This window comes from Amycolatopsis sp. NPDC047767, assembly GCF_040704195.1.
Taxonomy (GTDB): domain Bacteria; phylum Actinomycetota; class Actinomycetes; order Mycobacteriales; family Pseudonocardiaceae; genus Amycolatopsis.
Genome location: NZ_JBEYSJ010000022.1, coordinates 55589 through 112272, shown reverse-complemented (window position 1 = coordinate 112272; position 56684 = coordinate 55589). Strand labels below are relative to the sequence as shown.

Below are 56684 nucleotides of genomic sequence, written 5' to 3'. Positions count from 1 at the left end.
GGGGCCGGCGAACCAGCGTGGCGGGGGATTCCGCGGCGGCTTCGGCGGGACGACCGCGTCCACAGTGGATCTTGATCGACTTCTCCAGGCGACCACCACGAAGTGGGCTGCCGCGCAGACCGGCGCCATGCAGTCGGCCGGCCTCGCGCTCAGCAGCGGCAAGCCCGTGATGGCCATCGGCGGCTTCAGCGGCAGCGACCCGGCGCCGACGCTCGCGCAGTTCCAGCAGTACGTCGGCGCCGGCGAGGTGCACTACTTCGTGGCCGGCCGAGCCGGCGGTCGCGGCGGGTTCGGTGGCTTCGGCGGCAGCCGCGGCACGGCCGGGCAGATCACCACCTGGGTCGAGCAGAACTTCCCCGCGACGACCGTCGACGGCACGACCGTCTACGACCTCACGCGAAAGTAACGCTCGTGTTCGCTCCACAGAGGACGAAACAGGGCCGCGCGGCGGGCACGCGACCGGCGAGCCACGCCGCGAGCGGGACCGCCGCGGCCGGCTCCACGGCCAGGCGGAACTCGGCCCACAACCGGTCGCGCGCGGAGAGCAGCTCGGCGTCGCTGACCAGCACGGACGTGACGTTCGGGGCGTTCAGGATCCGGAAGGGCACTTCGCCCACGCGGGTCGCGCCGAGTGCCGACGCGGCCACGGAGTCGAGCGTGACGTCCACCGGCTGACCGGCTTCGAGCGCGGCGTGCAGCGCCTGGCAGCGCTCCGGCTCGACGGCGAACACGCGCCGCCGGTCGGCCGCCAGCGCCGTGCCCGCGGCGAGCCCGCCCCCGCCGACGGCGACCACCACGGCGTCGACGTCCGGGTCGTCCGCGACGATCTCGGCGGTCACCGTGCCCTGGCCGGCGACCACGTCGGGGTCGTCGTAGGCCGGCAGGTAACGCGTGCCGGGTTCATCGCCGACGGCCAGCGCGGCGGCCGCCGCCTCCGCGTACGTGGCGCCGTGGCGGATCAGCTTCGCGCCGGCGGCCTCGATCCCGGCGGCCTTCGCGGGCGGCACGGACTCGGGCACGTACACGACGGCAGGCAGGCCGAGCGCCTGCGCGGCCGTCGCGACACCGAGGCCGTGGTTGCCGCCCGAAGCCGTGACGACACGGCGTGGAGCGGGGCCGGCGAGCAGTGCGTTGACGGCGCCGCGCAGCTTGAACGAACCACTGCGCTGCAGGTGCTCCAGCTTGAACACCACGGGCCGACCGTCGATTTCGGTCCGTAGCTGCGGCGTCCTCCGAACGTGTGGCCGGATGCGGTTCGCGGCTGCGGCCACGTCGGCGGGCGTCGGTGTACGCGGTGGTGTGCTCATACCGTCCATCTTTGTCGTGGGACACGCGGTCTTGAAGCGTTGTCGGGATCTTGTGCCAGTCGCTAAGCTCTCGCGCGGAAGAGCCAGGGGCCGGCCACCCTTGTCCGTTACGGTACGGGTCTCACTGTGCGTGTCGGGTTCTCTGTATGGGTCCCCCTTCGTGGTGTCATCCGTTCGGTCTTGCTCCTTTGTGTACAGATGTCCGCCCGCGGTGCCGTGAGCGGAGGAACGGGAAGGTGACGCTGATGCGCCACGGCAGGACCCGGCCCCGGTGGGCCGGTGCGCGGGTGCTGTCGAGACTCGGCATCCGCGGCAAGCTCAACCTGTTGCTCCTGCCGCCGCTGGCCGCCGTGCTGCTGGTCTCCGTGCCCTTCGTGGTCAAGCAGACCGGCAGCGTCGCCTCGGCCGACGACACCGTCCGCGCCGCGTGGAACACCCAGGAGCTCAGCGGGCTCGTCTGGCAGGTGCAACGCGAGGGCGTGCTCGCCGCCGCGTTCGTGGCCTCGCCCTCGACGCCCGACTCCGACCTCGTGCACCAGCAGCAGACCGTCGACGCGACCGTCGGCCAGCTCCGCACCACGCTCGGCGCCGGGGCGCCGGCCGAGCTGAAGACGGCGCTGACGCGCGTCGCCTCCCTCGGTGACGAGCGGCAGAACACCTTGCACCGCAGCATTTCCGCCGAACGCATCGCCCGCACGTACGACACCGTGGTGAGCGCCCTGATCGACGGGCTGCAGCTCGTGCCGCGCACGGCCGCCGACGCCGAGGGCGCTCGTCAGCTCTCCGCGCTCGAAGCGCTCCTGCGCTCCGACGAAGAGGAGTCGCTGCGCGTCACCGCGCTGGTCGTGGCGGCCCAGTCGCAGTCGGCCGGACAGTCCCTCCTGGACGAAGCGACGCAGCGGGCGCAGGTGCACGCCGACCGCTTCACGCAGCTCGCCGGCCACGACCAGGCCGCGATCCTGGCGGACGTCGACTCCGGCGAGGCCGCCCACCGCGTCGACCAGCTTGCCACGCAGCTGCCCGAGCCGGACGCGGCGCCCGAGCCCTACGTCCACGACGTCGTGGCGGCCGGTCAGCAGCAGGCCGCCGAACGCCGCACCGCGCAGGACCGCGTGACGGCCGAGATCAACGCCGCGGCCGGCGACCGCGCGGCCGCCGCGACGCGGCTGGCCTGGCTGGTCGGCGGCGGCGCGGCCGTCCTCTTCGGACTCGTCGCGTTCCTCGCGATCGCCGTGAGCCGCTCGATCGCCGAGCCGCTGCGGCGCCTCACGTCGGCCGCCACCTCTGTCGCCGACCTGGCCGACGCCGAGCTCGTCCGCGTCGGCGACACCGAGACCGACGACGACCAGACACCCCGCCTGGCGACCATCGACGTCGCCTCCGACGACGAGCTGGGTGAGCTCGCCACGGCGTTCAACCGGGTCCAGACCACCGCCGCCGCCCTGGTCGAGCGGCAGACGCTGACGCGGCGCAACACGAGCCTGATGTTCGCGAACGTCGCGAAGCGCACGCAGAACCTCGTCGGCCGCCAGCTCGCGCTCGTCGACGAGCTCGAACGCCACGAGCAGGATTCGCGCGCGCTCGCGGGGCTGTTCCGGCTCGACCACCTGTCCGCGCGCCTACGCCGCACCGCCGACAACCTCCTCGTCATCTCCGGCACCCACGACGAGAACCCGATCGCCGGCCCGATCCAGCTGTCCACCGCCGTGCGCGCGGCGCTGGCCGAGATCGAGGACTTCCCCCGCGTGCGGCTGGGGGAGCTGCCCGACGTGCAGCTGACGTCCTCGCTCGGCGCCGACCTCGTCCGGCTTTTCGCGGAGCTGCTGGAGAACGCGACGTCGTTCTCCGCACCGACCACGAGCGTCGAGGTCGAGACGGAGTTCCTGGAGTCCGGCGACCTCGTCGTCGCGATCGTCGACCACGGCATCGGCATGGCCGCGGAATCGCTGGCGCAGGAGAACCGGCGTCTGCTGGAACGCGAACGCCTCGAGCTCGCGCCGACGAGCGTGCTCGGCCTGTTCGTGGCCGGCCGGCTCGCGCGGCGGCATTCGCTGGGAGTCGAACTCACCTCCACTCCGGACACGGGCGGGGTCACCGCGCGCGTCACCGTGCCGGCCGCGCAGTTCGACCGCATGGACGCGCCGGTCGAGGACAAGCCGGTGGAATCGGCGCCGGCGGCCGAAGCCGCGGGCCTGTTCGACGCGGGCCGCGCGCCCGAACCCCTGCCGGCGCCCGCGATCGCGGTCCTGGAAACGGCGTCGCTCGGCTTCACGTGGTTCCGCGACCCGGAACCCGAGCCCGAGCCGGAACCCGGGCCCGAGTGGCCCGACGCCGAACCCGACGAGCCGCCCGCGTCCGGCTTCATCCTCGACGGCGACGACCTCGCCACCTCGCTGTCCGCCGACCCGCCGGTGCCGGCCCAGCAGACGGTGGAGACCGCCGTCGCCCGCGCGAAGGAGCTGGCGGCGAAGCTGGAACGCACGAAGTCCGCCGTGCACGCCCTCACCACGCAGCGGTTCGCGCCGCTGGACCAGGAGCTGACCCGCCGCGTCCCCGGCGCTCAGCTGGCCCCGGGCCTCAAGGCGCAGCAGACCATCCGCACCCCGCTGCGCGCCGTCCGCCGCGGTTTGCGTGATCCGGCCGCGGAACGGGCAGTCTTCGATTCGTACTCCGACGGCGTGGCCAAGGCAGACGCGTCGCGAGCCACCGCCACCGCCAACGCAGGAGGAGAGACATGACGATCCCGGAAGTCAGCGCCGAAGCCCAGAACTTCAACTGGCTGGTCAACCGCTTCGCGCTCCACACCGCCGGCGCGATCGCCGCCCTCGCGGTGTCGTCCGACGGCCTGCTCATCGCCATGTCCCAGGAGCTCGAACGCGCCAACGCCGACCGTCTCGCCGCCATCTCGTCCGCGATGCTGGGCCTCGCCCAGGGCGTCGCCGACAGCCACCCGCTGGGCTCGCCGGACAAGGTGATCGTCGAGCTCGAGCGCGGTTACCTGCTGGTCTGCACCATCAGCGTCGGTTGTTCGCTCGGCGTGCTGGCCAACAAACAGGCCAGCCTGGGCACCATCGCGTACGAGATGGCGATGTTCGCCAACCGTGCCACCGAGGTCCTGACGCCGGCGCTCATCGAGGAGCTCAAACAAGCGGTCGGCAGCTAGGCGCCGGGTCGCCTCCGCTACACTGGACAACGGACCCCGCGCGGCGTCCACCCTGTGAACCTCCCCAGGGCCGGAAGGCAGCAAGGATAAGCAGGCTCTGACGGGTGCGCGGGGTCCCCTTTGTTTCCGGGGCTGTTTTCGGGGCCGGTTCAGAACAGCCCGAGCACGTCCTCCGGCGGCACCGGCGACGCGACCGGCTCGGCGTCTCGCACCGGCAGCGCCTTCCCGCGAAGCTTCCCCAGCTCGTCGCCGGACACGCAGCGCGCCGGGTACGCCGACGAAGCCGCCCTGCGCGTCAGGACGTCCACCGGCAGCTCGGCGCGCGAAGCCGCCACCACGACGTTGCCGAACCGCCGCCCGCGCAGCACCCCGGGCTCGGCCAGCAGCACGACGTGCGGGAACACCTCGCCGACCGTCGCCAGGAATCGGCGCACGAACGCCAGCCCGGGCCCGTCGGTGATGTTCGCCAGCATCACGCCGCCGCCGCGCAGCACGCGCGCCACATCGGTCACGAACTCCACCGTCGCCAGGCCGCCCGCGAACGACGCCCGCTCGAACGCGTCCACCACCACGAGGTCGGCCGACGCGTCGTAGCGGGACGCCACGCCCTCGCGCCCGCCCTCGATCCGCACCTTCAACCGCGGCACGCTGCGCAGGTCGAGCTGCTCGCGCACCAGCTCGATCAACGGCCCGTCGGCGTCGAACACCAGCTGGCGCGACCCCGCCCGCGTCGCCGCCACGTACCGGGCAAGGGTGCACCCGGCGCCGCCCACGTGCAGCACGTCGAGCGGCCCTTCGGGCAGGCAGTCGACGACATCGCCGAGCCGCCGCACGTAGTCGAACTCCAGGTTCGTCGGATCGTCGAGGTCGACGTACGACTGCGCCACCCCGTCGACCGAGATGAGCCACGCGCCTGCCCGATCGGCGTCGGCGAGCAGCTCGGCCGTGCCGAACCGCACCGGGTACTTCCCCGGCCGCGGCCCACCCTTGTCACGGCTGCGGGCAGAACGGCTCACGGGGTTCCTCTCTTCGGACGAGTCTGTCCGAGCGTACTTGTGACGGTTTCGGGTGAACCTGAAACGCCTTCGCGTCCCCGGCGATAAGGGCTCGGAAGATCCTTTACCGATGTGGGGGAAACCGTTGAACGGGACAAGACTGCTCGTCGCCGGCGCTGTGCTGGCGCTCGGGCTGGGGATCGCCACGCCGGCGAGCGCCGACGTGTTGAGCGACCGCGCGCAGGCCGTGGCGCTGTACGAGACCGGCGGCCCGACGATGACGAGCGAGGCCCGCAAGGCCCTGCTCGGCACCGCTGACGAGTTGCGTGAGTTCCTCGCCACCGGCCGGCAGAACGCGCAGGACAACGACGAGCGCCTGCTCGTCGACCAGGCGATGGCCGCGGGTGGGCCGATCGTGAAGCGGGACGCGCAGAAGGCGCTCGACGGCACGCCCGACGACATCCGGGCGTTCCTGGCCACCGGGCTGCAGGTTTCGCGTGAGATCGACGAGGACCTGCTGGTCAACCAGGCCATGTCCGCGGGCGGCCCCGGCGTGAAGCGGGCGGCGCAGATCGCGCTCGACGGCACCCCGGCCGACCGGCACGAGTTCCTGCAGACCGGCCTCGCCCAGGCCCAGGCCGACGACGACCGTGTGCGCGCCACGCAGGTCATGTCCGCCGGCGGGCCCGAGGTCCACGCGGCCGGCCAGCAGGCCCTGAACGGCACGATCGAGGACGTTCGCTACTTCCTGTCCCTGTGGAGCGGGGTCGCCGCGGCGGGCGACACCGAGATCGCGGCCGTGACGCACCAGCGCGACCTCGCGCGCAAGGCCGCGGACTTCCACTTCAAGGCCCAGGCGCAGGCGGCGGCCGACTCGGCGGCGAAGCTCGCGAGCGACGCCCGCAAGGCGAACGCCGACCGGCTGGCCAATCAGCTCGCCGCGGGGCAGGCGGCCGGGCAGAAGGCGGCGGCTGACGCCGCGAAGGCCGAGGCCGACGCCCAAGCGAAGGCCGACGAAGCGGCGAAGCTCGCGGCGGAGAAGGACCGGCAGCTCGCCGAGGCCGTCGCGCCGGGCACCGACCCGGCGCTCGCGCTGACCGACGGCCGCTCGGCCGCGCTGTACCTGCTGCGCAACGCCAGCACCGCCGTCCGCACCGCGGCCCGCGCGGCGCTGAGCGGCACGGACGAGAACCTCACCGCGTTCGTCCGCACCGGCCTCGACACCGCGCAGGAGGCCGACGACCGCGCGGCCGTCACGGCGATCGCCAACGGCGACGGGAAGCCCGCGCTGAAGCAGGCCGCGGCCGACGCGCTGGCCGGCACCTGGGCTCAGGTCAAGGAGTTCCTGCGCACCAAGAACTACCCGGGCAAGGACGTGGACGAACGCGTGGCCGTGGACCAGATCATGGCCGCCGGTGGTCCCGCGACGAAGGTACGGGCACAGGAAGCGCTCGACGGCACGCCGGCGGACATCACCGCGTTCCTCGAGAAGGGGCAGTACCAGGCGAAGGAGATCGACGCCCGCATCTTCGTCGGCCGGGCCATGTCCGCCCCCGGGGCCGACGAGGTCAACGCGGTCGCGCAGGGTGCGCTCGGCGGCCCGGACTCGGCGCTCGAGGCGTTCTTCGCCAACGAGGTGCCGCGCGCCCAGCAGCGTGACGCCACGACCGCCGCACACGTCGCCGCGGTGAACGCGCTGGTCGCGGACGCGGCGAAGGCGGCCGCCTCGGTGCGCTGACCTGGCCAGGCGAAGGTTGTCGGTCGGTGCCGGTACTCTCGCGGAGTGGCTCTCGCGCTGTACCGCAAGTACCGTCCGGCGACCTTCGCCGAGGTCGTCGGCCAGGAGCATGTGACCGAACCGCTGCGGACCGCTCTCGCGGCGGGCCGCATCAACCACGCGTACCTCTTCTCCGGGCCGCGCGGCTGCGGCAAGACGTCGAGCGCGCGCATCATGGCGCGCTCGCTCAACTGCGTCGAAGGACCGACGCCGGACCCGTGCGGCAAGTGCAACTCGTGCCGCGCGCTGGCGCCCGAGGGGCCCGGCAGCGTCGACGTCACGGAGCTCGACGCGGCCAGCCACGGTGGTGTCGACGACGCCCGCGAGCTGCGCGACAAGGCCTTCTACGCGCCCGCCGAGTCGCGCTACCGCGTGTTCATCATCGACGAGGCGCACATGGTCACCACGCAGGGCTTCAACGCCCTGCTGAAGATCGTGGAAGAGCCGCCCGAGCACCTGATCTTCATCTTCGCGACGACCGAGCCGGACAAGGTGCTCACCACCATCCGCTCGCGCACGCACCACTACCCGTTCCGCCTGATCCCGCCGAGTTCGATGCGCGCGCTGCTGGAGCGCAACGTCGCGGCCGAGGGCGCGCAGGTCGAGCCCGCCGTGTACCCGCTGGTGATCCGCGCGGGCGGCGGCTCGGCGCGTGACACGCAGTCGGTGCTCGACCAGCTGCTGGCCGGTGCGGGGCCCGAGGGCGTCACGTACTCGCGCGCGGTGTCGCTGCTGGGCGTCACCGACGTCGCGCTGATCGACGACATGGTCGACGCGCTGTCGGCCGAAGACGCGGCCACGGTGTTCAGCACGGTCGAGAAGCTCGCCGACGCCGGCCACGACCCGCGCCGCTTCGCGACCGACCTGCTCGACCGCCTGCGTGACCTCGTGCTGATGCGCTCGGTGCCCGAGGCCGGCGAGCGCGGTCTGGTGTCCGCGCCCGCCGAGGAGCTGGGCCGGATGAGCGCGCAGTCCGAACGCATCGGTCTCGGCACGCTGTCGCGCTACGCCGACATCGTCCACAATGGACTTCTCGAGATGCGCGGCGCGACTTCGCCGCGGCTCGTGCTCGAACTGCTGTGCGCGCGGATGCTGCTGCCTTCGGTCACGGAGTCAGAAAAGGCTTTGCTGGCAAGGATCGAGCGGCTCGAACGCCGTGCCGTCGTCGCCGGTGGTGGCGGTGAGGCGGGGGTCGAGCCGCAGCTGCGGTCGGCTCCCGCGCCGGAGCGAGAGTTCCAGCGCCCTTCGCAGCGCCCGGCTTCCGCGGCGCCTGCTGCTCCGGCCGCCGAGCCGCCGGTGCGGGCTCAAGCGCCCGCGGCGGCACCGTCGCGGCCTGCGGCTCAGCCGCCGGCTCCGGCGCGTCCGGCGGAAGAGCCCGTCGCATCCGCGGCCCCGGCCCCGTCCGACGACGGCTGGGGCACCCCGCGCCCGCCGGGCGGCACCGCGGCGCCCGCGCCCGCCGCCGCCCCCGAACCGGCTCCCGAACCGTCGGCCCCCGCCGCCGCGTCCGAAGGCGGCCTCGACGCCGCCGCGATCCGCAACGTCTGGCCGCAGCTGCTGGCCGCGCTGCGCAAGCTGGCCGGCGGCCGCAGCCTCGAAGCGATGCTCACGCAGGCGACTGTCGCCGACGTCGACGGCACGAGCGTCACCCTCACGCACAAGTCCGAGCCCCTCGCCCGGCGCCTGTCCGACCAGGACAACGCGCGCAAGATCGCCGGCGCGTTGTCCGACGTGCTGGGTGGCGAGTGGCAGGTTCGCTGCGTCCACGGCGCCGCCGCGGCCGCCGCTCCGTCCCGCGCCGCCGCGCCCCAGCGTCAGCAGGCCGCGCCCGCGCCGGAGCGCTCGTTCACGCGCCCATCAGCCGCTCCGTCCGCCCCCGCCGCCGCGGCCCCCGCGCCGCAGCAGCAACAGGCCGCACCCGAGCCCCCGCGCGCCCCGGAACCGCCGGCGCGCCCGAAGGTCACCACCGCCGAGCCGGACATCCCGCTCCCGCCCGAACCCTCGGACGAGGACGACGACATCTACTCGGAGGACTCGAGCCCCGTCCCGCCGCCGCCCCCGCCGGCTCCGGACGAGGACCCGGACGAGATCGCCCGCAAGCTCATCTCCGACCACCTGGGCGCGCGTCCGCTCGACTAGCCTCACCCGCGCGTCACGCGAGATAGGCCTCGATCGCTTCGGCGATGGTGGCCGCGTACTTCACGCGCCCCGCGGCCGACGACATCAGCGCCGCCTCCGCGGCGTTGCGCATGTTGCCGCACTCCACCAGCACTGTCGGGCGGGTCGAGAGGTTCAGCCCGCCGAGGTCGGAGCGCGCGGACAGGCCCGCGCTGCCGATGTAAGTGGACGTGGTGAACCCGTCGGCGCGCAGCCCGTCGCGCAGGGCGCGGGCCAGCCGCGTCGACGGGGCGCCCTGGGCCGCGTTCAGCGGCGGCGACGAGTACGCGACGTGGAACCCGTGCGCGCCGGCGGAGGTGGAGCCGTCGGCGTGGATGGAGACGACCGCGTCGGCCTCGGCTTCGTTGCCGATTTCCGCCCGGCGGTCGACGCACGGGCCCACGCCGGTGTCGTTCGTGCGGGTGTAGACGACCTTGATCCCCTTGGCCGCCAACGCGTTCCCGACTTCCTGCGCCACCGCGAAGTTGAACGCGTGCTCGGAGTACCCCGCGTTGGTGGCCGTGCCGGTCGTGTTGCACGGCTTCATCTCGCCGCGTCCGGCCGGGACGCTGCGGTTGATGTCCTTCGGGTGCGACGCGTTGCCGCCGTTGTGCCCGGGGTCGAGCACCACGACCTTGCCCGTCACCGCGGGCCCGGCGGGCTTGGCCGAGGACGTCGACGGCACCGGTGGGGGCGAAGTCGCCGAGGAGGAAGCCGCCGAAGACGTCGTGGTCACGGGCGCCGACGTACTCGGCGCCGGAGCCGCGGCCGGCGTCCCGCCGCCACCGGAACACGCCGTGAGCAGCACCAGGCCGGCCAGCAGCGGGAGAGGGTTCACGCGCACGGCGACCACCGTGCCACAGGCGTGCGCGTGGCGCTTGGGCAGGCAGCGCGGCGACGCGGCTACGCTGGGGAGGAACACCCAGTGGCGGAAGGATCGAGAGCGATCATGGTGCAACCCGGCGGCGGCTTCGACCTGTCGCAGATCATGCAGCAGGCGCAGCAGATGCAGCAGAAGCTGGTCGAGGCGCAGGAGGAGCTCGCGAACACCGAGGTCACGGGCACTGCGGGCGGCGGCCTGGTCACCGCGACGGTGTCCGGCGACAGCCAGCTCAAGAACCTCGTGATCGACCCCAAGGTGGTCGACCCGGACGACGTCGAGACCCTGGCCGACCTCGTGGTCGCCGCGGTGCGCGACGCGTCGGCGAACGCGCAGAAGCTCACCGAGCAGAAGCTCGGCCCCCTGGCCGGCGGCCTCGGCGGTGGCGGTGGGATGCCGGACCTCGGCGCCCTCGGGTTCGGCGGCTGACCCTTGTACGAGGGTGTGGTCCAGGACCTGATCGACGAGCTCGGGCGGCTGCCCGGGGTCGGGCCGAAGAGCGCCCAGCGCATCGCTTTCCACCTCCTGGCAACGGATCCCGCCGACATCGGGCGGTTGCAGGACGTGCTCGGCAAGGTCAAGGAAGGCGTGCAGTTCTGCGAGATCTGCGGCAACGTCTCCGAGCAGCAGACCTGCCGCATCTGCCGGGACGAGCGCCGCGACCTCACGGTGATCTGCGTGGTCGAGGAGCCGAAAGACGTCCTGGCCGTGGAGCGCACGCGCGAGTTCAAGGGCCGCTACCACGTCCTGGGCGGGGCGCTCGACCCGTTGTCGGGCATCGGGCCGGAGCAGCTGCGCATGCGTGAGCTGCTCAAGCGCATCGGTGAGGCGGACGTCAAGGAGATCATCATCGCGACGGACCCGAACACCGAGGGCGAGGCCACGGCCACCTACCTGGTCCGCATGCTGCGCGACTTCCCCGGCCTGTCCGTCACGCGGCTGGCCTCGGGCCTGCCCATGGGCGGCGACCTGGAGTTCGCCGACGAGCTGACCCTCGGCCGCGCGCTGTCCGGCCGGCGAGCGCTGTAGCCGACAAACGCTGTAGCGACAAAAACGGCCCCTTCACCGCGGTGAGGGGGCCGTTTCGCGTTGCCGTGGTTCAGCAGTAGCCGAGCTGCGCCAGCGTGTCGACGATGATGTCGGACGGGTGGTACTTGTCCATCCAGGACTCACCGCGGCGGTTCTGGTACGTGTCCAGGAAGTTCTGCAGCTTGTCGCCGCGCATCTCCGTCAGCACCACGGTTTCGCCCAGGTGCTGCGGGGTTTCCGTGCGCTCGCGGTGCACCGCGCAGGGCAGGCCGAGGTAGTAGCACTCGGCCGAGAGGCCGCCGGAGTCGGTGACGACGTACTCGGCCTTCGCGACCAGCGGCAGAAACTTCAGGTACCGCATCTTGGGCTGCGCGATGAACTTGTCGTCGAACAGGTTGTCCAGGCCCAGCGACCGGATCTTCTCCCGCTCCGGCGCGCCCGCCATGTACAGGATCGGCATCTTGCGGCTCTGCTCGCGCAGGATCTCCAGCGCCTCGCGGTACTTGTCCGCGCGCGAGACGAGCTCGAAGCGGTGCAGCGTGGCGAGGCCGAACTTCTCCGGCAGGTTCGGCACGTCCAGCGGTTGGTTGATCGCCAGGCGCATCGCGTCGATCGCGGTGTTCGCCTCGGTGTCGACGACGACGCCGCGCGCGTGGCGCAGGTTGTTGACCTCACGCGAAGTGGGCGCGAAGTGAATGTCGACGATCTTCGCGGCGATCTTGCGGTTCAGCTCCTCGGGCAGCGGCGACAGGATGCTGCCCGACCGCGCGCCCGCCTCGACGTGCCCGACGCGCGACTTCAGGATGCGCTTGCCGATCAGCGACCCGTACGGCGTGGTGAACGTGTCGCCGTGCACCAGCACCAGCGGCGGCCGCCCGTCCTCGACGAGCGCGGCGCGCAACTCGGCCCGCCGGCCCCACGCGGTGCGCAGCACCTGCGCCGCCCAGCCCGGCACCTGCGCCGGCGACTCCAGGTTGTGGGCCTTGTCCCGCGGCATGAGCCAGACGTCGGGCTCCGGCAGCTTCAGGTCGGACAGCGCGTCCGCGACCTCGTCCACGTGCTGCGCGGTGAACCAGATCTTCGGCCGCACCCCGCGCTCCGCGATCCCGTGGTAGACCGGCGCGATCTTGATCAGTTCCGCGGTGGTGCCGAGAATAAAGGAAATCACCGGAAGGCCCGTTTCTGGTCGGTATGCGGTGTCCGAAGGATACTGGGCACGTCCGGCCCCGGGGCACAGGGTAGCCTCGCCCCGTGAGTGCGAACCCGCTCCTCCCCTCGCTCAGCGTCGTGATTCCGGTCTACAACGAGCAGGACTGGATCGAACGCAGCGTCGGCGCACTGGTCGCGGCCGCGGAGGCCGCGGGCTGGCCGGCGGAGATCGTCGTGGTCGACGACGGCAGCACCGACGGAACGCCCGAGAAGCTGGCCGCACTCCAGCGGCGCCACGGCATCACCGTGCTGGCCCAGCCCAACAGCGGGCGCTTCGAGGCCCGTCGCGCGGGGCTCGCCAAGGCCTCCGGGCAGCAGGTCGTGCTGGTCGACAGCCGGGTGATCGTCGACGAGACCGCACTCGTGTTCCTGCGCGACCAGCTCGTGGCGCATCCCGAGCGCACGGTGTGGAACGGCCACATCAACGTCGACTCCGAGCGCAATCCCTACGCCGGCTTCCTCGCCGGCATGGTGAAGATTCCGTGGCGGCGCTACTGCGCGAATCCGCGACTGATGTCGTTCGGGATCGACGAATTCGACGTGTTCCCCAAGGGCACGGGATTCTTTTCCGCGCCGCGCGAAGTTCTGGAGAACGCGAGCGCCGCATTCGAATCGTTGTTCGACGATTCCCGCTTCGCGAGCGACGACACCGGCGTGCTGCGCTGGATCGCCGAGCGCCACCGCATCTTCCTCGCGCCGGACTTCTCCGCGACCTACCACGGGCGCGACTCCTTCAAGAAGTTCACGGCGCAGTCGTACTTCCGCGGCACCACGTTCGTGGACTCCTACCTCGCCTCGCCCGGCCCCGCGCGCAACGGCCTCTTCGCCGCTTTCGCCGTCGGCCTCGTCGGTGTCGGGTTGGCCGCGCGCCGCCCGAAGACGGCCGTGGCGCTCGCCGCCGCCGGTTCGGTCGCCGCGGGCGCCGCCGTGACGCGCTTCGGCGCCACGAAGTCCGAAGCACGCGCAGTCGCCCTGCTCGCACCGGTGTTCGGCGCCGGGTTCGGTGCCGGCGCCGTGCGCGGTCTGGTCATGGCACTGCGCTCCCGCCGCCGGTCCGCCCGATGAGCACACCGAGCACACCGGTGACCGACGAGGGACAGCGCGAGCTGGCCAAGGAAACCGGCAAGTCGGCGGGCAAGATCGGCGTCTCCCTGCTGGTCGCCATCGCCCTGGGCTACGTCTTCTCCTTCCTCACCCCGCGCCTGCTGGGTCCGGTCGACAACGCGGTGTTCGCCTCGTTCTGGGGCATCCTCATGGGACTCGGCAGCGCGCTTTCACCGCTGGAGCAGGAACTTTCCCGTCAGTCCGCGGTTGCGTCGATGGACGGCGGACGGGTCGGCAAGCCGGCGCTGCGCGCGCTCGCCGTCGGCGCCGCGGCGATCGCGGTGGTGGCCGCGGTGACGATCGCCGTTCCGGTGCTCAACCAGCGGCTGTACTCCGGGCACCTCGAGCTCGGGGTGATCGCGCTGTGCGGCGGCATCGCCTTCGCCTGCCAGTTCGCCATGCGCGGCCTGCTGGTCGGGCACAACCGCATCCGGCCCTATTCCTGGCTGGTCGTCGCCGAAGCGGCCGTGCGCGCGGTGCTGCTGGGTCTCGTCGTCGTCGCCGGGCTCACCGGTGTGGTGTCGTTCGCGATCGCGGCGGCGGTCGGGTCGTTCGCCTGGCTGCTGTTCGTGCGTTCGGCGCGCGGGATGATCGACACCAGTGTCGAAGGCGACGGCTGGCGGCCGATCACCTCTCGCATCCTCTTGCTGCTGCTCAGCGCGGGTCTCACGGCCAGCGTGATCACGGGTTACCCGGCGCTGGTCAACGTGCTCGCGCCCGGCGGCGACGCCACCCGGGTGGGCGTGCTGTTCGCAACGCTGCAGGTTTCGCGGGTCCCGCTGCTGCTGCTCTCGCCGTTGCAGGCGCTCGCGGTGCCGACGGTCGTGCGGCTCTCCGGCTCTGCCGACGGCATGCACCGCCTGCGGCGGCTGCTGGTGCTGGGCACGCTCGGCACGCTCGTGCTCGGCGTCGTCGGCGCCCTGGTCGGCCTGGTGATCGGGCCCTGGGTGGTGCAGCTGCTCTTCGGCTCGAACTACGCGCTGGCCCAGGGCTGGTGGGTCGCCGGCATGGTGTGGGGTGCAGTGCTGCTCACCGCGATGCAGTTGATGACCGCGGTCCTCGTCGCCAGGACGCAGGCGAACAAGGTGCTCGTCACCTGGGCCGTGGTCGCCGTTTCGACGGCGTTGGTGCTGTTGTTGCTGCCGGGTGACACGATCCTGCGGGCTGTGGTCGGGCTGGCCGTCGGGCCGACCGTGGGTCTCGTGGTCGCGGCGGCGTTCGTTTTGCGACGGCCGGGCAACGTGCAGGGCACCCCGGGCGTCTGAGTACTGTGCAGGCGAGCTCAGGCCGGCGACGAAGTCGGTGTGAAGAGCCGGTAAGGGTTGGACAGCGAATCCGATGAACGTAGTACTGATCTTGCTCGCCTTCTGGGTGCCTGGGCTGGTGTTCGGCACCGCCATCGGGCTGCGCGGGTGGACGCTCGCCGCGGCGGGGCCGCTGCTGACGTTCGGCATCGTCGCGCTCGGTGTGCCGGTGCTGGGTGACCTCGGCATCCGCTGGAACCTGCTCGACGTGGCACTGTGGACGGTGGTGCTGGCCCTCGTCGGCTTCGCGATCGGCTTCGGCGTCCGCCGCTTCACCGCGCGCCGCCACCCGGAGCGCGAGCCCGAGGAGAAGCCGGCGCGCTCGGTGCGCGACCACGTGCTGATCGGCCTGGGCGTGTTCGTCGGCATGGCCGTGGGCACGGTCACGTTCTTCCGCGGGACCAACGGCATCGACCGCGTGCAGCAGGGCTGGGACGCGCCGTTCCACGCGAACCTGGTGCGCTGGATCGCCGAGCACGGCGATGCGCGGCCGTCCACTGTGGGCACCATCGCCAACCTGCCCAACCAGACCGACTACTTCTACCCCGACACCTACCACGCGCTGCTCGCCCTCGTGTTCGACAAGGCCGGGCTCACGATGATGCCCACGCTGAACCTCGCGGTGCTCGCCGTGATCCTCAGCGTGCCGCTCGGCGTCGCCGCGATGTGCCGGGCCTGGAACATGCCGCCGCTGGGCATCGCGGCCGCCGCGGCCGTGACGACGTGGTTCACCGCTTTCCCGTACGACTCGCTGTGGCGTGGTCCGTTGTGGCCGTACGTGGCGGGCGTCGCGATGATCCCCGCGATGCTGGCCATCGCCAAGCTGCTGCTCAAGCCGATGGGCATCGCCGGTCCCGTGGCGATCGGTGTCGGTGTGGCCGGGCTCACGGGCCTGCACACGAGCATCGTGTTCGTGATCGCCGTCTACTTCATCCTCATCCTGCTCGCGGTGCTGTTCCGCTGGGAGAAGATCGACTGGCGCCGCTCCGGCCCGTCGCTCATCGCGACCGTGGTGCTCGCCGCCGTGCTGGGCGTGCCGCTCGTGCTGCCGTCGCTCTACAACGTCGGCGGCGTGACCAGCGCCACGTGGTCTTCGGAAGCCACGGTCAGCGGCGGCCTGGGCGAGACCATCACGTTCTCCCCGATGGCCGACTTCCCGCAGTGGTGGATCGGCATCCCGGCCCTCATCGGCATTTTCCTGATGGTGCGCCACCGCCGCATGATGTGGATGGTCGGCGCGTACATCGTGTTCGGTGGCCTGTTCGCGGCCACCGTCTCGCTCGAGACGCCGCTGATCCACACGATCACCGGCATCTTCTACAACGACCACTGGCGTATCGCGGCCCTCGTGCCGCTGGCGGGCAGCGTCGCTTTCGGCGAGTTCACCCACACGGTTTCGGGCTGGTTCGCGCGCAAGGTCGGCTCGCGCGTGAAGCTGCAGCCCGCCACGCTCGGCCTGATCGGGGCGGTCCTGATCGCCATCGTCGTGGGCGGGCTGAGCCGCGGTGGCTACATCGGACGCAACACCGCGCGCCTCGAGATCAACTACGGCGACGGCCCCACCGTCTCGAAGGCCGAGGAAGCCGCCTACCAGTGGCTGGGCCAGCACACCGCGCCCGGCGAGCGCGTGATGAACGACAAGGCCGACGGTTCCGTGTGGATGTACGCCCTGGCCGGGGTCACCCCGGTGGAGTGGACCTTCTACGGCGCCGACCCGGACACCGAGGCCGGCTACCTGTCCGTGTGGCTGGACGACATCGAGCAGTACCCGCAGGTGCGCAAGGACCTCACCGACCTGCACGTGCGCTACGTCATCGTGGGCAAGGGCAAGGCGACGCCCACGGCCGAGCAGTCCGTCGGAGTCGCGGACATCGTCGCTGGTCCGGACTTTCACGAGGTCTTCCACAACGACGGGGCCACGATCTACCAGATCGAAGGCCAGCAGGGCGTCGTCGCGGCGGGTGCCTCTCCCGGGTCCGCCGCTCCTCACGGTCAGTGAGAAGTTAGAGTGATCTCCGTGTCCACCACCTCCGTGAGCACCCGACGCGTTCTGATCGTGATGCCCGCCCTCAACGAGCAGGCCAGCGTCGGCTCCGTCATCAGCCAGGTCAAGACCTCCCTGCCGGGGATGGACATCCTCGTCGTCGACGACGGTTCGGTGGACGCAACGGCGCAGCTCGCGCGGGCCGCGGGTGCCGAAGTCGCCCGGCTCGCCGTGAACCTCGGCGTCGGCGGCGCGATGCGCACCGGCTTCCGGTACGCCGCCGCTCGCGGCTACGACGTCGTGGTGCAGGTGGACGCCGACGGTCAGCACGACCCCGAAGAGGTCGGTGCGCTCCTCGCGGCCCTCGACGAAGGTGCCGACATCGCGATCGGCTCGCGCTTCGCCGGCAAGGGCGCCTACCGCGCCGTCGGCCCGCGCAAGTACGCGATGGTGGCTCTCTCACTCGTCTTCTCGCGCCTGGCGAGGCGGAAGATCACCGACGTCACGTCGGGCTTCAAAGCCATGGGACCGCGGGCGATCCGCATGTTCGCGAACTACTACCCGGCCGAGTACCTCGGCGACACCGTGGAATCGCTCGTGATGGCGATCCGGGGCAAGCTCACGATCGCCGAGGTGCCGGTCGTGATGCGCGAGCGTGTCGCCGGCACGCCCAGCCACTCGCCGGTGAAATCGGCTGTGTACCTCTCCCGCGCCGGGCTCGCGCTGCTGCTGGCGCTGGTCCGCCGCCGTCCGTCCGTCGACTCGTCCGACGCAGCGTAAGGGGAATTCATGGCCGGCTGGCGCGTACTGAGCATCGTCGTCGCGTGCCTGGTGCTGTTCGTCGTCCTCGAGATGATGCGGCGCAGGAAGCTTCGGGAGAAGTACGCGGGCGTGTGGCTCGTGGTCGCCGTGGGTGTCGTGGTGCTCGCGGTGATCCCGCAGGCCGCGGAGTTCCTGGCGAAGATCACCGGGGTCCAGACCCCGTCGAACTTCGTGTTCCTCCTGGCCGGCGTCGTCCTCGCGCTCGTCGCGCTGCATCTGTCCACCGAGGTCGGGCACCTGGAGGAAGAGGTCCGGACCTCTGTCGAGGAGACGGCGCTGCTGCGCTGCGAGCTCGAGGACGCCAAGCGGGAGCTGCAGGCCCGCATCGAGGCGCTGGAGGCCAAGACGGCCACGCCCGACGACGTGAAGGGCCTGCCCGAAGTGAGTCCCGCACGCGTTCGCTGATCTCCGCACTGCTCGCCGCCCCGCCTCGGCTGGGCGGCGTTCGTGTGCTCGCGGTCGATGGGCCCAGCGGGGCCGGTAAGTCGACGCTCGCCGGAGCCGTGGTGGCCGAGCTGGGAGCACGGGCCGCATTGGTCAGTACCGATGCGTTCGCGACCTGGGACAACCCCGTGGCGTGGTGGCCGCAGCTCGAGCGTGGCGTGCTGGAACCGCTTTCAGCCGGGCGCGCCGGCGAGTACCGGCGGGTGGACTGGACCTCTGGGGAACCACGACCGGGTGAGCTCGTGACCGTTGAGGTGCCTGGGGTTCTGGTGCTGGAGGGCGTGTCGAGCGGCCGCCGTTCGATGCGGTCGCGGTTGTCGCACCTGTGCTGGATCCAGGGCGGCACGCAGGCCGAACGGCTGGAGCGAGCCGTGGCCCGGGACGGTGAGGCTTCGCGCGCGGATCTGCGTCGCTGGCAGTTGTTCGAACAAGGTTGGTTCGCCGTCGACGGCACACCCGAATCGGCACAAACCAGACTGCCTTGATCGTCACCCCGCGTCCGAAACGACCCGAAAACCTGCTTCGGTACTAGGCCATTAGAGTGGCCCTAGTGCCACTCTCCGTACCAATGCGACAAAATTCGTCACGTTGCGTACGCAATTCTCGACACATTGCGGTGACTTTGGCCCTTACGTAGCGCGATCGTAACCTCACGTGCTTAAGTGCAAGCCGAGTTCCCGCTAGTGTCGGCGAGCACACCGACCGTCCGAGAGTTCCTGACCGACCGGACGGTTCTTGACACCGAACATCTCCCAAGGGGTGCCAGATGCAGCAATTGCGCCTGACCCGAACACGTCGAGCGGCCCTGATCGGGCTTGCCGGGGTGCTCGCGGTCTCGCTCACCGCGTGCGCCGAGTCGAAGCGCGACGAGGCCGGAGGCGGTGGCACCGGAGGCACGATGGTCTTCGGCGACACCGGCAACCCGAAGATGTTCGACCCGGTGTTCAACGACGACGGCGAGACCTTCCGGATCACGCGGCAGATGCTCGACACGCTGATCCAGAACAAGCAGGGCACCGCGGAGCTGGAGCCCTCGCTCGCCACGAAGTGGGAGTCGAGCAACGACGGCAAGACCTGGACCTTCACCCTCAAGCAGGGCGTGAAGTTCAGTGACGGCACGGACTTCAACGCCGACGCGGTCTGCTACAACTTCAACCGCTGGTACAACATGAAGGGCGCCGCCGCCCAGAGCCAGATGATCTACTACGGCGACGTCTTCGAGGGCTTCGCCCACAACGAGGGCGACGCCGCCGGCGACCCCGTCTTCAAGAGCTGCGAGGCGAAGGACCCGTCGACCGCGGTCATCAACCTGAACAAGGCCAAGGGCGCGTTCCCCGCCGCCTTCACGCTGCCGTCGTTCGCGATGCAGAGCCCGACCGCGATGAAGCAGCACGACGCGGACAAGGTCACGCAGTCCGGTGACTCCTTCACCTACAGCGACTACGCGTACAAGTTCGTGACCGGCACCGGCCCGTTCAAGTTCGACAGTTGGGACCAGGGCAAGGGCGAGATCACGCTGGTGCGCAACGACTCCAGCTACGCGCCGGCGAAGCTCGACAAGCTCGTCTTCAAGGTCATCCCCGACGAGAACGCCCGCAAGCAGGCCCTGAAGGCCGGCGACATCCAGGGTTACGACTTCCCGGCGCCGGCCGACTACGGGCTGCTGCGCAACGAGGGTGAGCAGGTCCTCATCCGCCCGTCGTTCAACGTTCTGTACCTGGGCATCAACCAGTCGGGCAACCCGAAGCTCAAGGACGTGCGCGTCCGCCAGGCCCTGGCCTACGGCATCAACCGCGAGCAGTTCGTGAAGTCGAAGCTGGCCGAGGGTTCCGAGGTCGCCACCGAGTTCGTGCCGAAGGCCATCTCGGGTTACACCGACGACGTCACCAAGTACCCGTACGACCCGGCGAAGGCCAAGCAGCTGCTCGCCGAGGCCGGCGCCAGCAACCTGACGCTGAAGTTCTACTACCCGACCGAGGTCACCCGGCCCTACATGCCGAACCCGGCCGACACGTTCACCTCGATCTCCGAGGACCTGAAGAACATCGGCATCACGATCCAGCCGGTGGCCGAGCCGTGGAACGGCGGTTACAAGGACGACGTGCAGAAGTTCGGCAAGCAGGACCTGCACCTGCTCGGCTGGACCGGTGACTACAACGACGCCGGCAACTTCGTCGGCACGTTCTTCGGCCGCGAGAAGAAGGAGTTCGGGTTCAACAACCCCGAGCTGTTCAACGCGCTCGCCGCGGCGGACGCCTCGCCGGCCGGCGACGCGCACGCCCAGGCCTACCAGGGCGTGAACAAGCAGATCATGGACTACCTGCCCGCGATCCCGATCGCCTACCCGACGCCGGCGATCGTGGTCGGACCGAAGATCAAGGGTGTGGTGGCGAGCCCGCTCACCGACGAACGCTTCAACAACGTCACGATCGGCTGACGTGCTCCGCTGAGCAGCCGGGCTGGGGGGCAGGCGCTACCGCGCCTGCCCCCTTTGCCCACGTTCCCGGGCTGTACACAAAGGACTACAAGTGCTCCGTTTCCTAGTGCGTCGGGTGCTACAAGCGATTCCGACGCTCCTCATCCTGTCCATCCTGGTCTTCGCCTGGTTGCGCTCCCTGCCCGGCGGCCCCGCGGCCGCGCTCCTGGGTGACAAGGCGACGCCGGAGAAGATCGCCAGCCTCAACCACGTGCTCGGTCTGGACCAGCCGATCATCCTGCAGTACTTCAAGTTCCTCGGCCGCGCCGTCACCGGCGACTTCGGCAACTCGCTCGTTTCGGCCCAGCCGGTGATGGGCGAGATCGGCACGTTCCTCCCCGCCACCATCGAACTCGGGCTTTCCGCGATGCTCATCGCGATCGTCCTCGGGGTGCCCTTCGGCTACCTGGCCGCGCGCTACCGCGGCGGTATCCCGGACAACATCATCATCGTGCTGACGCTGGTCGGCGTCGCGGTGCCGGTGTTCTTCCTCGGCTACACGATGCAGGACCTGCTGGCCGCTCCGCTCGGCCTGCCGTCGCAGGGCCGCCAGGCCCCGGGCATCGACGCCACGAGCATCACCAACTTCGCCATCCTCGACGGCATCATGACGAGCGAGTGGGACGCCGTCTGGGACGCGATCAAGCACCTGATCCTGCCGGCGTTCGCGCTGGCGACCATCCCGCTCGCGGTGATCACCCGCATCACGCGCGCGTCGGTGCTCGACGTGTTCAACGAAGACTTCCTCCGCACGGCCAACTCCAAGGGCCTGACGCAGTCGGTGATCCGGCGCCGGCACGTGCTGCGCAACGCGTTGCTGCCGGTGGTCACCACCATCGGCCTGCAAACCGGCGCGCTGCTCGGCGGCGCGGTGCTGACCGAGCGGGTCTTCAACTTCCGCGGCCTCGGCTTCCTGCTGGCCGAAGGCATCGAACGGCGTGACTACCCCCGCCTGCAGGCGCTGCTGCTGTTCGGGGCTCTGGTGTACGTGCTGGTGAACATGCTGGTCGACATCTCGTACGGGATCATCGACCCGAGGGTGCGTGTGCGATGAACACTCTGCTTGCCAAGAAGAAAGAACCGATCGACAAGCTCGCCGCCGCGTCGGCGGGCGGGCGCAGCCTCGGGGCCGAAGCGTTCCGGCGCATGCTCCGCAGCCCGGTCGCCATCACGGGTGGCGTGATCACGCTGCTGTTCCTGCTGCTGGCCATCTTCGCGCCGCTGATCGCGCCGAAGGACCCGCAGATCCGCTACCTGCAGGACCAGGTCGAGCTAGGCAAGGGCATCATCCCCGGCCCGAGCCCGGGCTTCCCGCTCGGCGTCGACGACTTCGGGCGCGACTTCCTGTCGCGGCTCATCGTCGGTGCCCAGCAGACGCTGCTGGTCGGCGTGCTCGCGACCGTGATCGGGGTGCTGATCGGGGTCATCATCGGCGGCCTCGCCGGTGCGTTCGGCGGCTGGGTCGACACCGTCCTCATGCGACTGGTCGACGTGCTGCTGTCGTTCCCCTCGCTGCTGCTGGCGATCTCGATCGCGGCGCTGTTCGCGAAGCCGAGCCAGTGGACGGTGATCCTGGCCGTGTCGATCATCGGCGTGCCGATCTTCGCGCGGCTGCTGCGCGGTTCCATGCTGGCGCAACGGGAAGCCGACCACGTGCTGGCCGCGACGTCGCTCGGCGTCAAACGCGGCACGATCGTCTTCCGCCACATGCTGCCCAACTCGCTGGGCCCCGTGATCGTGCAGGCGACGCTCACGCTGGCCACCGCGATCCTGGAGGCCGCGGCGCTGTCGTTCCTCGGCCTGGGCGACCCGGACCCGACGCGTGCGGAGTGGGGGCTGATGCTGGGCAACGCCTCGCGCCAGTTCCTCGACATCCGCCCGGAGCTCGCGTACTACCCGGCCATCGCGATCATCGTGGTGGCGCTCGGGTTCACGCTGCTCGGCGAGTCCCTGCGTGAAGCCCTCGACCCGAAGAACCGGCGGTAACCCATGGCACTCCTCGAAGTCCGCGACCTCACGGTCGTGTTCCAGCGCCGCGGTGAGAAGCCGTTCACCGCGGTCGACGGCGTCAGCTTCGACGTCGAACCCGGCCAGACGGTGGGGCTCGTGGGCGAGTCCGGCTGCGGCAAGTCCGTGACGTCGCTGGCGATCATGCGGCTGCTGGCCAAGCGTGGCAACAAGGTCAGCGGTTCGGTGTCGTTCGAGGGCACCGACCTGCTGAAGATCTCCGACCGCGACATGCGTGACCGGCGCGGGCGCGATCTGGGCATGGTGTTCCAGGACCCGCTGTCCTCGCTCAATCCCGTGATCCCGATCGGGCTGCAGATCACCGAGGTGCTGGAACGCCACCGCGGGATGTCGCGCAGCAAAGCCAAAGTCGAGGCCGCGGACCTGCTCGACAAGGTCGGCATCCCCGACCCGACGCGGCGGCTTTCCGAGTACCCGCACCAGCTTTCGGGCGGGATGCGCCAGCGCGCGCTCATCGCGATCGCGCTCGCGTGCCGGCCGCGGCTGCTCATCGCCGACGAGCCGACGACCGCGCTCGACGTGACCATCCAGGCGCAGATCCTCGCGCTGCTGCGGGAACTGGTGCAGGACACCGGCACCGCGCTGATCATGATCACGCACGACCTCGGTGTCGTCGCCGGTCTGTGCGACGAGGTCAACGTGCTCTACGGCGGCAAGATCGTGGAGCGCGCCGAGCGCCACGCGCTGTTCGCCGAGCCGAGGCACCCGTACACCCACGGGCTGCTGGCCTCGATCCCGCGCCTCGACGTGGGCCGGGGCGAGAAGCTCGTGCCGATCCCCGGCTCCGTGTCCGACAACATCCCGTGGGACGGCGGGTGCGCCTTCGCGCCGCGCTGCCCCAACGCGCTGGACGTCTGCCAGGAGCGTTCGCCGCAGCTCGCGTCCGACCGCAACGGCCTGCTGCGCTGCCACAACCCGGTGAAGCCCGCCGTGGCCACCGCAGGAGGAACCCGATGACCGAGGTGATCAACGAGCCGCAGGACGAGGTCCTGCTGGAGGTCACCGACCTCAAGGTGCACTTCCCGATCAAGCGCGGTGTCGTGGTCGACCGCACCGTCGGCCACGTGTACGCGGTGGACGGCGTCGACCTGTCGATCCGCCGCGGCGAGACCTACGGCCTGGTCGGCGAGTCCGGCTGCGGCAAGTCCACGCTGGGCCGCGCGATCCTGCGGCTCAACGAGCCGACGGCCGGCAAGGTTGTGTTCGACGGCACGGACGTCGCCCAGCTCAAGGGCGAGAAGCTGCGCAAGGCCCGCCGCCGCATGCAGATGATCTTCCAGGACCCGATGTCCAGTTTGGACCCTCGGCAGCCGGTGGAGTCCATCCTGCTCGAAGGCATGCGCGCGCACGGCCTGGCCAAGGACAAGGCCGCCACGGACCAGCGGCTGCGTGAGCTGCTGGGCGCGGTCGGCCTGCCCGAGACGGCGCTGCGCAAGTACCCGCACGAGTTCTCGGGCGGGCAGCGCCAGCGCATCGGCATCGCGCGGGCGCTGGCCGTGGAGCCGGATCTGATCGTGGCCGACGAGCCGGTGTCCGCGCTCGACGTGTCGGTGCAGGCGCAGGTGGTGAACCTGCTGGAGGACCTGCAGAACGAGCTGGGCCTCACGTACGTGGTGATCGCCCACGACCTCGCCGTCGTCCGGCACATCTCCGACCGCATCGGCGTGATGTACCTGGGCGCGCTGGTGGAGGAGACGACGTCGGCCGAGCTGTACGAGAACCCGCTGCACCCGTACACCCGGGCGCTGCTCTCGGCGATTCCCGTGCCGGACCCGCTCGTGGAGGACACCCGGGAGCAGATCCTGCTCGCGGGCGACCTGCCTTCGCCGGCCAACCCGCCTTCGGGCTGCCGGTTCCACACCCGCTGCCCGTGGCGGCAGGCAAGCCTGTGCGACACCGACCGCCCCGAGCTGCGCGAGATCGGCGCCGGCCACCGCGTCGCCTGCCACTACGCCGAAGACATCCGCGACGGCCGCATCCAGCCGCACGACGTCGAGCCGGAACTGGTGGAGCTCACCGGCGTCCTGAACCCGGACGCGGCGCCGGACATCGGTTCGGTGACGGAGATCTTGTAACCGCTGGGCATGAAGGGCACCTCGATCTCCTCGAGGTGCCCTTCATCGCGTTTACGGCTGCAGGTCGATGGCGGCCCGGAACGAACCGTCCATGTGGAACGGCGTCGAGCTGTGCTCGTGCACGATCCGCCACGCACCGTCGACGCGGCGGAAGGCCAGCGTCGAGCGGAACCACAGCGTGAACGGTTCGCTCATTCCCACCGGCACGGCCGACATCTTCGCCAGCGCCGTGGTGAAGGCCAGGTCGCCGGACTCGGTCACCTCGACGTCGGTGTACTCGTAGGTCACCGGGCCGTCGAACGTGCCGAACCACTTCGTGAGGAACTCCTCCGACGCGCCGGTGGTGCGCAGGGGCGGCGCGAGGTCGAACTTCACCGCGCCTTCCGCGTAGCCCGCGACCAGGCGCCCGGGGTCCTTGGCGTACATCGCGGCGGTGCGCTCGGCCAGCAGGTCGCGGATCTCGTTTTCGGACATTCTGTGCTCTCCTTGCCTGGTCGGGTTTCACGGGGGACGTCGAAGCCGTCCGCGTGGCTTCGACATCCCGGGTGACGACGATTTCGAGGAGGCACCCGATGAAGTACCTGGTCCTGATCTACGGCAACCCGGCGTCCCGGTCGGCGTGGGCGGGGATGAGCGATGCGCAGAAGGCCGCGGGCCTGCGGGCGTACGTCGAGTTCAACGACGGCCTGGACGGCTCCGGCGAGCGCATCGTGTCCGAGCGGCTGGCCGCGCCGGAGCTCACGAAGCAGGTCATCGTGCGCGACGACCAGGTGAGCACCACCGACGGGCCCTTCGCGGAGATCAAGGAGCAGCTCGCCGGGTTCTACCTGCTGGATTGCGACTCCGAGGACCGCGCGCTGGAGATCGCGGCGCGGATCCCGGAGGCGCCATACGCGACGATCGAGGTCCGGCCCGTGATGGGCCTGACCGGCGACGTGGACTTCGACCTGGGCGACCTGTGATCGAGGGCCTCCTGCGCGAGCTGGCGCCGCAGGTCCTCACCGCGCTCGTGCGCCGCTACGGCGGGTTCGACACGTGTGAGGACGCCGTGCAGGAGGCCTTGCTCGCCGCGGCTGTGCAGTGGCCGCGCGACGGCGTGCCGGACAACCCCAAGGCGTGGCTCATCACCACGGCTTCGCGGCGGCGGATCGAGCTGTGGCGCAGCGACTCCGCCCGGCACCGGCGTGAGGAGACCGTGGCCGCGCTGGCGCCACCCGACCCGGACCCGGCGCCGGCCGTGGACGACACGCTCACCTTGCTCCTGCTCTGCTGCCACCCGGCGCTGACGCGGCCCTCGCAGGTCGCGCTGACGTTGCGCGCGGTCGGCGGCCTGACGACGGCCGAGATCGCGCGGGCGTTCCTCGTGCCGGAGCCGACGATCGGCCAGCGCATCAGCCGCGCGAAGCAGAAGGTGAAAGGCACGTCGTTCAGCCTGCCGCCGGAGCACGAACGGCCCGCTCGCGTCGCCGCGGTGCTGCAGGTGCTGTACCTGATCTTCACGGAGGGCCACACGGCCAGCGCCGGCTCGGCCGTCGACCGCGTGGAGCTCACCGCCGAGGCCATCCGGCTCACGCGGCAGCTGCACGCCGAGCTCCCCGACGATGGCGAGGTCACCGGCCTGCTGGCGTTGATGCTGCTCACCGGCGCACGCCGGGCCGCGCGGCTCGGCGAGAACGGCACGATGGTCCCCCTCGCGGAGCAGGACCGGTCGCGGTGGGACGCCGGCGCCATCGCCCAGGGCACTGCGCTGATCACCCACGCGCTCGCGACCGCGCCCGTCGGTCCGTACCAGCTGCAGGCCGCGATCGCCGCCGTCCACGACGAGGCGCCTTCGGCCGAGGACACCGACTGGCCGCAGATCCTGCTGCTCTACGACCTGCTGTGCCAGGTCGCGCCCGGACCGATGGTGACGCTCAACCGGCTCGTGGCGCTCGCGATGGTCGAGGGCCCGGCCGTCGCGCTGGCCGAGCTCGACGCGTCGGAGCCGCCGGATCACTACCGCGTCGACGTCGTCCGCGCGCACCTGCTGGAGCTCGCGGGTGATCTCGACGCCGCCCGGGAGTACTACGCCGCGGCGGCGCGGCGGACGTTGAGCTTGCCTGAGCGCCGGCACCTCGAAGCGCGCGCTTCGTCCGATATGTACGGAAAACCCTGACTCAAGTCGGACCCCACCCCCGACTGAAGGGTGACGCCCGCGCACGAGGGCCCCGGTAGTCTGCGAAGTGCAGGCACAAAACCGGCAAGCCGCAGGGGGTAGGGGCAGTGAACATCGACCACGTGCTGGAGGCGATCCCTCCGCTGTCGGTCTACCTCCTGGTGGGGCTCGTCGTGATGGTCGAGAGCCTCGGCATCCCGCTGCCCGGCGAGATCGTGCTCGTGAGTGCCGCGCTGCTCGCGTCTTCGCACAGCGGTCTCAACCCGCTGTGGATCGGCGTCCTGGCCAGCGCGGGCGCCATCATCGGCGACAGCATCGGGTACTTGATCGGCCGCAAGGGCGGGAAACGCCTCTTCGACTGGGCCGGCCGGAAGTTCCCCAAACACTTCGGTCCACAGCACATCGCGAACGCGGAACGGATGTTCCACAAACGCGGCATGTGGGCCGTGTTCTTCGGCCGCTTCGTCGCCGTGCTGCGCATCCTCGCCGGCCCGCTCGCGGGGTCGCTGAACATGCACTACCCGCGTTTCCTCATCGCCAACGCGCTCGGCGGCATCGTCTGGGCCGGCGGCACCACCGCGTTGATCTACTACCTCGGTGTGGTCGCGGACAAGTGGCTCAAGGGCTTCCAGTGGGCGGGCCTCGGCGCGGCGGTGGTGATCGGCGTGGTCGTGACGCTGGTTCTGAAGCGGCGCATGTCGCGTAACCACGAGGCCCAGGCGGAGCAGAAGGACGACGCGGTCGCCTAGTTCGCCGGCGGTGAGATCAGCGTCGCCGCGAGCCGCTTCGCCGTGTGGAACGGCCGGGAGGCCTGGGTGACCACGGACGTGACGGCGGCACCCTCCAGCAACAGCATCAGCTCGTCGGCCAGGGTTTCGGCGTGCTCCGCCCTGATGCGGTGGAGCTGCGTCAGCAGGTAGCCGTGCAGTGCCGTCTTGTGGTGACGGACGACTTCGCGCACCGGATCGGCCGGGTCGGGGAACTCCGAGGTGGCGTTGAGGAAGCCGCAGCCGCGGTAGCCGTCGCGGGAGAGCCAGGCTTCGTAGGCGTCGAACACCGCCGGCACCCGCTGCGCCGGATCCGTGTGCGCGGCCGTGATGCGGTCGATCTCCTCCTGCCACTGCCGGTCCCGTTCCCGCAGGTAGGCGACGACCAGCCGGCTCTTCGACCCGAAGTTGCCGTAGAGCGCGGCCTTCGTCACGCCGGCCTCGGCCGCCACGGTGTCGACGCCCACGGCGTGGATGCCGTCGCGGTAGAACAACGTCGACGCCGCCTTGAGCACTTTGGCTCCCGCGTCGCCGGGCCGGGTCCGGCTCACGTCTCCTCCAGACTGTTGGGTCTCTGCTTTGACCAGTCCAGACTCTAGCATCGGTTGACAACAGACAGACCTGTCTGTTTGGTTGCGCTGATGGTCAGTGAGCAGACAACCGCACGGTGGTGGTCCACCGCCGCGGTCGGCGCCGGCGTGATCGCGCTCTGCTACGGCTTCGCGCGTTATGCCTACGGGCTGTTCGTGCCCCGGTTCGGCGAGACGTTCGGGCTCACGACCGTCGGCGTCGGCGTGCTGGGCGGACTGTCCACCGCGGGTTACGGCGTCGGGCTCCTGTTGTCCCTGCGCACGGCCACGCGGTCCGCGCGCGGCACCGTGCTGCTGGCCGGGGCGTTGGCGGGGGTGGGGCTCGGACTGATGGCGGCTGCACCGAACGTGGCCGTGTTCGGCGCCGGGATCGTGCTCGCGGGCGGCAGCGCGGGTCTGGTCTCGCCCGGTGTCGCGCAGCTGATCGGGGAAACGGTCGGGGCGCGCCACCGGGTCCGGGCCCAGACCTGGGCCAACACCGGGACCGGGCTCGGGCTGGCCGCGTCGGCGTTCACGCCGTTGCTGGCCTTCGGCTGGCCCTCGATCTGGGCCGGCTTCGCCGTGCTCGCCGCGGCGATGACGGTGCTGGCCTGGCGGACGTTGCCGCGAACGCCCGCAGCCGCCGCCGAGATTCCCGTGCCGGTCCACGGCCTGGTCCCGCTCGTGGTCAACTCCGTCCTCATCGGGGTGACGAGCGCGCCGTACTGGACTTTCTCCAGCTCCCGCCTCACCGCGTCGGGATTGAGCCCGACCGCGGCGACCTGGTGCTGGTTCACCATCGGCGTGGCCGGGCTGCTCGGCGGACTGGCCGGGCGGGCCGCCGAGCGCGTCGGGCTGCGGGCCGCCAACCTGGTCACGTGGACGCTGGCGGCGGCCGGCCTCGCCCTCCTGGCCCTGCCTACGCCGGGTCTCGCCGGCGCACTCGTCTCCAGTGCGTTGTTCGGCAGCACCTACATGGCGCTGACCGGGCTGTGCATCCTGTGGGCCGCCCGGCTGTTCCCCACGCGCCCGGCACGGGGCGTGACCTGGTCGTTCGTCGGCCTCGGCGTCGGCCAGACCGCCGCGTCGCCGCTGGCCGGTGCGGCGGCGTCCGGGATCGGCCTGGCGGCGGTGTTCGGGCTGGCCGGGCTGGTGGCGCTCGTCGCGTGGAGCCAGCTCGACGCGCGCCTCGCCCCGCCGGGCTCAGGTCCCCGCGGGTAGCAGGTCTTCGTCGGGCAGCTCGACGGGTTTGCGCCGCAGGCTTCCCAGCAGCACCCCGCCGATCACCACGGCCGCGGCGACGATCTCGAGCACGGTGGGCACCTCGTCGAGCACGAAGTACGACGCGGTGAGCCCGACCACCGGCACGAGCAGCGAGAACGGCGCGACGACGCCGGCGGGATGGTGCTTCATCAGCGTCGTCCAGATGCCGGAGCCGACGACGGTGCCGAACGCGATCACGTACGCCATGCCCGCGACGCCGATCAGGCCGGTGGTGGTGCCGAGTGTCGTGAGGGAGTGCCAGCCGGCCGTCGGGCCCTCGAAGACGAACGACAGCGCCAGCATCGGCAGCGGCGGCACCACGGACATCCACAGCATGAGGTGCAGCGGGTTGTCGGGCGTCGCGCGGCGCACCGCGAGGTTGCCGAACGCCCAGCTCAGCGCGGCCAGCAGCGTCAGGATCACCGGCAGCAGCGCGGCGTGGGACGACTGCTGCCACGCGATCGCCGTCATGCCGGCGACGGCCAGCAGGATGCCGGTGAGCTGGCGCCCGGACACGCGTTCGCGCAGGAGCACGGCGCCGAGCAGCACGGTGAACGGCGCGGACGCCTGCAGCACCAGCGAAGCCAGGCCCGTCGGCATGCCGAGATCCATGGCGACGAACAGGAACGCGAACTGGCCCGTGCCGAACCCGAGGCCGTAGCCGAGCAGGTAGCGCAGCTTCACCTTGGGCCACGGCACGAACAGGATCGTCGGGATCGCGATCAGCGCGAACCGCAGCGCGCCGGCGAACATCGGCGGGAACTGGCCCAGGGCGGCGTGGATGGCGAGGAAGTTGCAGCCCCACAGCACGGCGACGAGCACGGCGAGGAGACGGTCACGTGCGGGCATGACCTCCACTGTGCAGCCGCGGACCGTGAAGGACCAGCGAGAAAAACTGCACTGACCCTGTAGCCGTGCTTCACATAAGCTGGACATCGTGGACCTCGGAAGACTCCGGACATTGCGGGAGTTCGCGGACCGCGGCAGCGTGACGGCCGCGGCGAGGGCGCTGCACTGCACCCCTTCGGCGGTGTCGCAGCAGCTGCGGGCGCTTCAGTCGGAGGTCGGCCTGCCGCTGACCGAGCCGGATGGCCGTGGCCTGCGGCTCACCGACGCCGGCCGGGCGCTCGTCGCACGCGCCGACGAGGTGCTCGCGGCGCTGGATCGCGCGGAATCCGAGCTCGACACGTACCGAAGTGCGCCGCGCGGGCGGGTGCGGATCGCGATCTTCCAGTCGGCGGGGCTGATGCTGCTGCCGGGGCTGCTCACGCGCGTCGCGGAGTTCGACGGTCTGGAGGTGGACGTGCGTGATGTCGACATGACGCCTTCGGATGTCCCGGCGCTGGTCGCGGACTACGACGTGGTCGTGACGCACCGGGACGAGCACGCCGGCGAGTTCACCTCCGACCGGCTCGAGGTGGTGCCGCTGCTGCGGGAGCCGTTGGACGTCGCGTTGCCGGCGGGGCACGCGCTGGCGCGGCGGCGCCGGGTGGACCTCGCGGACCTCGCCGACGAACGCTGGATCTCCGTGGACCACGGGTTCCCGGTCGACGACGTGCTGCGGTCGCTGACCGTGCGCACGGGGGTGCGGCCGCAGATCGTCCAGCGCATCAACGATTTCCGCATCACCGAACGGCTCGTCGCGGCGGGGCACGGCATCGCGTTGCTGCCGCGCTACACGATGGACACGCGGCGGGGCAGCGGTCTGGTCGGCCGTCCGCTGGCCGGGATCCGCGCCGCGCGGCTGGTCGAGGTGGTGTGCCGGCGGGGTGCGTTGTCGCGGCCCGCGGTGGCGACGGTGATCGCCCAGCTGCGCGCGGAAGTGGCGGCGTTGACGGGTTAGCTACGGGCGGAAGTGGCGGCGTTGACGGGTTAGCTACGGGCGGAAGTGGCGGCGTTGACCGGTTAGCTCCGCGCTCCGCGGCGGACGCCGAACGTGATCGCCACGCCCAGCAGCGTCGCGACGCCGAAGGAGAGCAGCATGCTGACCACCGGTTCGTCGATGAGCTCGCCGCCGGCGTAGCCGAGGAAGGCGACGTACGACGTCCACAGCGTGATGCCGATCGCCGAGGCGCTGAAGAACTCGCCCATGGGCCAGCGCAGCGAGCCGGCCAGCAGTGCGCCGACCGTGCCACCCGAGGGCAGCCAGCGGGCCAGCACCAGGATCGGGCGCGGGTGGCGCTGGAGTCGGCCGTCGAGCCACGCCAGGCCGGCGGCCATCTTGCGGCGCCGGCTGAGCCGTTCCAGCACGCGGGCGCCGCCGAAGCGGCCCAGCGCGTAGAGGGCCTGGTCGCCCACCAGGCACCCGGCGGTGGCGACGGCGATCACCACGGCCAGCGACGTCCCGCCTTGCGCGGCCGCGATGCCCATGCCGAGGATCGTCACCTCGGTGGGCAGCAGGGGCACCAGCGAGACGACGAACAGCACCACGAGCCCTGCCGTCGTTGCGTCCACACTCCCATTAACCGTCGTGCGCGGGCGGATGAGTCCCGTTCACCGAGTACTCACAGCAAGGCACAGGCGGCACACAGCTTGGGTTAACCATGACAGCGGGTGTCATGGTTAACCGCGACGGTGGTCCGCATGAACCTTTCGGGAAAGATCGCCCTCGTCGCGGGCGGCACGCGGGGTGCGAGCCGCGCGATCGCCGTTGAGCTGGGACGGGCGGGGGCCTTCGTTTACGTGACCGGCCGGACGTCGGGCTCCGCTCGGTCCGAAGTGGACCGTCCGGAGACGATCGAGGACACGGTGGCTCTGGTCGTGGCGGCGGGCGGCCAGGCCGAGGCCGTTCGCGTCGACCACCTGGTGCCCGCCGAGGTCGCGGCCCTGGCCTCTCGTCTGGACCACCTCGACATCCTCGTCAACGGCCTCTGGGGCGGCGACCGCCACCTGGAATGGGGCAAACCCGTCTGGGAACACTCCCTGGACGCGGGCCTGCGCATGATCCGCCTGGCGATCGACGCGCACCTCATCACCAGCCACCACCTGCTGCCGCTGATGATCGACCGCCCGGGCGGCCTGGTGGTGGAGCTGACGGACGGCACCGCGTCGTACAACGCGCGGTATCGGGAGGGGACGTCGCTGCCGTTCTACCTGGCGAAGTCCTCGGCCCACCCGCTGGCCATCGGCGAGGCGGCCGAGCTGGCCCCGTTCGGCTGCACGGCCGTTGCGTTCACCCCGGGCTGGCTCCGCTCGGAAGCGATGCTGGAGGCGTACGGCGTCACGGAGTCCAACTGGCACGACGCGGAGGCGAAGGTGCCGCACTTCGCCGTCTCCGAATCCCCGACGTTCTGCGGCCGCACCATCGCCGCGCTCGCCGCCGACCCGGACCGCGCTCGGTGGTCCGGCCAGACGGTGAGCAGCGGCCAGCTCGCCCAGGCCTACTCGATCGACGACGTGGACGGCAGCCGCCCGGACGCGTGGCGCTACCTGGTGGAAGTGGCGGACGCCGGCAAGCCCGCAGATGTGACTGGCTACCGCTGAGCGTTGAGGGCGGCGAGTTCGGTGCCGATGTCGGCCAGGGCCGCGCGGAGTTCAGGTGGGTCGAGGACTTCGATGCCGGGGCTCAACGCCACCAGTTGGCCGAGCGCGATTTCGCCGCCCTCCAGCGCGAGTTCCGCCAACGCCCAGCCGTCGGAGTCCGGGTCGGTCAGGGAGAGGACGGTATCGGCGAGGTGTTCGCCGCCGAAGACGCGGCGAAGTTCGCGGACGGCGAGGCGGTTCAGGCGGGCCCGTACGCGCACGGGGCGGGAGACCTGTTCGAAGGTTGCGGAGGAAGTGCGCCACCAGGTCGGGAGGTCGAAATCGGCTGGACGGTCGAAGGTCTCGGCGAGTTCCTCGGCGGTGAGGATCCGGGAGACGCGATACGTGCGGTAGGTGTTCTCGATCCGCGCCACCAGGTACCAGACGCCCGCCTTCAACACGAGCCCCAACGGCTCCAGCGCTCGCTCCGCCACGCCGTCGCGCCGCTGGTAGGAAATCGCGAGCCGGCGTTGGGTCCAGACCGCGCGCGAGACGGTCGCAAGACAAGCAGGCTGGTCAGCGCCGCCGAACCACCCCGGTGCGTCGAGGTGAAACCGCCCGGCCACCAACGCCGCGTGGTCGCGCAGTTCCGTCGGCATCCCCGCCGAGATCTTCGCCCGGGCGGCGCTGCCGGCGGTGTCCAGCCCCAGCCCCGCCAAGGCTTCCGGCGCTCCCAAAGCGAACAGCGCCACGGCTTCCCGCGCGGTCAGTCCGTCGAGTCCGGCCCGCCAGCCGTCGACGAGGCGGTAGCCGCCGTGCCGCCCCTGTTCTGTCCACAGTGGAACGCCGGAGTCGCGTAAAGCCGCCAGATCGCGGTGCATCGTCCGCTCGGACACGCCCAGTTCGGCGGCGAGCTCGGAGGCGGTCGCGCTGCGGCGGCGCTGCAGGGTGAACAGCAGCGCGACCAGCCTCTCAGCTTTCAAGACAACGTCAGCGGTTCGCCCGGTTGACCGCGCTCACCACCGCGCGCAGCGACGACGTCACGATCGACGGGTCGATGCCCACGCCCCAGAACACGCGGTCGGAGATCGCGCACTCGATGTACGACGCGGCGCGCGAGTCGTCGCCCGGGGTCAGGGTGTGTTCGCTGTAGTCCAGGAGCCGCAGGTCGAAGCCGACGGTGGACAGGGCGTCGAAGAAGGCCGCGATGGGGCCGTTGCCGCGGCCGGTGATGTCGTGCTCGTCGCCGTCGACGGTCACCGTGGCTTCGATGTCGTACTCGCCGCCGCCGTTGTCGGTCACGCGCTGGCGCACCAGCTCCAGCGGGGTGCGCGGCTCGAGGTACTCCTTCGAGAACGCGTTCCACATCGTGGCCGGGTCGACCTCGCCGCCCTCGGTGTCGGTGTAGGCCTGGACCACCTTGGAGAACTCGATCTGCAGGCGCCGCGGCAGGTCGAGCTGGTGCTCGGCCTTCATGATGTAGGCGACGCCGCCCTTGCCCGACTGCGAGTTCACGCGGATCACGGCCTCGTACGTGCGGCCGACGTCCTTCGGGTCGATCGGCAGGTACGGGACCTCCCACGGGTAGTCGTCCACGGGCACGCCGGCCTTGTCGGCCGCGTCCTTCAGCGCGTCGAGACCCTTGTTGATCGCGTCCTGGTGGCTGCCGGAGAACGCGGTGAACACCAGGTCGCCGCCCCACGGCGTGCGCTCGCCCACGGGCAGCTGGTTGCAGTACTCGACGGTGCGCTTGATCTCGTCGATGTCCGAGAAGTCGATCTGCGGGTCGATGCCCTGGCTGAACAGGTTCATGCCCAGCGCGACGAGGTCGACGTTGCCGGTGCGCTCACCGTTGCCGAACAGGCAGCCCTCGATGCGGTCCGCGCCGGCCTGGTAACCCAGCTCGGCGGCGGCGATGCCGGTGCCGCGGTCGTTGTGCGGGTGCAGCGACAGGATCACCGAGTCGCGGCGCTCCAGGTTGCGGCTCATCCACTCGATCGAGTCGGCGTAGACGTTCGGCGTCGCCATCTCGACGGTCGCCGGCAGGTTCAGGATCACCGGCTTCTCCGGCGTCGGCTGCCAGATCTCGGTGACGGCGTTGCAGACCTCGAGCGCGTACGACAGCTCGGTCCCGGTGTAGGACTCGGGCGAGTACTGGAAGCGGAAGTCCGTGTCCGGCTGCTTCGCGGCCAGCTCGAGGACCATTTCCGCGCCCTGCGTCGCGATCTTCTTGATGCCCTCGCGCTCCTCGCGGAACACCACGCGGCGCTGCAGGATCGAGGTCGAGTTGTAGATGTGCACGATCGCGCGCGGCGCGCCCTCGAGCGACTTGAACGTGCGCTCGATCAGCTCCGGACGGCACTGCGTCAGCACCTGGATGCTCACGTCGTCCGGGATCGCGCCCTCGTCGATGATCTCGCGGACGAAGTCGAAGTCGGTCTGCGACGCGGCGGGGAACCCGACCTCGATCTCCTTGTAGCCCATGCGTACGAGCAGGTCGAAGAACTTGCGCTTGCGCGCCGGCGACATCGGGTCGATCAGGGCCTGGTTGCCGTCACGCAGGTCCACCGCGCACCACAGCGGCGCCCGCTCGATGCGCTTCGAGGGCCAGGTGCGGTCGGGCAGGTCGATGTTCTCGATCAGCTCGTACCAGGGCTTGTAGCGGTGGACGGGCATCGAAGTGCCGCGTTGCGGGTTCCACCGGGGCTGGTCCGCGGGCGCCGGGCGCGAGGGCGTGCGGACGCGGGAGGTATTCGTACGGGGGTCGTTCGTGGCCATGGGTGAAGACGTCTCCTGACGAGGTGGGTGCATACGACCGGCACCACAAAGCCCCGCGACGAGGAGCCGGTCTGGTCAGGCCCCGTCGCGGCAGCGAAGCAGGAGAGCACGCGCCACGAGGTCACCTTAACCACGGAACGCGGCCGTTGTGAAGTCACCTCCGCGATCGAACTGTTACGTCCGGTGCCCGTCGGGTGTTACCAGCGGGTAGCGGGCGGGGGTGTGACGTGTCAGACTGCCGGGCATGGGCGAGCACGCCGAACAGACACCTGAGGCGGAAACCGAGCCACGGCCGAAGCGTGCCGAGATCGACTGGCGACGCACCCGTGAGCAGGCGTTTTCCTTCCTCGCCACGCTCGTGCGGTGGGTCGGGCTGATCTTCGCCGCGATCCTCGTGCTGCACGTGATCTTCACCGTCGGCGAGGCCAATCCGGACAACGGAATCGTCTCGTTCGTCCGGAGCTGGGCCGACGGCCTCTCGATCGGCTTCAAGGACCTCTTCACCCCGAGTGACGCGAAACTCAGGGTGCTGGTCAACTACGGCATCGCGGCGATCTTCTGGCTCGTGGTGTCCGGGATCGTCGCGAAGATCCTCCGCCGCATCGGCGGCGGGCTCTCTTCCTGACCGCGGTCACGGGCCGTTCCCGCCGTGGCGCGAACGGCCCGTTCGCGCCGGGTCAGCTCTGCCAGGTGATCGGCTTGCTGCCGTAGTCCGTCCCCGGCGCCTGGTCGCTGTAGTCGCCCTCGTCGTACGACGCGCCGGTCACCGTCGTGCCGGCCTGCGCCACCGCGAGCACACAGCTTTCGTACGTGGCGCCCTTCGTGGTGAAGTCCTTGCCCGCGTCGCCGCTGTCGCACTTGTCGAACGTGCCGATCACCGACACGCCCTGCGCTTCCGAGCCGTCGGGGAGCAGGGCGTTCATGAGCCCGAGCGAGCTGTAGGAGAAGTCCGTGCCGCTCTCGTTCGAGACGGTGACGCGCACGTAGTACGGCGTCATGCCCTTCGCCTTGTCGCCCAGGTCGAGGGGCGCGAGGTCGGCCTCGGCGCCCTTGTCGATGGACTTCACCGTGACGCCGATCGAGCCCGTCTTGCCCTCCGACTTGAACGGCACGATCGCCTTCTCGCCGAGCTTCAGCTTGGTGCCCTGCTGCGTGAAACCGCCGGCCGACGACGAGTTCTGCTGCGCGCTCGGCGGCGCTTCCGTGCTCGCCTCGGTCGCGCTGGTGCTCTGGCTCTGCTGCTGCGCCGGGGCACCGCCCGCGGCCGAAGGCGTGCCGTTCGTCTCACCCGCACAGCCGGCCAGCGCCAGTACCGCCGCGGAGACCCCCAGGACCGCCAGCACACGACTACGCATGATCGTTCTCTCCTCGTGTCCACCCAGTGTGTTGCCGGCTTCGATGCGGTGCCCCGATCAGCGGTTCCCCGATCGAGCGGCATTACTTAGCGGTGCGAAGCGAATGCGATCAGTGCGTCAGTCACCCAACGCCGGCGTGCCCCATTCCCCGCTGAACGCGAACTCGCTCAGCGGAATGCGCTGGCGCGGCTTGAGCTCCCGCTCGATACGCCGCTCGTCCTCCAGCACCTCGGCCTCGGCGGCGTGGCCCACGGCGATGGCCACGCGCGGCACGGCGCCGTCGGGCAGGCCGAACGACGAGCGGACCGCGTCGGCGGAGAAGCCCGCCATCTGGTGCGCGATCAGGCCGAGCTCCACGGCCTGCAGCACCAGGTTCTCGGTCGCCAGGCCGAGCCCGTACTCCGCGTACGGGACGTCGCCCTTCTCGTTGGTGGTCACCATCACGCCGACGAGCAGCACGCCCGCGCGGAAGGCCCACGCCTGGTTGCCGCTGTTCAACGCGGCCAGGATCCGGGCGAACGTGGGGTCGCCGCGCCGTCCCACGAGGTAGCGCGCGGGCTGGGTGTTGCCGAAGGACGGCGCCCAGCGCGCGGCCTCCAGCAAGGTGGTCAGTTCCTGCGGGGACACCTCGGCGGTCGCGTCGAAGGCGCGGGGGCTCCAGCGCTCGGCGACGGCCGGGATCACGGGGACGCTCGTCTCGGCGGGTTTGCGCACGTCCCGCACCGTAGTACGGAGGGAGTGCTCTCCATCACTCCGGAGGAAGGGCTTCGAACATTTCGGTGGTGTTAAGGAAGATTTACTTCCGACACACCCTCGATCGGTGTGCGCCGCCACTCGATTGAGTGGCGAGCGCGGTCGGCCCCGGTAGAGTTTCGCCCAAGTGAAGGGACGCGGGGGCTCCTCGGTGCCCACCAGGAGCAGACCCGGCCCGTCAAGGAGGTTCGGGCTGTGGCCCTCGTGGTCCAGAAGTACGGCGGATCGTCGCTGGAAAGTGCCGACCGGATCAAGCGCGTCGCCGAACGCATCGTCGCCACCAAGAAGGCGGGCAACGACGTCGTGGTGGTGTGCTCGGCGATGGGTGACACCACCGACGAGCTGCTCGACCTGGCGCAGCAGGTGAACCCCGCGCCGCCGGAGCGGGAGATGGACATGCTGCTCACGGCCGGTGAGCGCATCTCGAACGCACTGGTCGCCATGGCGATTTCCGCGCACGGCGCCGAGGCGTGGTCGTTCACCGGTTCGCAGGCGGGTGTCGTCACGACGTCGGTGCACGGCAACGCGCGCATCATCGACGTGACGCCGAGCCGCGTCACGGAGGCGCTGGAGCAGGGCTACATCGCGCTCGTGGCCGGGTTCCAGGGCGTTTCCCAGGACACCAAGGACATCACGACGCTCGGCCGCGGTGGTTCGGACACCACCGCCGTCGCGCTCGCCGCGGCGCTGGGCGCCGACGTGTGCGAGATCTATTCCGATGTGGACGGTGTGTACTCCGCCGACCCGCGGATCGTGCCGGACGCGCGGAAACTCGACACGATCCCGTACGAGGAGATGCTGGAGCTCGCCGCGAGCGGTTCGAAGATCCTGCACCTGCGTTCGGTCGAGTACGCGCGCCGCTACGGCGTGCCGATCCGAGTCCGCTCTTCCTACAGCGACAAGCCGGGCACCACCGTGACCGGGTCAATCGAGGAGATCCCCGTGGAACAAGCGCTGATCACCGGTGTGGCACACGACCGTTCGGAGGCCAAGATCACGGTCACCGGCGTGCCGGACCACGCCGGCGCGGCCGCCCGGATCTTCCGCGTGATCGCCGACGCGGAGATCGACATCGACATGGTGCTGCAGAACGTGTCCAGCACCGTTTCGGGTCGCACCGACATCACGTTCACGCTGTCGAAGGCCAACGGCGCGAAGGCTGTGCAGGAGCTCGAGAAGGTCAAGGGCGAGATCGGCTTCGAGACCGTGCTCTACGACGACCACGTCGGCAAGGTCTCGCTCGTCGGCGCGGGGATGCGCTCGCACCCCGGTGTCACGGCGACGTTCTGCGAGGCGCTCGCGCAGTCGGGCGTCAACATCGAAATCATCAACACCTCGGAGATCCGCATCTCGGTGCTGATCCGCGACGCGCAGCTCGACGACGCCGTGCGCGCGATCCACGAGGCGTTCGAGCTCGGCGGCGACGAGGAAGCCGTCGTCTACGCGGGGAGTGGTCGCTGATGGGCAACGGTCTGCGCGTCGGGGTGGTCGGGGCGACCGGCCAGGTCGGCGGTGTGATGCGGAAGCTGCTGGCGGAGCGTGGTTTCCCGGTGGACGAGATGCGGTACTTCGCGTCGTCCCGGTCAGCGGGAACGAAACTTCCGTGGCAGGGCGAGGAGATCACGGTCGAGGACACCGCCACGGCGGATCCGTCCGGTTTGGACATCGCCCTGTTCTCGGCGGGCGGCGCGACTTCGCGTGAGCAGTCGCCGCGCTTCTCCGCCGCGGGCGTGACGGTGATCGACAACTCGTCGGCCTTCCGCCGCGACCCGGACGTGCCGCTGGTCGTCAGCGAGGTCAACCCGGAGGCCATCAAGGAGGCGCGCAAGGGGATCATCGCGAACCCCAACTGCACCACCATGGCGGCCATGCCGGTGCTCAAGCCGCTGCACGACGAGGCCGGCCTGCTGCGCCTGATCACGAGCACGTACCAGGCCGTGTCCGGCAGTGGCCTCGCCGGCGTCGACGAGCTGGCCGCCCAGGTCAACGCCGTCGCCTCCCGCGCCGCGGCCCTGACCCACGACGGTTCCGCCGTGGACTTCCCGGCTCCGGCCAAGTACGTGGCGCCCATCGCGTTCAACGTGCTGCCGATGGCCGGCTCCGTCGTCGACGACGGCTCGTTCGAGACGGACGAGGAACAGAAGCTGCGCAACGAAAGCCGCAAGATCCTGGGCCTGCCGGAACTGCTCGTGTCCGGCACGTGCGTCCGCGTCCCGGTGTTCTCCGGCCACGCGCTGTCGATCAACGTGGAGTTCGCGCAGCCCATCTCGGTGGAGCGGGCCACGGAGCTGCTCTCGGTGGCGCCCGGCGTGCAGCTCTCGGACGTCCCCACGCCGCTGCAGGCCGCGGGCAAGGACCCGAGCTTCGTCGGCCGCATCCGCTCCGACCCGGGTGTGCCGGACGGCCGTGGGCTGGCCCTGTTCGTGGCGACGGACAACCTGCGCAAGGGCGCGGCGTTGAACGCGGTGCAGATCGCGGAGCTGGTGGCCGGCAACCGCTGATCTTCTCACGTCGAGCACAGGGCCGTCTTCCTCCGGGAAGGCGGCCCTGTCTCATCCGGCCGAGATCGGCTGCCGGACCGGCCGGAAGTCCGGCGACACTCCCGAAACCACGAGCAGTGTCCGCAGCGGCAAGACCTGCGGCTTCAGCGCGGCCGCCTCGTCGAGCGCGCTCGTGATCGCTTCCGCACCGGGATCGTCCATCACCAGCTCGGGCGGGCCGGGCCACGCCATGCGCCAGCGCACGACACCCACGTCCGCCAGGGCCGCCGTGACCACGAGGGCCAGGCGATGGCGGACCGAGGCCACGACGTCCGAAGCGCCGGGCTCGGCGAGGAACGCGAGCTCACCGGCGGCCAGCCGGTCGAGCGCGGCCCCGAGGGTGAGGCCGCCGAGGACTTCGAGGGCCGAGCTCGTCACCTCGTGCCGCTGGGACAGGTCGGCGAGCGTGTCCCAGTCGGCGCGCGGCATGGCGCGCTGCTCCTCGGAGAGCAGCTGCGCGAAGGCGTGGTCGAGCGTCTCGTCGCGCGCGAGCAGGGCGCTGGCCCGGGGCTCGTCGCCGAGGGGGAGCTGGGCGTCGAGCAACTGCCGGAAGCCGGCCATCGGCCGCGCCGGCAGGAACCCCGCGCGCAGGCCGAGCGCGGCGTAGCGGACGAGGAACAGCTCCCAGAGCTCTTCGATCACCTCGCGTTCCCACCGCACGTCCGCCGGATCCGGCGTGGCCAGGGCTCGTTCGGCGACCCGCAAGTAGTACGCGGTGAAGGCCCTTACCGCGGGCCGGGCCGGTGCGATCCAGCGCGGTGCGTGGGCCAGGGTGTCGCGCACCCGCGGGAGGAACCGCGCACCCCACGCGATCGCCGGCCGGAAGCGCACGTCCTGGCCGAGCGCGCGGCGCACCAACGCGCTGAGCTGCTCCGGGTTCACCGCGGCGAGCAGTGGGACCCCGACGACCAGCCGGCGGCGCGACGCGAGCCGCACCGCGACGCCGGCGTCGAGCCGGACGGATGTCGGCGCCTCGACGCCGACGTCGTCCGCCGCGGAGTGGACGAGCTCCCACAGCCGGGTCGATGCGGGCGTGAGCCGGATGGCCGGTGTGGGTTCGGGGCGGGAGCACAGCGCGGCCACGAGCGTCGCGAGTCCGGGCGCCACGACGAGCAGGGCCAGCGTCGCGGGCGACATCGCCACGCACAGCACGACCTCGCCCACGACGAACCCGCCGACGAGGAGGACCACCGCCAGCCAGAACGCGACCAGCAGCCCCACGGCACGCAGCGCCATCCGGACCTCCTCGCTCGGTCGTGTCGGATATCGCTCGCCGCGAGGACAACGTTTCCGTCAGTCCACTGTGGACTTCGCCTTTTCCGCGAGGTGGCAGGCCAGGTACCGGATCTTGCGGAACTCGACGACCGGTCCCTTTCTGCTGTACGCCCACAAGTTGGCGTCCGCGTGCACGCCGAGCTCCCGGAACTGTTCCACGGCCTCCTCGCCGCGCCCGAGCTCCACCAGCGCCCGCGCGGCGTACGCCCGGCTCGTCGCCGTGCCCGGCGCGTCGCGGCCCTCACCGTCGAGCCAGGGCAGCAGCCGGTCGACGGCCGGCGCGACCAGCGGGTTCCGCCACGCGCCCTCGACCCCGCGGTACTCCGCCTCGTGCGCCGCGACCAGCGGCAGCCACGCCAGCTTCGGGTGCTTCGCCGCGCCTTCCTCGGCGAACGCCCACATCAGCTCGTGCGACCCGAACCACTTCTCGCACCAGTACTGCAGCGCGGACCCGTACGCGGGCAGGTTCAGCGGGTCGCGGGCGACCACTTCCTGCCACACCTCGCGGAACGCGTCGTTGTCGTACTGCCGGCCGCGGGCGACCGCCAGCATCGTCACCCACGGCGTGGGGTCTTCGGGCGCCAGCGCCGCCGCTTCTTCGACCGCGGGCACGGCGGACTCGAGGATGGCGAAGAACTTCTGGAACTGCTCGCGGCTCACGTGCTCGGCCCCCAGCCCGCTGCGGACCTGCCAGGCCAGCTGCACGAGACTCTCGGCGTTGACGGCGGCGGCGCCGGCGTCGTCCGGCTGCTCGCTCCGCCAGTGTTCGAGCCCGATCTCGTCGTTCGCCACGACCTCACCGAGGTGGCGGACGAGGACCGTCCGCCGGTCCCAATCGGTGCCGATCTCGGAGAGCAGCCGCGCCGCCGGCCGCCAGCCGCCGGTCACCAACGCCTGCTGGGCCTCGTCGATCTCGCGGTCGCGGATGAAGTCGGCGCGCGTGACCTCGCTGTCCGGCGGCAGGCCGAACTTCGTCACGTCCGGCATCTCGACCTTCGGTGCCTTCTTGTCCGGCGCGACGTACCGCGCCAGGTCTTCGCGGCTGAGCGAGGCGGTGAACTCCGCGACGGTCATCCCGCGTTCCCGGGCGGCCTTGGCCAGCGCGAACGCCGTCTTCCGGCGTCTCGAGTTGAACAGCAGGCTCACGAGTCCCATGGGTTTCCTCTCAAGAAACGATCGGGTCGGGTTCGGCCGCGGGCAGCAGCGCCCGCAGCCCGGTGGTGTCCCCGGTGACGGCGGCGTCGAGCGCCGGGTCGAGCGAGTCGGCGTACGGCTCGTCGAGCGCCAGCTCGGCCGGGCCGGACCACGACAGCGTCCAGTGCGCGAGCCCGGCGGTGGCGAGTTCCGAGATGACCACAGTGGACAGTCGCTCGCGGACGGACTGGCCGAGGAGCTCCCGGCGGGCTCGCGCACCGGCGCCGGCGGGCACCTTCAGGCCGGGGTCGGCCAGGTCTTCGAGCCGGCCGGCGTCGAGCGCGTCGAGCAGGCTGTGAAGCGAACGTCCGCTGAGGATCTTCGTCGCGTTCTCGCTGAACTGGTGGCGGGTGGCGGCGTCGGCGAGGGTCGGCCAGTCCGTCGGCTTCTTCCGGCGGGCTTCGGTCGACAGGCCCGTGAGCAGCGCTTCGTCGAGCGTCACGGAGGCGTTGTGGAGGATCTCGGTCGCCGACCGCTCGCCGCCTTCCGCCACCGGGACGACGGGTGCCGCTTCGAGCACCGCGATGCGCTCGAGCGTGGCGGGGTGGCTGTCGTACCGCGAAACCTCGTGCTCAGGCGGGTTGCGCCGCACCTCGTCGATCTCCGCCGCGCGGCTGTCGTCGGCCAGCAGCTGCCGGTAGCCCTCGGCGAGCCGGGCCGGCACGTAACCGGCGGTCCAGCCCATCGTCGCGTACGTGTTCAGGAAGAACCGCCACGACAAGGCGAGCGCCTCGATCTCGCGCAACGCGCTGCTCGCCGCGGCGGTGCCCGCGACCCTGGCGGCCGCGGCGTCGGCGGCAAGCTCCTGGTCGCGGCTCACCCGCATCGACACGGCGAAGTAGAGCTTGGCGTAGGCGTGGAACAGCGAGCGCAGCATTCGGCCGAACCAGCTGGTGCCGTTCAGTCCATTCACGACTCGGCCGATCGTCTGCCGGCCGCGGTAGGTGGCGCCGCCGAAGCGGGTGTCGCGGTTGCTGTAGTGCGCGAGCTCGTGGCCCAGCACCGCGCGGAACTGGTCGATCCGCAGGCCGGCGAACAGCTGCGCGCCGATGAACAGCCGGCGTCGCGTCACCTGCAGGCCCAGCCACCGCGTCTGTTCGTTCACGGCCGCGTTGACCTGCGGCACCAGGTAGATCTCGTCCGGCGGCCGGGTGCCGACGGCGTCGGCGAGCTCGCGGACGAGCGCCCACAGCTCGGGCTGCGCTTCGGGCGTCACCGGCAGCCCCGAGACGCCGTCGTCGTGGCTGCGTTCGATGGTGAACAGGGCCTGCAGCAGCACGTACACCGCCGGCACGGCAATGATCGCCAGCCGCAGCCCGATGCTCGGCGAATCGCGGATCGCCCACACCTCGATCGCGACGATGGCGGCCACGATCACCAGCACGAGCACCGGAAATCCGGCCAGCAGGACGACAGCGAGCAACGCTCGCGAAGAGTTCTTCATGGAAAAGCGGAATCCTCCCCCAGTGGCGCTACGAGCGCCGGGCTCGATCATCGTGCCCGATATCGCCGGGAACCTCGATTTCGTTTCGCTCACGAAACGAAGTTCTCCGGGTTACTCCGGCAAATCGTGCTATTCGGACGGTTCGCCGGTTGATCCATTGTGGAGCGGGCGCCGGGTTCGCCGCGGGAATCAAGCCGACGGAACGCGGTTGGGTTCGCTCAGGAGCGCGCGCAGGGCGGCAGAGTCTCCGGCTACGGCGGCATCGATCGCGGGGAAGAGCGTTCCGTTGTACCTCGGGGTCAGCAGGAGCGCGTCCACCTTCGACCACGAGATGGTCCACTGCGCCCCGCCCGCGCCGGCGGCCTGCGACAGGGCCACGAACGACAGCCGGACGCGAGCGGACTCGGTCACGAGCTGCCGGCGAGTCTGTTCGTCCGCGTCGGCCGGAATCGGCAGGTCGGGATCAGCCAGGTCCGCCAACCGCCCGGCATCCAGCGCGTCGAGCACGTCGCTCACCGAACGGTCCCGCAGGACTTTCGCGGCCAGCTCACCGAACTTGTGCCGTGAAGAGACGTCGGCGAGTGTGTCCCAGTCGGTGCGCTGCTTCGTGCGGCCTTCGTCCGACAGATCGGCGAACCACGCCGTGTCGAGGACCGCCTCGGCGTTGCGGAGGAGTTCGCTCGCCGGCCGGTTCTCAGTCCCGGGCCCCGGGATGACACCGGCCGCTTCGAACACCCTGATGCGCTCGGCCGTGGGCGGGTGGCTGTCGAACGGCGACGGCTTTTCCTCCGGTGGGTTCTGGCTCGGCCGCGCTGTTTCGCTGGCGCGGGTTTCGTCGGTCAGCAGCCGCCGGTACCCCTCGGCGGGCCGGTCGGGCAGGTAACCGGCGTCCCAGCCCATCAGCAGGTACTCGCGGGCGAAAACCAGCCACACGGCGCCGAGTGCCCTGATCTCGCGCAGGGCACTGGTCGCCGCGGCTGTGCCCGCGACCTGCGCGGCCGCGACGTCGGCGGCCAGCTCCTGATCGCGGCTCACCCGCGCCGACACGGCGAAGTACACCCAGCCGTACACGTGGAACATCGGACGCAGCAGCAGGCTGAACCACGACGCCCCGTCGAGTCCACTCAGGACTCGCAGGATCGCCACGCCACCGCGGTAGGTCGCGCCGGCGAACCGGGTGTCGCGGTTGCTGTAGTGCGCGAACTCGTGGCCGAGCACAGCCCGCAGCTCGGTCACGCGCAGGCCCGCGAACAGAGGGGCACCGATCAAGAGCGTGCGCCCCGTGACGCGCAGCCCGAACCAGTGCGTCCGCTCGGACACCGCCGCGTTGGCCCGGTTCATGATCCGGATCTCGTCAGGCGGCGCGGTTCCGACGGCTTCGGCCACTTCGCGGACCAGGGCCCACAATTCGGGTTGGGCCTCTCCGGTGATCGGAAGACCCGGGGCGTCGCCTGCGCGGTCGAAGGTGAACAGTGCCCGCAGCAGCACGTATGTCGCGGGCGCGGCGAAGACGGCGAACTCCAGCCCGTGGGAAAGCCGGTTGCGGAACGCGAACACCTCCACCACGACGATCGCGGCGACGAGCGCCAGCACCAGCAGCGGAAACCCGGCCAGCAAGACGACCGCGAGCAGCGCGCGAAAAGAGTTCTTCATGGACGGACGTTCCTCCCGCGGGGCGCGTCGGGCGCCAGGCCCGTCATCGTGCCCGATATCGCCGGGAGCCACGATTTCGTTTCGCCGGTGAATCCGCCGCGGCGAAAACCCGTGGCGCCGACTCGTCGTCCCGGGGGATGCTCTTCGAAGAATCCCAGCCAGGAAAGGAAAGTCATGTACACGGCGGTAGACGGTGCTCGCGTCCCGATCCGGATGTGGGCCGACCCCACGTCGGTCGAGGAACAGGCCATGCGCCAGCTGCGCAACGTCGCCAATCTGCCCTGGGTGCACGGCGTCGCGGTGATGCCGGACGTCCACTACGGCAAGGGCGCCACCGTGGGCAGCGTGATCGCCATGCGTGACGCGGTGTCGCCGGCGGCGGTGGGCGTCGACATCGGGTGCGGGATGAGCGCGGTGCGCACGTCGCTGACCGCGGCCGACCTGCCCGACGACCTCGGCCGGCTGCGGCGGCGCATCGAGTCGGCGGTGCCGGTGGGCTTCGGGCTGCACAAGACGCCCGTGAACCCCGCGAAGGTCCACGGCGTGGGCGGCTGGGACGCGTTCTGGAAGTCGTTCGGCGACCTCCACGAGGGCGTGCAGGGCCTGCACGACCGCGCGGCGCGCCAGGTCGGGAGCCTCGGCGGCGGGAACCACTTCATCGAGGTCTGCCTGGAACAGGGCGGCGCCGACGAGGGCCGCGTGTGGCTGATGCTGCACTCGGGTTCGCGCAACATCGGCAAGGAGCTCGCGGAGCGGCACATGGCCGTGGCGCGCAAGCTGCCGCACAACGCGGACCTGCCCGACCGCGACCTGGCCGTGTTCGTCGCGGGCACGCCGGAGATGGCGGCCTACCGGCGGGACCTGTTCTGGGCGCAGGACTACGCGGCGCGCAACCGCGCGACGATGGTCGCCCTGATCAAGCTCGCCGTCGCCGAGGTGATCCCGGGGACGACGTTCGACGACGCCATCAGCTGCCACCACAACTACGTCGCCGAGGAGACCTACGACGGCGTCGACCTGCTCGTCACCCGCAAGGGCGCGATCCGGGCCGGCGCGGGTGACCTCGGGATCATCCCGGGCAGCATGGGCACCGGCTCGTACATCGTGCGCGGGCTCGGCAACACGGCGTCGTTCGAGTCGGCTTCGCACGGCGCGGGGCGGCGGATGTCGCGGACGAAGGCGCGCAAGACCTTCACCGCGGCCGACCTCGCGGCCCAGACCGACGGTGTCGAGTGCCGCAAGGACACCGGCGTGGTCGACGAGATCCCGGCGGCCTACAAGGACATCGACGCGGTGATCGAGGCGCAGACCGACCTCGTGGAGGTCGTGGCGCACCTCAAGCAGGTCGTCTGCGTGAAGGGGTGAAGGTGCTCGCGGGGCCGTTCCGGGCCCCGCGATCCCGCTACGCTGGATCCATGACGAGGTGGGGAGCGGTGGTCGCGCTGGCGGCCGCCGGAGCGTTGCTGGCCGGGTGCGACCAGGTCAACTCGGCGGTGGACACGGCCAGCTCGACGGCCGACAAGGTCAGCACCTGCACGCAGGCGCTGGGCCTGGCGGACCTCAACCCGCTGGTCGACCCCGACAAGCTGAAGGCCCGCGCACAGGACAAGGAACAACGCCTGCGCGCGCTGGCAGCCGACGTGCAGGAGCAGGACGTGAAGAACGCGCTGCTCGGCATGGCCGACTCCTACGTCGAGGTGCAGAAGGAACACATCCAGGACGCCGGCGTGGTCGCCGCGTGGGCCAAGCGGAACGTCGCGAAGCTCGACGCGTTGCGCAAAGCCTGCAGCTGACCCAAGCACCCCAATGTGGCGTTGGGTGCGCTGAACGCACCGAACGCCGCGTTGGGTGCAACGCCGCATTGGGGCGGGTTGGTCAGCGGCGAGCCTGCACGGCCGCGGCCATCGCCGGCGCAGCGGCGGCGCGGCGCCGGTGCGTCCACAGCAGGCCCGCGGCGGCCAGGACCAGACCACCGGCACCCGCGGCGACGAAGCCCCACGCCGGGCTCGAGTGGTCGATCGCGAAGCCCACCACGGGGCTGCCCGCGGCCAGCCCGAGCCGCGTCGACGCGTCCTGCAGCCCCATCGCCTCGCCGCGCACGGCCGGGGGCGCGATGGCGCTCACCGTCTCCGTGGTCGCGGCCAGCGTCGGGGCGCAGAGCAGGTTCGTCGGGATCAGCACGAGCATCAGCAGCCACCACGGCTGGTCCGCCAGCCCCACCGGCAAGACCAGCGCCGCGAGCAGCAGCATCAGCACGCCCTGCGGCAGCGACTTCTTCACGGCGCCGTGCACGATTCCGCCGAGCATCGACGCCGCGCACATCACCGCGATGACCAGGCCGGTCCAGCCGACGTCACCGTGGGAGCGCAGGGCCGCCAGCGTCGCCACCTCCGTGCCGACCAGGCAGAACAGCGCGCCCGCGGCCACCAGCAGCGTCGCGAGCAGGCGGCCGGTGAGCCATGACCGCAGCGGCGGCCGGACCGAGCCGACGGGGGCGAGCTCGTCCTCGTTCCGGATCGGCGGGTTGAGCAGGAAGATGAGCAAGGCCGTGCTGCCGAAGAGCACGCCGATGCCGCTGAGCGTGAACGTGGCCGACAGCGACGTAATCGCCGCGATGCCGGCCGCCGGGCCGATCATGAACGACGCCTCGACCAGGATCGTGTCGAGCGAGTAGGCCGCGCGCCGGTGCTCGGCGGGCACCAGCGCCGCCAGGATCTGGCGCGCCAGCGAGCCCGCGGGCACGGACAGGAACCCGGCGGGCAGCGCGCACGCCACCAGCACCGCGTAGGAGAGGTGGGGTGCCGCGACCCAGAACGCCGTGGACGCGATGCCGCAGACGGCGACCACCGGACGCAGGCCGTAGCGGTCGATCGTGCGCCCGAGCAGCGGCGCGCCCAGCGCCATGCCGAGCGTGGTGGCGGCGCCGACGATGCCGGCCGCGCCGTAGCCGTGGCCCAGGTTGGTGACCACGTACAGGGTGAGCGTGACACCGGTCATCGTCATCGGCAGGCGCGCGAAGAACATCAGCGCCATCGACGGACGGACTCGGGACAGGGTCAGCACCTGGCGGTACGGCTCGAAGGGCACGTACCTCATGAGAGCAAATCCTGGTACGCGCGTGCAACTTCTTTTGGGGCGATCTTCGTGACAGTTGCTGTCAAACGAGAGTGACAGCGACAATCGCCGCATGACCCCGGCTGAACCGACAGGCCTGCGCGAACGCAAGAAGGCCCGCACGCGCGAAGCGATCCAGCGGCACGCGCTGCGGCTGTTCCAGGAGCAGGGCTACTCGACCACCACCGTCGAGCAGATCGCCGCGGCCGCGGACATCTCGCCGAGCACGTTCTTCCGCTACTTCCCGACGAAGGAGGCGACGGTCCTCTACGACCGCATCGACCCGCTCCTCGTCGAGGCCGCTCGCCGGCAGCCGGCGGACCTGACGCTGCTCGGGGTCGTGCGCGCGACGCTGCGCGAGGTGTACGACAGCCTGCCGCCCGAGGAGTGGGCCGAGGAGCGGCGCCGGCAGCTGCTCGTGTTCTCCGTGCCGGAGCTGCGCGCGAAGGTGATGGACAACTACGTCTCGGGCATCACGATGCTCGTCGAGCTGGCGGCCGAACGGACCGGTCGCGCCCGCGGTGACTTCGAGGTGCGCAACTGGGCGGGCGCGGTCGTCGGCGTCGTCCTTTCCACGGCGCTGGCGGCCGCGGCGGACCAGAGCGTCGATTTCGTCGCGCTGCTGGAACGCGCGTTCACGCATCTGGAAGAAGGCCTGCCGCTCTGAATCGGCGCAACTTCTGTTCCTGACGCGAAACAATTCGCGAATATTTTTGCGCATTCGTTTGCTGACCTCGGCGTGCTTCGCCGGGCGCGCATTCGTGCGCTGTTTCCGCTGGTCTCCGTGGCGGAGATCTGCCCGTGACCCGGCTACTCCACCTGTGGCGGTGCGTGCGTGGGGGACACCCCGACCGGAGCAGTGGCGACACGCGGTCCGACGGAGTGATCAGGGTAAACGATCACGTAATACACCTGTGTGGGTGAGCAGCAGGGCCATTCGTGGCGGACGGCTACTCCGAGTCCGATTCATGATCGGTCATGATGATCTTCAGGGGGATGGGCAAGCCGTCCACGTTAATCAATTGCGGGCATGTTCCCGAAAGACGGATTCGGCACGTAAGGGTTAGAAAACGTCCCTATCCGGTGATCGGCTGGTGCTGGGTCGACACGGCGGGTATCGATTTACCCGTCAGGTCTCCAGAGGCCAGGAGGTAAGGAATGAAAGGCAAGATTGGGCGGATCATCGCCTTGGTAGCCGCCGGCAGTCTGCTGGCCGTCGGCACCTCGGGGATGGCCTCGGCGAGCCCTGCGGGTGGCAAGGGCTCGTCGTCCACCGAGGCGGTCGGCGCGCAGGTGCTCCAGATGCGAGACGACCTGACGAAGGCCGCGTACGCCGGCAACGTCGGTCTGACGCGTGCCGACCTGGACAAGCTCAGCCCTGTCCTCGGCGACCTCGCCGCGGGCAAGCGCTACACGATCCAGTCGGAGACGCAGCAGCTCTCGTCGGCGGCCAAGGGCCGTGCGGACGAGTCCAGCCGCCTGCTGGCCGACCCGTCGGCGTCGCCGCGTCAGCTCCCACCGCTGCCGCTCCCGCCGATCCCGGACCTGCCCGGTCCGCTGAAGATCGTGAGCGACCTGCTGAAGGCCCTGCTGGGTGCCGTCACCGGCATCCTGGGCGGACTGCTCGGCTCCCTGCCGGTGCCTCCGCTGCCGGTGCCACCGTTGCCCGTCCCGGGCGCGTAGTCACCACCCCCGGAACCCGGGGTTTTCGGAGCCTGGTGCGGTTCGCCGCACCAGGCTCCGGTGGTTTCCGGGGCTGTTCCTTCTTTCGTAGCCGCCGCCGGTGCTGCCGCCGACCGGCGCACGGTGACTGTGCTGCGGTGCGACCGTCTTCGGCGCCGCGTTGTCGAGCGAGGGCCGGCGAAGCTCGTTGCGCTCGCCGTGGCGAGTGCCCTGCGCCAGCCTCCTCTCCTTCTGCTGTCGACAACTGGTGCTGCTGACCGGCGCACGGTGACTGTGCTGCGGTGCGACCCTCGTCAGCCCCCGCGCTGTCGAGCGAGGGCCATTGCGCTCGCCGTGAAGAGTGCCGTCCTTCACCAGTCTCGCGAGGCCGTCGCCCAGGGCTATTTCTCCCTCGGTGGCCGACCCGAGTCCCATGCGTCGCAGGTGCTCAGCTGTCGCGTGCGCGGAACTATGCGTGCGCGATCGACACTCCGCTCCGGCGTGACCGTCGTCGGCCCCGCGCTGTCGAGCGAGGGCCATTGCGCTCGCCGTGAAGAGTGCCCTGCACCAACCCCGCGAGGCCGCTGCCCGGGACTATTTCTCCTTCTGCTGCCGCGCCAATCCCAGCCGCAGCGCGCCGGCCAGCTCGGCCGTCGCCTCGCGGAAGCGGGAGCCGACGCCGGTGAAGTTCAGGAACCCGTGGATCAGGTCCGGCTGCCGGCTCACTGCGACGGACACGCCGGCTTCGCGCAGCTTCTCCGCGTAGGCCTCGCCCTCGTCGCGCAGCGGGTCGAAGCCCGCGGTCATGATGAACGCCGGCGGCAGTCCACTGTGGTCGGTCGCGACGAGGGGCGACAGGCGCGGGTCGGCCTTGTCGGTGCCGGCGGGGACGTAGTGGCCTTCGAACCAGGTCATCGACTCGTCGGTGAGGAACAGCTTCTCGCCGAAGATCTCGCGCGAGCGACGGCGCGTCGTGAAGTCCACGGCGGGGTAGATCAGCAGCTGGAACGCCGGCGCCGGGCCGCCGCGCCGCACCGCCGCCAGGGTCAGGGCCGCGGAGAGGTTGCCGCCCGCGCTGTCGCCGCCCACGGCGATGCGGTCGGCGTCGGCGCCGAGCTCGGCGGCATTCGCGTGGGCGTAGTCGAATGCCGCCAGCGCGTCTTCGAACGGAGTCGGGAACGGGTGTTCCGGCGCCATCCGGTACTCCACCGACAGCACGCGCACGCCGGCGTGCTTCGCGAGGTAGCGCGCGGCGTTGTCGTGCGTGGCGCGGGAGCCGACCACCCAGCCGCCGCCGTGGAAGAACACGAGCAGCCCGGACGGCTCCGGCAGTCCCGCGGGCGTGTAGAGAGTCGCGTCGAGCGACGCGTCGCCGGACGGGATCACCACGTCGCGCACGGCCACGGGCTCGATCGTCTTGCCGCTCACCAGGTGGCGGCCGAGCTCGAGCCCGAGGCGCGAGCCCTCGACCGAGTCGCCGACGAGCGCGGTGCCGGTGAGCTGCTGCAACCGCAGCAGAAGCTGGGCGTCGAGGGCGAGCTCCTGCCCGTCGCGCCGCAGCGGCGGGCCGGCGATGAGCCGCCGGACGGGCCGGGGCAGCCAGAAGACCAGCTGCGCGGCGGCGGCCTGGGCGCGGACCTGGAGCGGGATCGCCATCGTTCCTCCTCGGCTGTGGACCCCGACGTTACTTGTCAGTAGGTAGTGGGTCCAGTTGTGATCGAGAACTCCGTCCCAAAGCCTGGTCCTCCACTTAAGTCGAGGGGTTAGCCTCGGGGACGTGACTTCAGCCAAGACGGTGCTCGGGATCGGTGGTTCGCTGCGCGACGGCTCGCAGTCCGAGCGCGCCCTGCGGATCGCCCTCGACTCGGCGGCCGAGCTGGGGGTGACCACCGAGCTGATCCCCGGGCCGGAGCTCGTGCTGCCGTTCTACGACACGGCCGCGGGCGAGCGCGACGACCGCGCGAGGCGGCTGATCGAGAGCATCCGTCGCGCCGACGGCCTGATCGTGGTCTCCCCGGGCTACCACGGCGCGCTGTCCGGGTTGGTCAAGAACGCCCTGGACTACGTCGAGGACCTGCGCGAAGACACCCGTCCGTACCTCGACGGCCGCCCCGTCGGCCTCGCCGCCGTCGCCTTCGGCTGGCAGGCGGCCGTCACCACCCTCGACCAGCTGCGCACGATCACGCACGCGCTGCGCGGATGGCCCACCCCGCTGGGTGGTTCGATCAACTCCGCCGAGACCAAGTTCGACGAGTCCGGCGGCGCCTCCGACGACAAGAGCGTGCGCACGCTGCGCCTCATCGGCCGCCAGGTGGCCGAGTTCACCCTGTCGCGCTGAGGTTTCATCCGCCGGACGCCGGGTATTCCCCGGCGTGATGCCTGCCATGCGGTGGCAAGGTTCCGCTGATGCGGAACGTTGTTATCGATGAGACGCTGAGCCGGGCGTCCCAACGAGGAGGTAGGCGAAAGAATGGCTGACGCGATCTACACCGCGGCCGCGACCGCGCGAGGCGAGGGCCGCAACGGCGAGGTGACCTCGTCCGACGGGGTCATCGACGAGTCGCTGGCGATCCCGAAGGAAATGGGTGGCCCTGGCGGTGACAAGACCAACCCCGAGCAGCTGTTCGCCGCCGGCTATTCCGCCTGCTTCCACAGCGCTCTGCAGGCCGTGGCGCGTGCGGGGAAGGTGCAGCTGCCGGAGTCGACGGTGACCGCCGAGGTCAGCCTGTACAAGCAGGAAGTGGGCTTCAAGCTGGGCGTCGCGCTGAACGTCTCGCTGCCCGGCATGGACAAGGCCCAGGCCGACGAGCTCGTCGCGCAGGCGCACCAGGTGTGCCCGTACTCGAACGCGACGCGGGGCAACATCGAGGTCGCGCTCATCACCACGGTCTGACCCCGTTCCCGGCCGGCTTCCACCACCACGACACAGAAAGGACAACCCGATGGTCAACTCTCCCATCAAGAGCCCCCTGAGCGACGCCGACAAGGAGATCACGGGCAACGCCCTGCAGGCGACGCTCGTCGACCTCGTGGACCTTTCGCTGATCGCGAAGCAGGCCCACTGGAACGTCGTGGGCAAGAACTTCCGCAGCGCCCACCTGCAGCTCGACGAGCTCGTGGCCACGGCCCGCCAGTACGTCGACGAGGTCGCCGAGCGCGCCAACGCCATCGGCATCTCGCCCAACGGCAAGGCGAAGACCGTCGTCGAAAGCTCGGGCGTCCCGGACTACCCCGACAACTGGCAGTCGGTGGAATCCACGGTCGCCGCCATCGTCGACATCCTGGCGTCGCTCATCGAGCGCCTCCGCAAGCGCATCGACGAGACCGACAAGAGCGACCTGGTCACGCAGGACCTGCTGATCGAAATCACGCGCGCCTTGGAAGAGGCGCACTGGATGTGGCAGGCGCAGCAGGCCTGACGGTTCTTGCCGACGGGCCGCTCACCCTTCGGGGTGGGCGGCCTTTGTCGTGCCTCGTCGTGCTTTGTCGTGTCGGGTGGCGCGCGTTGCGTGCTTCGCGGCGTACGCACCACGTTGTCACGGCCCACGACCGGCCCGTTCGCTTCGCTATCGCTTGGGCCGCAGCCGTGTGCGTGGCACATCGGTTCGCCGGGGCACACCCATGGGCCGGGCGTCAGAGGGCGGCACCGGGTGGGCACCAGCCAACCAACCTGTCCATGATGTCGAGTAAATGCTCTTCAGCCGGGTCGTCTTGGTCGCCCGCGCTTTGTTGGATCTCGTCCTGGGCTGCGTAGCCGGCGTTCAGAATGTCTTCGCGGTCGGTGCCGGCCGCGAGCGCCGCCGTGACGATCTCCAGGAGCTGCGAGTCGTCGCGGCGGCGAGCCGCCGTTCGCGCACGGCTTCGCGGCGTACGCACCACGTTGTCACGGCCCACGAACGGCCCGTTCGTGCCATTTCGGCGCGAGGGGACCGTTCGCGCCATCCGACACGGGCTTTTCCGCCCGCTTCCGTGTTCACTTGAGGCCATGCCCGCTCTCCACCCGCCGCTGGATCGGCAGCAGCTCGGTCACCTCAGGCACTTCGACAACCTCTCCCGCCAGTTCCGCAACGACTGGTCCTTCATGCAGGGCAAGGGAACCGGCCAAGACGACTTCGGCGGCTACCGGTTCCAGCTCGCGTACATGGCGTACGCGCTGGCCCTGACGCACCGGCACCGGCTGCCCGCCGCGCCCGGGTTGTTCCGGCCGACGATGCGGCGGCTCGTGGAGAAGATCCTGCTGCCCGAGGTGTGGCTGTACTGGCGCGACGTGAGCCGCGGCGGGGCGGTGGTCAACGCGCACCTCGGGGATCTCAAGGAGGAGTGGGATCCCGTGGTGCGCGACAACATCATGTACAGCGCGTACGTGCAGTCGATGGCACTGCTGCACGACTACCTCTTCGCCGCCGACGAGTTCGCGGCGCCGGGATCGTTGACGTTCCAGCACTGGTCGTACTTCTGGGGCGGCGAGGAGAAGCGGTTCGCGTACGACCGAGAGTCGCTCAACGACCACATCTACTGGCAGATGGCCGAAAACGGCTACCTGGGCGTGGCGTGCGAGCCCAACTGCGTGTTCCAGATCTGCAACCAGCCGGCCATCCTCGGCTTCCGCCTCCACGACCTGATCACCGGCGGCAGCCGCGCCGAGGAGGTCGTGGCCGGCTACGAACGCGCGTGGGCCGACTTCGGCCGGCTCGACGAATCGGGCCACTACAACATGATGATCACCGCCGACTCGAAGCGCGTGCGGCCGAACGAAGCGCCGTCGCCGTGGGTGGACGCGTGGTGCGGCGCGCTGATGAACATGTGGAACCGCGACTTCGTCCACGACGGTTACCCGGAGCAGGTCAAGCGGTTCCTCGTCGACGGCCCGGACGGCACGCGGTCCGTCCGCTCGGCGCCGGCGCGGGAAGTGATGGGCCAGCCCGTCATCACCGACACGTGCGACTTCGGCTGGGTGGCGGCGTGGGCGTCGGAGATGGGCGACGCCGCCACGCTCGACAGCCTGCTCGCCCACGCCGACCGCTTCATGAACCCGACCTGGCGCGAAGGCGGCCTGTACTACCCGCGCAACGACACCCCGGCCGACGCCGACGGCAACCGCACCGACATCGAGCCGATGAGCGGCAACGTCCTGCTCGGCTACGCCCGCCTCAACACCCCGGACGGCCTCTGGGGCCTCTACACCAACCCGTGGCCGGCGAGCCATTTCCAGGAGCCGGCGCTGACCGTCGTCGATCGGGACGTCGAGGTCAGCCAAGCGGAGGTCGTCGACGGCATGCTGCGCGCCCGGCTGCGGCGCACGCCCGACGTGCCGGGTGAGGGCACCGTGACGATCGGCCGCATCCCCGGGGCGTGGAGGGCCCGGCTCGACGGGGTTGAACTTTCAACGCTGGACCGCACCGAAGCCGGCCTGGTCTTCCGGTGTGGTCCCGAAGCTCAGGTGCTGGAGGTGGAGCCGCTGGGCTGACGGGCCGCCCGGCCGGGTGTCACGAGCTGTCGCGGGCGTCTGTGCGGCAGTACGGTCGCAAGCATGGTGCTGCACAGCGGGGAACAGAACGGATCCAACCGTCAATCGGGCACGAACCCCATGTACGCAGGGGCGAATCCCGCCCTGGCGGCCGACTTCGTGATGCCGCACAACAAGCTTCGCGACACCTCGCTGCCGCCGGACGCCGCGTTGCAGCTCGTGCGCGACGAGCTGATGCTCGACGGCAACGCGCGGCTCAACATGGCCACGTTCGTCACCACGTGGATGGAGCCGCAGGCGCGCGACCTGATGGCCGAGTGCGTCGACAAGAACATGATCGACAAGGACGAGTACCCGCAGACGGCCGAGCTCGAGCGCCGCTGCGTGAACATCCTCGCCGACCTGTGGCACGCGCCCGACCCCGCGGACATCATGGGCTGCTCGACCACGGGCTCCTCCGAGGCGTGCATGCTCGCCGG

General features: G+C 70.6%; 55 protein-coding genes and 1 other RNA gene (2 of these 56 running past the window's edge). 37 read left to right on the top strand and 19 right to left on the bottom strand.

What is annotated here, in order from left to right:
• Positions 1-406, top strand: partial view of a glycosyltransferase family 39 protein gene (locus tag AB0878_RS32690; RefSeq protein WP_366584058.1) — the final stretch only. Its footprint begins 1517 nt before the window's first position; 406 of the gene's 1923 nt are visible here — the last part of the coding sequence; its start codon lies beyond the left edge, outside the window; its stop codon occupies positions 404-406.
• Here the strand turns inward: AB0878_RS32690 and AB0878_RS32685 are convergent.
• Positions 393-1316: a serine/threonine dehydratase gene (locus tag AB0878_RS32685; RefSeq protein ID WP_366584057.1), complete on the bottom strand. Its 924-nt coding sequence runs from the start codon at positions 1314-1316 to the stop codon at positions 393-395. The genes AB0878_RS32690 and AB0878_RS32685 overlap by 14 nt on opposite strands.
• A 236-nt stretch (positions 1317-1552) precedes the next feature.
• Here AB0878_RS32685 and AB0878_RS32680 point away from each other — a divergent pair, with 236 nt between their 5' ends.
• The 3 genes from AB0878_RS32680 (at position 1553) to ffs (ending at position 4593) form a co-directional block, all read left to right on the top strand.
• Complete coding sequence (locus AB0878_RS32680) at positions 1553-4045, top strand: nitrate- and nitrite sensing domain-containing protein (RefSeq protein ID WP_366584056.1); 2493 nt, start codon at positions 1553-1555, stop codon at positions 4043-4045.
• Positions 4042-4470, top strand: a complete 429-nt coding sequence (locus AB0878_RS32675) for a roadblock/LC7 domain-containing protein (protein WP_364051435.1) — start codon at positions 4042-4044, stop codon at positions 4468-4470. Before AB0878_RS32680 ends, AB0878_RS32675 begins: the two co-directional genes overlap by 4 nt.
• Positions 4471-4498: 28 nt before the next feature.
• Positions 4499-4593, top strand: an RNA gene (ffs, locus tag AB0878_RS32670) — signal recognition particle sRNA small type.
• Between the two features lie 26 nt (positions 4594-4619).
• Here ffs and AB0878_RS32665 read toward each other — a convergent pair.
• The gene (locus AB0878_RS32665; RefSeq protein WP_366584055.1) at positions 4620-5486 is read right to left on the bottom strand and encodes a fused MFS/spermidine synthase; all 867 of its coding nucleotides are present in this window, start codon (positions 5484-5486) and stop codon (positions 4620-4622) included.
• Between the two features lie 124 nt (positions 5487-5610).
• Between AB0878_RS32665 and AB0878_RS32660 the strand changes: the two genes are divergently transcribed.
• Positions 5611-7203, top strand: a complete 1593-nt coding sequence (locus AB0878_RS32660) for an ALF repeat-containing protein (RefSeq protein ID WP_366584054.1) — start codon at positions 5611-5613, stop codon at positions 7201-7203.
• 45 nt (positions 7204-7248) lie between these two features.
• Complete coding sequence (locus AB0878_RS32655) at positions 7249-9381, top strand: DNA polymerase III subunit gamma and tau (RefSeq protein ID WP_366584053.1); 2133 nt, start codon at positions 7249-7251, stop codon at positions 9379-9381.
• 13 nt (positions 9382-9394) lie between these two features.
• On the opposite strand, the gene AB0878_RS32650 is transcribed toward AB0878_RS32655, so the two are convergent.
• Positions 9395-10252 carry an N-acetylmuramoyl-L-alanine amidase gene (locus AB0878_RS32650; protein WP_366584096.1) on the bottom strand — a complete coding sequence of 286 codons (858 nt, stop codon included), beginning with the start codon at positions 10250-10252 and terminating at the stop codon, positions 9395-9397.
• A gap of 96 nt (positions 10253-10348) precedes the next feature.
• On the opposite strand from AB0878_RS32650, the gene AB0878_RS32645 reads away from it, so the two are divergent.
• Together AB0878_RS32645 and recR are read left to right on the top strand one after the other, a co-directional pair.
• The gene (locus AB0878_RS32645; RefSeq protein ID WP_366584052.1) at positions 10349-10708 is read left to right on the top strand and encodes a YbaB/EbfC family nucleoid-associated protein; all 360 of its coding nucleotides are present in this window, start codon (positions 10349-10351) and stop codon (positions 10706-10708) included.
• A gap of 3 nt (positions 10709-10711) precedes the next feature.
• Complete coding sequence (recR, locus tag AB0878_RS32640) at positions 10712-11308, top strand: recombination mediator RecR (protein ID WP_360601243.1); 597 nt, start codon at positions 10712-10714, stop codon at positions 11306-11308.
• 70 nt (positions 11309-11378) lie between these two features.
• On the opposite strand, the gene AB0878_RS32635 is transcribed toward recR, so the two are convergent.
• Entirely contained in the window at positions 11379-12476 is a 1098-nt protein-coding gene (locus tag AB0878_RS32635; protein ID WP_366584051.1) for a UDP-N-acetylglucosamine 2-epimerase, read from the bottom strand.
• An 83-nt stretch (positions 12477-12559) separates the two neighbouring features.
• Here AB0878_RS32635 and AB0878_RS32630 point away from each other — a divergent pair, with 83 nt between their 5' ends.
• The 11 genes from AB0878_RS32630 (at position 12560) to AB0878_RS32580 (ending at position 24754) form a co-directional block, all read left to right on the top strand.
• The gene (locus AB0878_RS32630) at positions 12560-13582 is read left to right on the top strand and encodes a glycosyltransferase family 2 protein (RefSeq protein ID WP_366584050.1); all 1023 of its coding nucleotides are present in this window, start codon (positions 12560-12562) and stop codon (positions 13580-13582) included.
• On the top strand, positions 13579-14886 hold the full coding sequence (locus AB0878_RS32625) for a hypothetical protein (protein WP_366584049.1): 1308 nt from the start codon (positions 13579-13581) through the stop codon (positions 14884-14886). Before AB0878_RS32630 ends, AB0878_RS32625 begins: the two co-directional genes overlap by 4 nt.
• Positions 14887-14959: 73 nt before the next feature.
• Entirely contained in the window at positions 14960-16924 is a 1965-nt protein-coding gene (locus AB0878_RS32620) for a DUF6541 family protein (RefSeq protein ID WP_366584048.1), read from the top strand.
• Between the two features lie 18 nt (positions 16925-16942).
• Entirely contained in the window at positions 16943-17689 is a 747-nt protein-coding gene (locus tag AB0878_RS32615; protein WP_366584047.1) for a glycosyltransferase family 2 protein, read from the top strand.
• A 9-nt stretch (positions 17690-17698) separates the two neighbouring features.
• The gene (locus AB0878_RS32610) at positions 17699-18136 is read left to right on the top strand and encodes a DUF2304 domain-containing protein (protein ID WP_366584046.1); all 438 of its coding nucleotides are present in this window, start codon (positions 17699-17701) and stop codon (positions 18134-18136) included.
• 44 nt (positions 18137-18180) lie between these two features.
• Positions 18181-18660, top strand: a complete 480-nt coding sequence (locus AB0878_RS32605) for a uridine kinase (protein ID WP_366584045.1) — start codon at positions 18181-18183, stop codon at positions 18658-18660.
• 281 nt (positions 18661-18941) lie between these two features.
• Positions 18942-20612 (top strand): ABC transporter substrate-binding protein, encoded by a 1671-nt coding sequence (locus tag AB0878_RS32600; RefSeq protein ID WP_366584044.1) that lies wholly within the window; start codon positions 18942-18944, stop codon positions 20610-20612.
• A gap of 91 nt (positions 20613-20703) precedes the next feature.
• Complete coding sequence (locus tag AB0878_RS32595; RefSeq protein ID WP_366584043.1) at positions 20704-21705, top strand: ABC transporter permease; 1002 nt, start codon at positions 20704-20706, stop codon at positions 21703-21705.
• Positions 21702-22637, top strand: coding sequence for an ABC transporter permease (locus AB0878_RS32590; RefSeq protein WP_366584042.1), 936 nt, complete (start codon positions 21702-21704; stop codon positions 22635-22637). The genes AB0878_RS32595 and AB0878_RS32590 overlap by 4 nt, the downstream gene beginning before the upstream one ends.
• Before the next feature lie 3 nt (positions 22638-22640).
• On the top strand, positions 22641-23636 hold the full coding sequence (locus AB0878_RS32585; protein ID WP_366584041.1) for an ABC transporter ATP-binding protein: 996 nt from the start codon (positions 22641-22643) through the stop codon (positions 23634-23636).
• Complete coding sequence (locus AB0878_RS32580; protein WP_366584040.1) at positions 23633-24754, top strand: oligopeptide/dipeptide ABC transporter ATP-binding protein; 1122 nt, start codon at positions 23633-23635, stop codon at positions 24752-24754. The genes AB0878_RS32585 and AB0878_RS32580 overlap by 4 nt, the downstream gene beginning before the upstream one ends.
• A 51-nt stretch (positions 24755-24805) precedes the next feature.
• Here the strand turns inward: AB0878_RS32580 and AB0878_RS32575 are convergent, their stop codons facing one another.
• Complete coding sequence (locus AB0878_RS32575; protein ID WP_366584039.1) at positions 24806-25228, bottom strand: nuclear transport factor 2 family protein; 423 nt, start codon at positions 25226-25228, stop codon at positions 24806-24808.
• Positions 25229-25326: 98 nt separating this feature from the next.
• Between AB0878_RS32575 and AB0878_RS32570 the strand changes: the two genes are divergently transcribed.
• From AB0878_RS32570 to AB0878_RS32560, 3 genes are all read left to right on the top strand, one after another.
• The gene (locus AB0878_RS32570; RefSeq protein WP_366584038.1) at positions 25327-25716 is read left to right on the top strand and encodes a YciI family protein; all 390 of its coding nucleotides are present in this window, start codon (positions 25327-25329) and stop codon (positions 25714-25716) included.
• Positions 25713-26909: a DUF6596 domain-containing protein gene (locus AB0878_RS32565; RefSeq protein WP_366584037.1), complete on the top strand. Its 1197-nt coding sequence runs from the start codon at positions 25713-25715 to the stop codon at positions 26907-26909. Before AB0878_RS32570 ends, AB0878_RS32565 begins: the two co-directional genes overlap by 4 nt.
• A 107-nt stretch (positions 26910-27016) precedes the next feature.
• On the top strand, positions 27017-27658 hold the full coding sequence (locus AB0878_RS32560) for a DedA family protein (protein WP_366584036.1): 642 nt from the start codon (positions 27017-27019) through the stop codon (positions 27656-27658).
• Here the strand turns inward: AB0878_RS32560 and AB0878_RS32555 are convergent.
• A complete protein-coding gene (locus AB0878_RS32555) occupies positions 27655-28227 on the bottom strand; it encodes a TetR/AcrR family transcriptional regulator (RefSeq protein ID WP_366584035.1) in 573 nt (190 codons plus the stop codon). The two genes, AB0878_RS32560 and AB0878_RS32555, sit on opposite strands and share 4 nt — an antisense overlap.
• A gap of 90 nt (positions 28228-28317) precedes the next feature.
• On the opposite strand from AB0878_RS32555, the gene AB0878_RS32550 reads away from it, so the two are divergent.
• The gene (locus tag AB0878_RS32550; RefSeq protein ID WP_366584034.1) at positions 28318-29466 is read left to right on the top strand and encodes a YbfB/YjiJ family MFS transporter; all 1149 of its coding nucleotides are present in this window, start codon (positions 28318-28320) and stop codon (positions 29464-29466) included.
• Here AB0878_RS32550 and AB0878_RS32545 read toward each other — a convergent pair.
• Positions 29449-30357, bottom strand: a complete 909-nt coding sequence (locus tag AB0878_RS32545; protein ID WP_366584033.1) for an EamA family transporter — start codon at positions 30355-30357, stop codon at positions 29449-29451. The two genes, AB0878_RS32550 and AB0878_RS32545, sit on opposite strands and share 18 nt — an antisense overlap.
• Positions 30358-30445: 88 nt before the next feature.
• Here AB0878_RS32545 and AB0878_RS32540 point away from each other — a divergent pair, with 88 nt between their 5' ends.
• Positions 30446-31351 carry a LysR family transcriptional regulator gene (locus tag AB0878_RS32540; protein ID WP_366584032.1) on the top strand — a complete coding sequence of 302 codons (906 nt, stop codon included), beginning with the start codon at positions 30446-30448 and terminating at the stop codon, positions 31349-31351.
• A gap of 62 nt (positions 31352-31413) precedes the next feature.
• Here the strand turns inward: AB0878_RS32540 and AB0878_RS32535 are convergent, their stop codons facing one another.
• Positions 31414-31962, bottom strand: coding sequence for a DedA family protein (locus tag AB0878_RS32535; RefSeq protein WP_285971814.1), 549 nt, complete (start codon positions 31960-31962; stop codon positions 31414-31416).
• A 129-nt stretch (positions 31963-32091) separates the two neighbouring features.
• Between AB0878_RS32535 and AB0878_RS32530 the strand changes: the two genes are divergently transcribed.
• On the top strand, positions 32092-32991 hold the full coding sequence (locus AB0878_RS32530; RefSeq protein ID WP_366584031.1) for an SDR family oxidoreductase: 900 nt from the start codon (positions 32092-32094) through the stop codon (positions 32989-32991).
• Here the strand turns inward: AB0878_RS32530 and AB0878_RS32525 are convergent.
• Together AB0878_RS32525 and leuA are read right to left on the bottom strand one after the other, a co-directional pair.
• Positions 32982-33953, bottom strand: coding sequence for a YafY family protein (locus tag AB0878_RS32525; RefSeq protein ID WP_366584030.1), 972 nt, complete (start codon positions 33951-33953; stop codon positions 32982-32984). The genes AB0878_RS32530 and AB0878_RS32525 overlap by 10 nt on opposite strands.
• Before the next feature lie 7 nt (positions 33954-33960).
• Positions 33961-35748 (bottom strand): 2-isopropylmalate synthase, encoded by a 1788-nt coding sequence (leuA, locus tag AB0878_RS32520; protein ID WP_366584029.1) that lies wholly within the window; start codon positions 35746-35748, stop codon positions 33961-33963.
• Positions 35749-35992: 244 nt separating this feature from the next.
• On the opposite strand from leuA, the gene AB0878_RS32515 reads away from it, so the two are divergent.
• A complete protein-coding gene (locus tag AB0878_RS32515) occupies positions 35993-36373 on the top strand; it encodes a hypothetical protein (protein WP_366584028.1) in 381 nt (126 codons plus the stop codon).
• A 52-nt stretch (positions 36374-36425) separates the two neighbouring features.
• Here AB0878_RS32515 and AB0878_RS32510 read toward each other — a convergent pair whose 3' ends face one another.
• Entirely contained in the window at positions 36426-37103 is a 678-nt protein-coding gene (locus AB0878_RS32510; RefSeq protein WP_366584027.1) for a hypothetical protein, read from the bottom strand.
• Positions 37104-37220: 117 nt separating this feature from the next.
• Positions 37221-37817 carry a nitroreductase family protein gene (locus AB0878_RS32505; protein ID WP_366584026.1) on the bottom strand — a complete coding sequence of 199 codons (597 nt, stop codon included), beginning with the start codon at positions 37815-37817 and terminating at the stop codon, positions 37221-37223.
• A gap of 234 nt (positions 37818-38051) precedes the next feature.
• Here AB0878_RS32505 and AB0878_RS32500 point away from each other — a divergent pair, with 234 nt between their 5' ends.
• Positions 38052-39317 (top strand): aspartate kinase, encoded by a 1266-nt coding sequence (locus tag AB0878_RS32500; protein WP_366584025.1) that lies wholly within the window; start codon positions 38052-38054, stop codon positions 39315-39317.
• On the top strand, positions 39317-40357 hold the full coding sequence (locus tag AB0878_RS32495; protein WP_366584024.1) for an aspartate-semialdehyde dehydrogenase: 1041 nt from the start codon (positions 39317-39319) through the stop codon (positions 40355-40357). The genes AB0878_RS32500 and AB0878_RS32495 overlap by 1 nt, the downstream gene beginning before the upstream one ends.
• 51 nt (positions 40358-40408) lie before the next feature.
• Here AB0878_RS32495 and AB0878_RS32490 read toward each other — a convergent pair whose 3' ends face one another.
• From AB0878_RS32490 to AB0878_RS32475, 4 genes are all read right to left on the bottom strand, one after another.
• Complete coding sequence (locus AB0878_RS32490; RefSeq protein ID WP_366584023.1) at positions 40409-41632, bottom strand: hypothetical protein; 1224 nt, start codon at positions 41630-41632, stop codon at positions 40409-40411.
• Positions 41633-41689: 57 nt separating this feature from the next.
• Positions 41690-42826: a DUF4034 domain-containing protein gene (locus AB0878_RS32485; protein WP_366584022.1), complete on the bottom strand. Its 1137-nt coding sequence runs from the start codon at positions 42824-42826 to the stop codon at positions 41690-41692.
• Between the two features lie 10 nt (positions 42827-42836).
• Positions 42837-44309: a M48 family metalloprotease gene (locus AB0878_RS32480; protein ID WP_366584021.1), complete on the bottom strand. Its 1473-nt coding sequence runs from the start codon at positions 44307-44309 to the stop codon at positions 42837-42839.
• Positions 44310-44498: 189 nt separating this feature from the next.
• Complete coding sequence (locus AB0878_RS32475; protein WP_366584020.1) at positions 44499-45962, bottom strand: M48 family metalloprotease; 1464 nt, start codon at positions 45960-45962, stop codon at positions 44499-44501.
• A gap of 174 nt (positions 45963-46136) precedes the next feature.
• On the opposite strand from AB0878_RS32475, the gene AB0878_RS32470 reads away from it, so the two are divergent.
• Both AB0878_RS32470 and AB0878_RS32465 read left to right on the top strand, forming a co-directional pair.
• Complete coding sequence (locus AB0878_RS32470; protein WP_366584019.1) at positions 46137-47327, top strand: RtcB family protein; 1191 nt, start codon at positions 46137-46139, stop codon at positions 47325-47327.
• A 50-nt stretch (positions 47328-47377) separates the two neighbouring features.
• Entirely contained in the window at positions 47378-47755 is a 378-nt protein-coding gene (locus AB0878_RS32465) for a hypothetical protein (RefSeq protein ID WP_366584018.1), read from the top strand.
• A gap of 82 nt (positions 47756-47837) precedes the next feature.
• Here the strand turns inward: AB0878_RS32465 and AB0878_RS32460 are convergent, their stop codons facing one another.
• Positions 47838-48995, bottom strand: a complete 1158-nt coding sequence (locus AB0878_RS32460; protein ID WP_366584095.1) for an MFS transporter — start codon at positions 48993-48995, stop codon at positions 47838-47840.
• Positions 48996-49149: 154 nt separating this feature from the next.
• On the opposite strand from AB0878_RS32460, the gene AB0878_RS32455 reads away from it, so the two are divergent.
• Complete coding sequence (locus AB0878_RS32455; RefSeq protein ID WP_366584017.1) at positions 49150-49743, top strand: TetR family transcriptional regulator; 594 nt, start codon at positions 49150-49152, stop codon at positions 49741-49743.
• A gap of 491 nt (positions 49744-50234) precedes the next feature.
• Positions 50235-50759 carry a hypothetical protein gene (locus AB0878_RS32450; protein ID WP_366584016.1) on the top strand — a complete coding sequence of 175 codons (525 nt, stop codon included), beginning with the start codon at positions 50235-50237 and terminating at the stop codon, positions 50757-50759.
• Between the two features lie 573 nt (positions 50760-51332).
• Here AB0878_RS32450 and AB0878_RS32445 read toward each other — a convergent pair.
• Positions 51333-52394: an alpha/beta hydrolase gene (locus tag AB0878_RS32445; protein WP_366584015.1), complete on the bottom strand. Its 1062-nt coding sequence runs from the start codon at positions 52392-52394 to the stop codon at positions 51333-51335.
• A gap of 121 nt (positions 52395-52515) precedes the next feature.
• On the opposite strand from AB0878_RS32445, the gene AB0878_RS32440 reads away from it, so the two are divergent.
• The 3 genes from AB0878_RS32440 to AB0878_RS32430 all read left to right on the top strand — a co-directional run bounded on the left by AB0878_RS32440 (position 52516) and on the right by AB0878_RS32430 (position 54157).
• Positions 52516-53076 carry an NAD(P)H-dependent oxidoreductase gene (locus tag AB0878_RS32440; protein WP_366584014.1) on the top strand — a complete coding sequence of 187 codons (561 nt, stop codon included), beginning with the start codon at positions 52516-52518 and terminating at the stop codon, positions 53074-53076.
• 132 nt (positions 53077-53208) lie between these two features.
• Complete coding sequence (locus AB0878_RS32435) at positions 53209-53631, top strand: organic hydroperoxide resistance protein (protein ID WP_366584013.1); 423 nt, start codon at positions 53209-53211, stop codon at positions 53629-53631.
• 49 nt (positions 53632-53680) lie between these two features.
• Positions 53681-54157, top strand: a complete 477-nt coding sequence (locus tag AB0878_RS32430; RefSeq protein WP_366584012.1) for a DNA starvation/stationary phase protection protein — start codon at positions 53681-53683, stop codon at positions 54155-54157.
• Positions 54158-54371: 214 nt separating this feature from the next.
• Here the strand turns inward: AB0878_RS32430 and AB0878_RS32425 are convergent, their stop codons facing one another.
• Positions 54372-54632, bottom strand: coding sequence for a hypothetical protein (locus tag AB0878_RS32425; protein WP_366584011.1), 261 nt, complete (start codon positions 54630-54632; stop codon positions 54372-54374).
• Between the two features lie 91 nt (positions 54633-54723).
• Here AB0878_RS32425 and AB0878_RS32420 point away from each other — a divergent pair, with 91 nt between their 5' ends.
• Both AB0878_RS32420 and AB0878_RS32415 read left to right on the top strand, forming a co-directional pair.
• On the top strand, positions 54724-56205 hold the full coding sequence (locus AB0878_RS32420; RefSeq protein ID WP_366584010.1) for a hypothetical protein: 1482 nt from the start codon (positions 54724-54726) through the stop codon (positions 56203-56205).
• Between the two features lie 63 nt (positions 56206-56268).
• A protein-coding gene (locus AB0878_RS32415; RefSeq protein WP_366584009.1) for a glutamate decarboxylase crosses the window boundary here: on the top strand, positions 56269-56684 show its start. It continues 976 nt past the right edge of the window; only the first 416 of its 1392 coding nucleotides appear in the window; it begins with the start codon at positions 56269-56271; the stop codon falls past the right edge of the window.

Coding starts and splice junctions, on each gene's coding strand:
- AB0878_RS32685 (WP_366584057.1), bottom strand. CDS start 1,316: ATGGACGGTATGAGCACACCACCGCGTACACCGACGCCCGCCGACGTG.
- AB0878_RS32680 (WP_366584056.1), top strand. CDS start 1,553: ATGCGCCACGGCAGGACCCGGCCCCGGTGGGCCGGTGCGCGGGTGCTG.
- AB0878_RS32675 (WP_364051435.1), top strand. CDS start 4,042: ATGACGATCCCGGAAGTCAGCGCCGAAGCCCAGAACTTCAACTGGCTG.
- AB0878_RS32645 (WP_366584052.1), top strand. CDS start 10,349: ATGGTGCAACCCGGCGGCGGCTTCGACCTGTCGCAGATCATGCAGCAG.
- AB0878_RS32625 (WP_366584049.1), top strand. CDS start 13,579: ATGAGCACACCGAGCACACCGGTGACCGACGAGGGACAGCGCGAGCTG.
- AB0878_RS32620 (WP_366584048.1), top strand. CDS start 14,960: ATGAACGTAGTACTGATCTTGCTCGCCTTCTGGGTGCCTGGGCTGGTG.
- AB0878_RS32610 (WP_366584046.1), top strand. CDS start 17,699: ATGGCCGGCTGGCGCGTACTGAGCATCGTCGTCGCGTGCCTGGTGCTG.
- AB0878_RS32600 (WP_366584044.1), top strand. CDS start 18,942: ATGCAGCAATTGCGCCTGACCCGAACACGTCGAGCGGCCCTGATCGGG.
- AB0878_RS32590 (WP_366584042.1), top strand. CDS start 21,702: ATGAACACTCTGCTTGCCAAGAAGAAAGAACCGATCGACAAGCTCGCC.
- AB0878_RS32585 (WP_366584041.1), top strand. CDS start 22,641: ATGGCACTCCTCGAAGTCCGCGACCTCACGGTCGTGTTCCAGCGCCGC.
- AB0878_RS32580 (WP_366584040.1), top strand. CDS start 23,633: ATGACCGAGGTGATCAACGAGCCGCAGGACGAGGTCCTGCTGGAGGTC.
- AB0878_RS32575 (WP_366584039.1), bottom strand. CDS start 25,228: ATGTCCGAAAACGAGATCCGCGACCTGCTGGCCGAGCGCACCGCCGCG.
- AB0878_RS32570 (WP_366584038.1), top strand. CDS start 25,327: ATGAAGTACCTGGTCCTGATCTACGGCAACCCGGCGTCCCGGTCGGCG.
- AB0878_RS32550 (WP_366584034.1), top strand. CDS start 28,318: ATGGTCAGTGAGCAGACAACCGCACGGTGGTGGTCCACCGCCGCGGTC.
- AB0878_RS32545 (WP_366584033.1), bottom strand. CDS start 30,357: ATGCCCGCACGTGACCGTCTCCTCGCCGTGCTCGTCGCCGTGCTGTGG.
- AB0878_RS32530 (WP_366584031.1), top strand. CDS start 32,092: ATGAACCTTTCGGGAAAGATCGCCCTCGTCGCGGGCGGCACGCGGGGT.
- leuA (WP_366584029.1), bottom strand. CDS start 35,748: ATGGCCACGAACGACCCCCGTACGAATACCTCCCGCGTCCGCACGCCC.
- AB0878_RS32515 (WP_366584028.1), top strand. CDS start 35,993: ATGGGCGAGCACGCCGAACAGACACCTGAGGCGGAAACCGAGCCACGG.
- AB0878_RS32510 (WP_366584027.1), bottom strand. CDS start 37,103: ATGCGTAGTCGTGTGCTGGCGGTCCTGGGGGTCTCCGCGGCGGTACTG.
- AB0878_RS32495 (WP_366584024.1), top strand. CDS start 39,317: ATGGGCAACGGTCTGCGCGTCGGGGTGGTCGGGGCGACCGGCCAGGTC.
- AB0878_RS32490 (WP_366584023.1), bottom strand. CDS start 41,632: ATGGCGCTGCGTGCCGTGGGGCTGCTGGTCGCGTTCTGGCTGGCGGTG.
- AB0878_RS32485 (WP_366584022.1), bottom strand. CDS start 42,826: ATGGGACTCGTGAGCCTGCTGTTCAACTCGAGACGCCGGAAGACGGCG.
- AB0878_RS32480 (WP_366584021.1), bottom strand. CDS start 44,309: ATGAAGAACTCTTCGCGAGCGTTGCTCGCTGTCGTCCTGCTGGCCGGA.
- AB0878_RS32475 (WP_366584020.1), bottom strand. CDS start 45,962: ATGAAGAACTCTTTTCGCGCGCTGCTCGCGGTCGTCTTGCTGGCCGGG.
- AB0878_RS32470 (WP_366584019.1), top strand. CDS start 46,137: ATGTACACGGCGGTAGACGGTGCTCGCGTCCCGATCCGGATGTGGGCC.
- AB0878_RS32465 (WP_366584018.1), top strand. CDS start 47,378: ATGACGAGGTGGGGAGCGGTGGTCGCGCTGGCGGCCGCCGGAGCGTTG.
- AB0878_RS32460 (WP_366584095.1), bottom strand. CDS start 48,995: ATGGCGCTGATGTTCTTCGCGCGCCTGCCGATGACGATGACCGGTGTC.
- AB0878_RS32455 (WP_366584017.1), top strand. CDS start 49,150: ATGACCCCGGCTGAACCGACAGGCCTGCGCGAACGCAAGAAGGCCCGC.
- AB0878_RS32450 (WP_366584016.1), top strand. CDS start 50,235: ATGAAAGGCAAGATTGGGCGGATCATCGCCTTGGTAGCCGCCGGCAGT.
- AB0878_RS32445 (WP_366584015.1), bottom strand. CDS start 52,394: ATGGCGATCCCGCTCCAGGTCCGCGCCCAGGCCGCCGCCGCGCAGCTG.
- AB0878_RS32435 (WP_366584013.1), top strand. CDS start 53,209: ATGGCTGACGCGATCTACACCGCGGCCGCGACCGCGCGAGGCGAGGGC.
- AB0878_RS32430 (WP_366584012.1), top strand. CDS start 53,681: ATGGTCAACTCTCCCATCAAGAGCCCCCTGAGCGACGCCGACAAGGAG.
- AB0878_RS32420 (WP_366584010.1), top strand. CDS start 54,724: ATGCCCGCTCTCCACCCGCCGCTGGATCGGCAGCAGCTCGGTCACCTC.